This window comes from Gluconacetobacter johannae (genome assembly GCF_014174305.1).
In the GTDB taxonomy this organism is placed as follows: Bacteria; Pseudomonadota; Alphaproteobacteria; order Acetobacterales; family Acetobacteraceae; genus Gluconacetobacter; species Gluconacetobacter johannae.
The window spans coordinates 112802-170472 of the sequence record NZ_JABEQH010000002.1 but is presented as its reverse complement, the minus strand read 5'-3'; the positions used below and the strand labels follow the sequence as shown (position 1 = coordinate 170472).

Genomic DNA, 57671 nt, shown 5'->3' with positions numbered 1-57671 from the left:
TGCGGACCTTGTCCATCGCACCCTTGTTGCGGCGAACCAGCAGGTTGTAGCCCAGCACGGCCGGAACGGCGGTGCCCAGACCGATGGCGGTCATAATCAGCGATTCACCGACCGGGCCGGCAACCTTGTCGATCGACGCCTGGCCGGCGATGCCGATGGCGGTCAGGGCGTGATAGATGCCCCAGACGGTGCCGAACAGACCGACGAACGGCGAGGTGGAGCCGACGGTGCCCAGGAACGCCAGGCCGCCCTGCATGCGGTTCTGGATGGTGTCGACCGCGCGCTGGATCGACATGGACGTCCAGCTGTGCAGGTCGATCGATTCCTGCATCGTGCCTTCATGATGCTCGGCCGCGACAATGCCGGTATCGGCGATGTAGCGGAACGGCGAAGACGGCTTCAGGGCGGCGGCGCCTTCCTGGATGGACGACTTCGTCCAGAACGTCTTGGCCGCTTCCTTGGCGGCGGAGAACATGCGCGCCTGCTCGAAGAACTTGGTAATCATGATGTACCAGGTGCCCAGCGACATCACGACCATGATGAGCAGAACGCCACGCGCGATGATGTCGCCGTTCCGCCACAGGGCGTCGAGGCCATACGGGTTGCCGGCCGGCTTGGCGGGGGCGGCATCTTCGACCGGCGGGGCGGCCGGGGCCGGAGCGGCGGCGTCAGGAGCCGGAGCGGACGCATCCGGAGCGGGCGCGGCCGGGGCGGCTGCATCGGGGGCAGCAGGGGCCGCGGCGGCCGGAGCGGCGGCGTCGGGCGCGGGTGCGGCCGGGGCGGCGGCAGGCGCCGACGCATCGGGAGCGGGAGCGGCGGCCGGAGCGGCGGACTGTGCGTCCTGGGCGACCGCAATCACGGGCGACGAGAGGCTCAGAACAGCCGCCAGGGCCGAAGCGGCGACAACAGGAACACGGTGCAGTCTGGTCATGTACTCCAAATCCTCTGTGTAGATGGCCCGTTTACCGGAACCCCGGAACCGTCGGAGATATCCGAACGGTTCCGATAACCTCGATGAACTTCAGTCGTCGTTGCTGAGCCTGAAGGTGATCGTATACGGATGGTGGAATTCCTTGATGGGAACGCCATTCTTGACCGCAGGCTGATACCTGGCGCGGCGGACGTAATCCAAAGCCGCCTGGGCAAACGCCTGGCCACCCTGCACGCTGGTCACCGCGCAGTTGTTGGTCTCACCCGTCGCCTCGACGTCACACACCACGGTCACACGACCCTCGCGGTTTTCCTCGAGCATGTCCTCGGGGTATTCCAGCTTGATGTTGTTGACCGGACGCGCGCCCGCCAGATGATCCGGAACCGGGGGACCCACAGGCGCGTTGGGCGCGGGCGGGGTCGGCACGGCCGGCGGCATCGCCTTGGGCGGCGGCGTGTGCGTCACCTGCCGGATCACCTGCTGCGGCGGCGGCTGGATCTGGATCTTCGGCGGCGGGATGTACGGCGGCGGCGGCTGCGTCATCACCGGCGGCGGGGGCGGCGGCGGCGGCGGCGGCGGCGGCTTGGGCTCCGTGATAATCTTGGTCTGGATGGGCGGACGCAGTTCCTGGACAATCTTTGCCCCGAGACCGTTCATCAACGCCCAGATCAGAACCACGTGCAGGAGCACAACGACAGTGATCCCGATGATATGTTTCATCGGACTGCGTTGTTGTTCCGCGTAGTTCATGTCGAAACCTCCTTAAACCTCATCGTCCGCGCCGGTTTCGGCACTTAAAACCACCGCAAATCAGGACCACTGAAACAGCTTCCGGCCCCGGTCCGGATCACCCGGAACCCGTACCACGGCGCGGACCGTCGGCACGATAAAGGCACGTGAAAACCGCATCGGGAGATCGTCGATCCCCTGCGTTCCGACCTGGCCCGGCGGGCATCGAAATGCTGCCAAGCCGTTGAATTGGGCTATTGCCCCCCCCCTATGTCAAGAAAGATATTTATCGAATTTGAAACGAGCATTTTGTCATCAGAGGCTCAAAAAATACTCATATTAACAACATGTCATAAATGGCTAAAAACCGGCAATTTTTGGAGGGGGCGCCCAGTTTTTGCCGTTTTTCGCGCCGTGCCGCTTTTCGTTGCGTACACGGTATCCGATCCTGATCGGCATGTCGGGCAGCCAGGGATCACGCCACCTCGGGTAACGCGCGAAGCATCGCCTGGTTCGATTCCGCCTTCGCGCCGACCGTTCGCGCCACGAAAAAGGGCGGGAACGGTCCTGCCGTTCCCGCCCTTTTCCAGGCCGGTGATGCCGGGGCGCGTTACTGCGCCGAGGCGCTGGCCTCGGACCGGGTGGCGCCGACGCGGGCAGCCAGGGCGGCGGCCATGAAGTCGTCCAGGTCGCCATCCAGCACGGCGGACGGATTGCCGCGCTCGACGTTGGTCCGCAGGTCCTTGACCAACTGGTAGGGCGCCAGGACGTACGAGCGGATCTGGTGGCCCCAGCCGATGTCGGTCTTGGCGGCTTCGGTCTGCGCGGCGGCGGCCTCGCGCCGTTGCAGCTCCTGCTCGTACAGCCGCGCCTTCAGCATCGTCATCGCCGTCGCGCGGTTGCGATGCTGCGAACGGTCGGTCTGGCAGGCGACGATGATGCCCGAGGGCACGTGGGTGATGCGGATGGCCGATTCGGTCTTGTTGACGTGCTGGCCGCCCGCGCCGGAGGCACGGAACGTATCGACCTTCAGGTCGGCCTCGTTCACCTCGATCTCGATCGAATCATCGACCACGGGATACACCCAGACCGATGCGAACGAGGTCTGCCGCCGCGCCGCCGCGTCGAAGGGCGAGATGCGGACCAGGCGATGCACCCCGGCCTCGGTCTTCAGCCAGCCATAGGCGTTGGGGCCGGACACCTGGATGGTCGCGGACTTCAGGCCCGCCTGCTCGCCTTCCGAGCTTTCCATCAGCGCGACCTTGTAGCCATGCTGTTCCGCCCAGCGGGTGTACATACGCAGCAGCATCTCGGCCCAGTCCTGGGCCTCCGTCCCGCCGGCGCCGGCATTGACTTCCAGATAGCAGTCGTTGCTGTCGGCCTCGCCGGACAGCAGGCTCTCGGTCTCGCGCCGCTTGGCCTCGTCGGCCAGGGCGCGCAGCATCAGCAGCGCGTCCTTCTGGACGCCCTCGTCGCCTTCCATCTCGGCCAGTTCGCTGAGGTCGAGCGCATCGCGCACGTCAGCCTCCAACCGCTGCACGCCCTCGACCTGGCCGGCCAGCAGCGTGCGCTCGCGCATCAGCTTCTGCGCGACGTCGGAATCGTTCCACAGATCCGGGTCTTCGGCCCGGTTGTTCAGTTCCGCGAGGCGGCCAAGAGCGACATCCCAGTCAAAGATGCCTCCTCAGCAGCGCCACCGACTGCTTGATCTGTTCGTTGAGGGCCTCGGTCTCGGCGGACATGAAAATCGGTCTCCCGGTCAGGAAGGAAAAAGCTGAACGCGCGTCAATACAGGCCGCCCATGCCGATGTCACCCCCGGCAGGGGGGCTGGCCTCGGCAGGGGCCGCGGGCTGGCCCGGCGGCCCGGCGGGGGCGACGCCCGGCGCTCCTTCCGGCATCGACGCGGGCGAGGCCGCCATGTCGCTTTCGGAATCGGGCATGTTCTCGGCCCCGGTATCGGCGGCGGTCAGCGCGCCGGTCACGTTGGCGTACAGGTCGGAACTGATGCCCGGCACCTGGTCGGGCTTGAACGCATCGACCGTCACCCCCATCCCGGTGTCGTACCGCGCCAGCGTGACGCCCTCGGGCGCCGGGAAATCCAGCCGGGGGCGGTCGGCCAGCACCGCCTTCATCACCCGGTTCCAGATGGGTCCGGCGATCGCCGCGCCGGTTTCGTTCTTGCCCAGGGTCTGCGGCGTGTCGAAGCCCACCCAGACGATCGTCACGATGTCGGGCGAGAAGCCGGCGAACCACGCATCGTTGAAATCCTGGCTGGTGCCGGTCTTGCCGGCGATCGGGCGGTCGATCCCCGCACCGGCCTGCACGCCGGTGCCGCGCTGGATCACGTCGCGCATCATCGTCGTGATCTGGAACGCGCTGGCCGGCGAGGCCACCTGCGGGCGGGTGTCCGTCATCACCGGGCCGTCGGCCGGGGCGGGAGGCAGCCCCGGAAGCAGGACCGCGGGAATCGCCGGAGCGGCAGCAGGAACAGGAGGCGAGGCCGGGGCCGGGGCGGCAGGCTGCAGCCCGATCCCCTCCGGCCGCCACAGGATGTGCCCGTCGCGGTCCTGCACGTCGTCGATCAGGGTCGGCGTCACCAGCCGGCCCCCGGCGGCGATGGTGGCGTAGGCCCCGGCTTCGCGCAGGACGGTGGTTTCCACCGCCCCCAGCGCCGCCGGCAGGACATGGGGCATGGTGTCGACCAGATGCAGGTTGGCGGCCATCGCGGCCACCGACTTCATGCCGATATGGGCGGCCAGCCGGATGGTCACCAGGTTGCGCGACTCCCGCAGCGCGTCATGCAGGGTGGTCGGGCCCCAGAAATCCTTTTCGAAATTGTTGGGGTGCCATGTCCCGTACGAGACCGGGGAATCGTCGAATTTCTGCGACGGCGAGATCCCCTGCTCCATCGCCGTCAGATAGACGAACGGCTTGAAGGACGAACCGGGCTGGCGCAGCGCCTGCGTCGCGCGATTGAACTGCGACGCGTTGAACGACCAGCCGCCGACCATCGCCAGCACGCGGCCCGTCCGCACGTCCAACGTGACCAGCGCACCCTCGACCTTGGGGATCTGGCGCAGGGCGACGGTGCCGCCCTCGGCCTGCGGTTCGATCAGCACCAGGTCGCCGGCATGCGGCAGGCGCCAGCGCCGCATCCACGCCATGTCGCGCGCCAGCAGCCGGCCGGTACGCGGACTGGTGGCGCCGGGCCGCCCCTCGACCCAGCCGACCTCGCCGGTGGCGGGCGACAGGATCACCCCCAGGCGCCAGCTATCCAGCATGCCGGCGGGATGGGGCGCCGCCGCCAGGCCGGGCATCCATTGGCTCGACTCGGGCGCCGTCCGGCCGGCGCCGATGCCGGCCAGCTGGCCCACCGGCCCGCGCCAGCCGCCATGGTCGCGGTCATAGGCCGCCAGCCCGTCGCGCACCGCCGCGGTGGCGATCTGCTGCAGGTGGGGGTCGAAACTGGTGTGGACGGACAGGCCGCCCTGCATGGTGGTGTCGACGCCGTAGCGGTCGATCAACTGGCGCCGGACCTCCTCGGCGAACCATTCCGATCCGGGGACCGGGCCGGGCCGGGTGAAGGCCTGCGGCATCAGGGGTTCCTGCTGGGCGATACGCGCGGCCTCGGGCGTGATGTCGTGCACCTCGGCCATGCGCTGCAGCACCCAGTTGCGGCGCGCCCGCGCCGCGTCGGGATAGCGATAGGGGTTGTAGTTGGTCGGCGACCGGGGCAACCCGCCCAGGAACGCGGCCTCGGCGTCGTCCAGCTGGTCCAGCGGCTTGTTGAAATAGGTCTGCGCCGCCGCCCCGATGCCGTACGCGCCGGCCCCCAGATAGATCTCGTTCAGATAGATCTCGAGGATCTTTTCCTTGGACAGCGTCTGTTCGATGCGGATGGCCAGCAGGGCTTCCTTGGCCTTGCGCTGCAACGACACGGCGTTGGTGCCCAGCAGCATGACGCGAGCCACCTGCTGCGTGATGGTCGAGGCCCCAAGCGGCCGGTGCCCCTTGTGCATTGTCAGGTCGGTCAGGCCGGCGCGGATGATCGCGAACGGGTCGACGCCGCCATGGGTATAGAATTTCTGGTCCTCGGTCGCGATGAAGGCGTTCTTCACCCGGTCGGGAATGGCGCTGTAGGGCACGAAGATGCGCCGTTCCGCCGCCAGTTCGGCCATCACCCGGTCGTCGCCGGAATACAGCCGGCTCATGACCGGAGGCTGGTACGTCCGCAGGCCGTCGACCGTCGGCAGGTCGGCCACCAGCTGTTCGTATTTCGTCCAGACGACCATCCCGCCCGTCGCGGCGCCCAGCAGCAGCAGCGCCATCCCGCCGCCTGCGATGCGGCGGACCAGGCGATAGCGCGGCCGGCGCGGCCCGCCCGGCCCACCGAACCCCGACGCGCCCCCCGCGCCACCGGACGGACGCCGGCCATCCACGCCGTTGCCGCCGATGCGGGAGGTTACGAGCATCCGGCCATCCTGGCCTGATCCATTACGAAGCGTCATCCGGGGTCCAACGGGGCAAGGTCCAAGGGGCGGGGTGGTCGGTGGGATCTCCTAGCACTGTCCGAGGTGCGAGTCGCCCCTTGCTGGTACCGGGGCGGCGGACGGCGGCCCTCATGACGCCGCGAGACGCCGCCATTCCGCGCGTCCGTGCCGGTCCAGCAGGTCGAAGACCGAGGCATCAAGCACCAGTCCGGCGGCCGCCACATTGTCGTCCACATGCGCCGGGCTGCCGGTGCCGGGGATGGGCAGCATGACCGGCGACCGGCGCAGCAGCCAGGCCAGCGCCACCTGGCCGGGCGTGGCATTCATCTCCCGCGCCACCCGGGCCAGCACGTTGTCCCCCGTCGCCAGCCCGCCGGCGGCCAGCGGCGCCCAGGGGATGAAGCCGATGCCCTGGGCGGCGCAATAGTCCAGCACGTCCTCGGAGGCGCGGTTCACCAGGTTGAAGCGGTTCTGCACCGTGGCGACGGGGAAGAAGCGCGCGGCGCGTTCGATCATCCCGACCGAGACCTCGGACAGGCCCACATGGCGGATCAGCCCCTCGTCGCGCATCGCGGCGATCACCTCGAACTGCGCCTCGGGCGGGCAGTCGGGGCCGACACGGTGCAGTTGCCACAGGTCGATGCGCGCCAGCCCCAGGCGGCGCAGGCTCATGAGCACGCACTGCCGCAGATAGTTCGGGTTGCCGACCGGCCGCCAGATGTCCGGGCCGTGGCGCGTGTGCCCGCCCTTGGTGGCGATGACCAATCCGGCCGGATAGGGATGCAGCGCCGCGCGGATCAGATCCTCGCTGACATAAGGGCCGTAGCTGTCGGCGGTGTCGATCAGGGTCACCCCGCATGCGACCGCGCGGCGCAGGGTCGCCAGCGCCCGGTCGCGGTCGGGCGGGTCGCCCCAGATGCCCGGTCCGGTGATCCGCATCGCGCCGAACCCCAGGCGGGCCACCGGCAGGTCGCCGCCGATGCGGAACAGTCCGGCCTGGTGCGCGTCGGGAGGGGACATGGGCAGCCTCGTGGTTTCGGGTTTCCGGTGTCGGGACCGGGCTAGGAACAGAAGATGGCAGGAGCAAGGCGGCAGCCGGCAGGGGCGGCCAACCCGGCATGGAACAGTCAGCCCAGCATCCGGCCGATGACCCGCGCCGTGTAGTCCACCACCGGGATGATCCGGCCGTAATTGATCCGCGTCGGGCCGATGACGCCGATCGCGCCGACGATGCGGTTGCTGTCGGTCCGCGCCGGGGCGACCACCACCGACATGCCCGACAGGCCGAACAGCCCGCTTTCCGCCCCGATGAAGATCCGCACCCCTTCGGATTCCTGCGCCAGGTCCAGCAGACGCAGCATCGTTTCCTGGGTTTCCAGCCGTTCGAACAGCATCTGGATGGTCGACAGGCGTTCGATCTCGGTCACGTCGGCCAGCAGGCGGGCCTGGCCGCGCACGAACAGCGTGCCGCCGCGATCGACGTCGCTCCACGTCGCCAGGCCGCTGGCCACCACTTCGGCGGTCAGATGGTCCAGTTCGCTGCGGTTGGCCGTCATCTCGGCATTGACGTGTTCGCGCAGGTTTTCCAGCGTCCGGCCGGTCAGGTGGGCGTTCAGGTAGTTTCCGGCCTCGACCAGCGCCGAGGGCGGCAGGCCGGCGGGGGTTTCGATCACCCGGTTTTCCACCTGCCCGTCCGCGCCCACCAGGATGACCAGCGCGCGGCGCGGCCCCAGGGCCACGAATTCGATATGCTTCACCGCCCCGTCGCCCTTGGGCGCCAGCACCAGCCCGGCCGCCGAGGACAGGCCGGACAGCATCGACGAGGCCTCGGACAGCGTATCCTGCAGCGACCGGCCCCGCACCTCCAGCGCGCGGGTGATCGTCTCGCGCTCGTCCTCGGTCAGGCTGCCGAACTGCAGCAGGCCGTCGACGAACAGCCGCACGCCGCGTTCCGTCGGCAGCCGCCCCGCCGAGGCATGGGGCGAGAACAGCAGCCCGGCCTCGGTCAGGTCCGCCATCACGTTGCGGATCGTCGCCGGCGACAACGGCAGCGGCAGGCGCCGCGACAGGGTGCGCGAGCCCACCGGCTCGCCGGTCTCGACATATTGTTCCACGATTTCGCGCAGAATCGCGGCCGATCGCGCATCCAGCCCCGGTGGCAGGGCGGAACGCGACGCCAGCGCGCTGAGATCCATGACCATCTACCCCCCTTCCGGTTCGACCGCTGTCCGGCGAAAACACGCCGCCATGTTAAATCTGGAACCTCGCCGCCACCATGACAAGCAGGGCATCACAAGCAGGGGGTGGCAATCGCCCCCCGGCGCGGGCTATGCCCCGGCTGGTCCCGCCCACCGATCTGGAGTTCCCGCCGCCATGGCCACCCGTCCCTCGGGCCGCGCGCCCGACGCCCTGCGCCCCGTTTCCATCGAACCCGGATTCGCCCGCCATGCCGAAGGGTCGGCGCTGATCCGCATGGGCGGCACCGAGGTGCTGTGCGCCGCCAGTGTCGAGAGCCGGGTACCGCCGTTCCTGCGCGGACAGGGCAAGGGCTGGGTGACCGCCGAATACGGCATGCTGCCCCGCGCCACCCACACCCGTGGCGGGCGCGAGGCCGCAAAGGGCAAGCAGTCGGGCCGCACCCAGGAAATCCAGCGCCTGATCGGCCGGTCGCTGCGCGCGGTCGTGGATCTGAAGGCGCTGGGCGAGATGTCGATCACGGTCGATTGCGACGTGCTGAACGCCGATGGCGGCACGCGCTGCGCGTCGATCACCGGGGCGTGGGTGGCGCTGCGCCTGGCGCTGGAGACCCTGGTCCGCAACCGCGTGCTGGCCAGCGTGCCGCTGACGGCGCAACTGGCCGCCGTGTCCTGCGGCCTGACCGAGGCCGGGGCCGTGCTGGACCTGGATTACGACGAGGACAGCGCCGCCGCCGCCGACGCCAATTTCGTGCTGACCGAAGCCGGCGGCATCGTCGAGGTCCAGGGCACCGCCGAGCAGGCGCCCTTCAGCGAGGAACAGTTCCACGACCTGATGCGGCTGGCGCGGATCGGCACCGGCCGGTTGTTCGTCGCCCAGCGGGAAGCCGTGGACGCGGCCCTGCGCGCGACCGGGGGCGCACGATGAGCCCGGCCCGGACAACGGACCACCGCCTGGTGCGCGGCGCGCGGCTGGTGCTGGCCAGCCACAACGCGGGCAAGCTGGCGGAGTTTTCCGCCCTGCTGGCCGGATACGGCATCACGGTGCTGTCGGCCGGGGACCTGGCGCTGCCGGAACCCGAGGAAACCGCCGACAGCTTCACCGGCAACGCGGTGCTGAAGGCGGTCGCGGCGGCGACGGCGGCCGGCCTGCCGGCGCTGGCCGACGATTCGGGATTCTGCGTCGCGGCGCTCGGCGGGGCGCCGGGCATCTATTCCGCGCGCTGGGCCGGGCCGTCCAAGGATTTCCCCGCCGCCATGGCCCGCATCCATGCCGAGGTGGGCAACACTGCGGACCGGTCGGCCTGGTTCATCTCGGTCCTGTGCCTGGCCTGGCCGGACGGGACCGTCCAGACGTTCGAGGGACGGATCGACGGGCAGTTCACCTGGCCGCCGCACGGCGCCAACGGCCATGGCTACGACCCGGTCTTCGCCCCCGAGGGCGGCAGCCGGACCTTCGCCGACATGACCGACGCCGAGAAGAACGCCATCAGCCACCGCGCCCGCGCCTTCGACCTGTTCCGCACCGCCTGCCTGCCCCAGGAGTGATGCCGACCCACGAACGCGCCGCGTGACATATTGTTGCCGGGCGATATAGTCCCGCCGGCGCGCACAACGGACACCCTGCCGTCCGCAGCGCCCCGGAGAAGACGCCTGACATGTCCCGCACCGACGCCCCCGCATGATGGTCGATCGCCTGATCCGAGCGGGGGCAGGGCTGCTGATCCTGGTTCTGCTGCTGCCGGTGCTGATGATTCCGTACCGGATTTCCCTGAACTACAACGAGGGGTGGAACGCCTACCTGGCGCTGCGCGCGGTGGGCGCCGCGCTGCCGCTTTATCCCCCGGCCGGCGGCATGGTCTTCAACAACTATCCGCCGCTGGGCTTTTCCATCGTCGGGCTGATCGGCGCCCACCTCACCGGCGACATGATCGTGGCGGGGCGGATCGTGGCGCTGCTGGCGCTGCTGGCCAGCGGCGCGCTGGTCGCGTGCTGCGTCCGGCGGCTGGGGGGTGCGGGCCGGCCGGCCGTCGCCGCCGGGCTGCTGCTGCTGCTGAACGCCGCCACGATCTTTCCCGCCTATGTCGCAATGGACGACCCGCAATGGCTGGCCCATGCCCTCATGCTGGGCGGGCTGGCGATGCTGCTGGGCGACGCGCGCCACCCGCGCCATGGCGTCGCGCGCGTCGCCCTGGCGGCACTGCTGGTGGTCGCCGGCGGGTTCGTGAAACATAATCTGGTGGCGCTGCCGCTGGCGGTGACGGTCTGGCTGGCCTGCTGCGACCGACGGGCCCTGCTGGTGTGGTGCGGCGCCGGCCTGCTGGCCGGGCTGGCGGGGCTGGGGGTGACGGACTGGGCCTATGGTCCGGCGGTCTTCGCCGACATCCTGGGCCATCGCCGCGTCATGGACCCCGCGCACCTGCTGGTCGGGATCCGCAAATTATCGGAAATCCTGGGCCTGCTGGTGGTGGGGCTGCTGGCGGCCACACCCTGGGGCGGACGCCCCCCCGCCGATGCGCGCGACCGGCGGCCCGGCCTGTTCGCCCTGCTGTTCCTGGGGCTGGCGCTGGTGACCGGCCTGACGCAGCGGATGGGCGACGGCGTGAATTACAACGCGCATTTCGAAACCCTGATCGCCGCCTGCATCGCCGTGGGGCTGGCCCTGTCGCGCCCGCCCCGGACGGTGGGCCCCCTGCGCCTGACGCCCACGCGCCTGCTGTGCATCGCGGCGCTGCCGCTGGTCGTGGCGGTGCCGGTGCGGCTGATCCATGCATGGTCCGACCTGCGCCGCCTGCCCGACGCAACCGCGCGCTGGCAGGCCGCCATCGCCCATGTCGGCCACATTCCAGGCCCCGCGGCGTGCGAGACGCTGGCCCTGTGCTACTGGGCGGGCAAGACCGAAACGATTGATTTCTTCAACCTGACGCAGGCCATGCGGGCAGGCCGGCAGGCGTTTCCCCTGGACGACATGGCCCGGCGACGGGTCCTCGGCGTCATCGAGTACGATCCGCGCGCGCCGCGCCACCGCGACGCCATGGCCGCCGACGGTCATGACCCGATCGTCGATCCCTTCCGCGCGGCAGGCTACGACCCGGCCTTCACCGGGCCGGACCGCATCGTCTTCCTGACCCCGAAGGCCTGACCCGGCGCGAGGCGAATCCCGGCGGCTGACGGCCGGTGGGACGCACGGATCAGGGCGTCGGGGTCGTCCGGGCGTCGAAGGCCCGGCCGGCGGCGCCCAGCGCGGTCACGAAGGCGCGGGTCTTGGGCGGGACCACCTTCTTGCGGGGATAGACCACGGACAGGTCGCACGATTCGTCGGGGTCGGGCGTTACCCGCCATCCGGGCAGGATGCGCGCCAGCCCGAACGCGGCGGGCGGGCGGTCCATGAACATCCAGTCCGGCAGCAGGGCCAGGCCCGCGCCCGCGCCGGCCAGCGTCCGCAGCATGTCCAGCGAATCCGCCGCGACACGGGTGGGAAACGACAGGAATTGCGCCTGTCCCGCACGGTCGCAGCGCCACGCCGGCGCGGCGCCGGGCCGCGACAGGCACGCCACGCCGGACAGCGGCCCGCCCGCCGGCTCCTGGTCGTCCGTCAGGCCCATGTGCGCCACCAGGCCGGGGGCCGCGACCGCCCACCACGTCCCGGTCAGCACCGGGCGGAACAGCAGGCCGGAATCCGGCGGCCGGCCCGACAGCACCGCGACGTCCGCGCCGCTTTCGATCAGGATGTGCGACAGGTCGCCGAAGGCCGGGCCGCTGCGGATTTCCACGTCGATGTCGGGATAGGCCCGCAGGAAGGCCGGCAGCATCGGCGCGATCACCGCGCGCCCCACCGACGGCGAGGCCAGCACGCGCAGGCAGCCCCGGGGGGCCGCGTTCAGCGACGCGGCCTCGGCCCGGGCGTCGTCCAGATCGGCCAGGATCCGCCGCGCGCGGCCCAGGAACCGTTCGCCGATTTCCGTCAGATGCAGCCCGCGCGTCGACCGGTTGAACAGGGCGGCGCCCAGATCGTGCTCCAGCTCGGCAATCGCGCGCGAGGCCGAGGACACGTTCAGGTCCAGCACCGCCGCCGCGCGCGACAGGCTGCCCGCGTCGGCGGTGGCCAGCAGCACCCGCAGGCAGGTCACGTAATCCACGCCCATCCCCCACGCCGCATGCGCGCGCCGCGCCGCGCCGCGCAAAACTCTTTTCCATATTCCGGCGTTCCGCCGGGACCGCGACCCACCCTACTCTGCTGCGGCAGTCCGGCAAGACACAGAACCGGACGGGAAACCCAGGAGGACCAGACCATGCTCGATCGTACCAGCATCCCCGTCACCCGCGATGCCGAATGGTTCGAATACAGCCGCGCCGCGAACCCGATCCGGCCCGGACTGACGCCCCGCCTGCCCTTCATGTCCTGGGGGCCGGAAACCTGGGCCGAAGGGCCAAGCCGGGTCATCCCGCTGGATGTCTCCGACCAATTGCGCTGCCCCGGTCCCGCCACGTCGCCGGGCCTGTGCGCCGCCTTCGTGCGGATCGACGCCGGCGACACGCTGCGCCCCGACATCGCGGCGACGTCGCAGGTCTTCTACGTGATCCGGGGGGGGGGCCGCACCGAGCCCACGGCCGCCCACCTGCCGTCGGTGGAGTGGCAGCGCGGCGACATCGTCGCCCTGCCCGGCGGCACCGGCTACGCCCACACCGCCAGCGACGACGCGACGCTGTACCTGGTGCATGACGCCCCGTTGCTGGCCTATCTGGGGGTGCGGGTCGAACAACCCCGTTTCGAGCCCACGCTGTACCCCGCCGAGCGGACGATGGACGAATTGCGCGCCGTCGCCGCCAGCCCCGAGGCCCGGTCGCGCAGCCGCGTGTCCGTGCTGCTGGGCAACACGAATTTTCCCGGCACCCGCACCATCACCCATGTCATCTGGACGATGTTCGGCCTGCTGCCGGCGCAGTCGGTGCAGAAGCCGCACCGGCACCAGTCGGTGGCGCTGGACTACATCGTATCCTGCCCCGACGGGTGCTACACGCTGATCGGCGAGACGCTCGACGCCCAGGGCCAGATCGCCAATCCGATCCGCCAGGACTGGCAGTCGGGCATGGCCTTCATCACGCCGCCCGGCCTGTGGCACGCCCATTACAACGAAAGCGACGAGGAAGCCTTCCTGATGCCCATCCAGGATGCGGGATTGCAGACCTATCTGCGGTCGCTGGACATTCGGTTCGGCTGACGGGGGAAGGCAAGGGCCTTGGCCCTTGCCGCCCTTCCCTTCAGCGCCCCGTCAGAATCCGATCGACCAGTTGCCCCACCGTCGGCACGAAGCCGTCGGCATAGAACGGGTCGGTGGCGAAGCGCCAGGCGTTGGTGCCGCCGAACATCAGGTTGTTGTCCATCACCGCGTCGCCCCCGTCGTCATGGGCGTGGGCGATGGCCTGCAACGTCTTCTGGATGCAGAACGAGCGCGGGTCGGCCTTGTGCCCGTTGGTATAGCCCGGCCCGCGCTGGCTCCAGTTCGAGAAGCGGCATTCCGACAGGCAGCCCATGCAGGCGACCTGATCGGCCAGGATCTCCTGCGCCTTGTCCTTCGTCACGAAGATCAGCGTCGAGTCCGGGGTACGCATCGCCTCGGTATAGCCTTCGGCCTCCCACAGGCGCACATGCTCGCGGTCGGCCTCGGTCATGAAGACCTGGCGGGCGCGGGCGCCGACGCCGTAGGGGGCCGTGTGCTCGCCCACCGGTTCGCTGGAATAGGCGACCTGGCGTTCCGAACGGCCCTGCAGCTCCAGCAGGAACGGGTTGTTGACGGCCGAGGAATAGAAGCCGGTCGGCGAGAAGCGGTTGAGGAACACGTCCCCCTTGTGCAAGGTCCGCAGGCGGCGCTTCCACGCATCGGGGATCGGGCTTTCCCGCGTCAGCAGCGGGCGGGTGCCGAACTGGAAGGCGATGGGGCCGAGGTCGGGATTGTCGATCCAGTCTTCCCATTCCTCCAGCCACCAGACGCCGCCGGCCATGATGATGGGCGTGTCGTGCAGCCCGAACGTCCGCATCGTGCGGCGCAGCGCCAGCACGCGCGGCAGCGGGTCCTCGGGGGTCTGCGGGTCCTCGGTGTTGGACAGGCCGTTATGGCCGCCAGCCCGCCACGGATCTTCGTACACCACGCCGCCCAGCAGGTCGGCGGTCTTGTTGAACGACCGCTTCCACAGGGCGCTGAACGCGCGGGCCGAGGAGACGATCGGGTAGTAATGGATGCCGAAGCGCGCCGCGATGTCCGACAGGCGATAGGGCATGCCCGCACCGCAGGTCACGCCGTGGATCAGGCCCGGCGCGCCTTCCAGCACGCCGGTGATGACCTGTTCGGCCCCGCCCATTTCCCACAGGATGTTGGCATGGACCCGGCCCCGGCCGCCCGACAGGTCGTGGGCGATGCGGGCCTGGGCGATGCCGCCGCGAATGGCGTACTCCACCAGCTCGTCCTGCCGTTCGCGCCGGGTGCGGCCGTGATAGACCTGCGGCACCGGCCGGCCGTCCGCGTCGTACGAATCGGCATTGACGACCGAGACCGTGCCGGCGCCGCCGGCTGCCGCCCAATGCCCGGACGTGACCCCGGTCGAGACCGACACGCCCTTTCCGCCTTCGACCAGCGGCAGGACATCCACCCCACCCATGCGGATCGCATTGATCGCCTTCATCTCTACCCTATCGTCCACGACACCCGCATGGGGGCCGGCGTTTAACGGTTCTGTCCCCGCCCGGCCGGACGGGGGCGCCGCCACGGCCGGGCTGGGCGCAACGCGCCCCGCCCGGCCCCGGTCGGCCCTCAGCGCGCGGGCGGGCGGCCCGGCTTGGCGCCGACGGTATCGGTGATGTCGGCGCCGGTTTCCTGATCCACGACGCGCATCGACAGCTTGACCTTGCCGCGATCGTCGAAGCCCAGGACCTTGACCTTCACGGTATCGCCCTGGTTGACCACATCGGTGGTCTTGGCGACGCGGCCCGTCGACAGTTCCGAGATGTGGACCAGACCGTCCCGCGCGCCCATGAAGTTCACGAACGCACCGAAATCGGCGGTCTTGACCACCTTGCCGTTGTAGATCTTGCCGATCTCGGGCTCGGCCACGATGCCGCGGATCCGCTCGATGGCCTTTTCGGCCTGATCTTCGGACGTGGCGGCGATCATGATCGTGCCGTCGTCGTTGATGTCGATCTTGGCGCCCGAATATTCGACGATCTCGCGGATGACCTTGCCGCCCTGGCCGATCACGTCGCGGATCTTCTCCTTGGGCACCGAGATCGTGGTGATCTTCGGTGCGGACGAGGACACGTCGGCGCGGCCTTCGGTCAGCGCCTTGGCCATCTCGCCCAGGATGTGCAGGCGGCCGTCGCGCGCCTGGGCCAGGGCGATCTTCATGATCTCGGGCGTGATGGACGTGATCTTGATGTCCATCTGCAGCGAGGTCACGCCCTGCTCGGTGCCCGCGACCTTGAAGTCCATGTCGCCCAGATGGTCTTCGTCACCCAGGATGTCGGACAGCACGGCGAAGCCGCGATCTTCCTTGATAAGGCCCATGGCGATGCCCGCCACCGGACGCTTCAGCGGCACGCCGGCATCCATCAGCGCCAGCGAGGTGCCGCAGACCGTGGCCATCGAGGACGACCCGTTGCTCTCGGTGATCTCGGACACCACGCGCATCGTGTACGGGAAGGTGTCCTTGCCGGGCAGCAGCGGATGGATGGCGCGCCAGGCCAGCTTGCCATGCCCGATCTCGCGCCGGCCGGGCGAGCCCATGCGGCCGCACTCGCCCACCGAATAGGGAGGGAAGTTGTAGTGCAGCATGAAGTTGGTGCGGTACTCGCCTTCCAGCGCGTCGATCACCTGCTCGTCCTGCGCGGTGCCCAGCGTCGCCACGACCAGGGCCTGCGTCTCGCCACGGGTGAACAGGGCCGAGCCATGGGCGCGCGGCAGGATGCCGACTTCCGAGACGATCGGGCGGACCGTCTTCAGGTCGCGGCCGTCGATGCGGTAGCCGGTGTCGAGCACGGCGCTACGCACCACGTCGGCTTCCAGTTCCTTCAGCATCGGCTTGGCGGCGGCGGCGTCCAGGCCCTCGGCGGTCAGGGCGGCCAGGACGGCCTCCTTCGCGGCGCCGACCTTCTTGTAGCGCTCCTGCTTCACGCGCTCCTGATACGCCTCGGCGATGGGCGCGCGGCCCAGGGCGTCGATGCGCTTCTGCAGGGCGATGGCCTCGGCCGACGGCTCGACCAGGTCCCACGGCGCCTTGGCCGCGTGCTCGGCCAGCGCGATGATGGCGTCGATCACGACCTGGAAGGCCTCATGACCGAACGTCACGGCGCCCAGCATCACGTCCTCGGACAGTTCGCCGGCCTCGGACTCGACCATCAGCACGCCTTCCGACGTCCCGGCGAGGACGAGGTCGAGCGCGCTTTCCTTCATTTCCGCGATGGTCGGGTTCAGGATGTAGGCGCCATCCTTGTAGCCCACGCGGCAGGCCGCCACCGGGCCGAAGAAGGGAATGCCCGACAGGGTCAGCGCCGCCGAGCAGCCGATCAGGGCGGCGATCGCCGGATCGTTCTCCAGGTCGTGGCTCAGGACCGTCGCGACGACCTGGACCTCGTTGCGGAAATTGTCCGGGAACAGCGGGCGGATCGGGCGGTCGATCAGGCGGGAATTCAGGACCTCGATCTCGGACGGACGGCCTTCACGCTTGAAGAAGCCGCCGGGGATCTTGCCGGCCGCAAAGGCCTTTTCCTGGTAGTTGACCGTCAGCGGGAAGAAATCCTGGCCCGGCTTGACGCTGCGGGCGCCGACGGCGGTGCACAGCACGACCGTGTCGCCATAGGTCACGACGACGGCGCCGTCGGCCTGGCGGGCGATCTTGCCGGTCTCCAGCACCAGGGGGCGGCCGCCCCACTCGATTTCCTTGCGGTAGTAATTGAACATTCAGACATGTCCTGTCGGGCGGCCGGCCCGGACGGAGCGAAGCATCCCGGACAAAGGGATGAGAGACAGCGCCTCGGACGGCATGGAGCGATGACGGTCACCCGTCAAAACACCATGTGGCCTGAAACGCTGCGACCCGGTCCGGATGTCTCCACCGTCGTGGCGGCAGCATGTTGCCCGGCCCACGATTGGGCGACGGGGGTGGCCTGCCTGGCCAGGCAGGGTGGCCGGTGCCCCCCGCCCGCCGGGCGGACCGGCGCGATCAGGCACGGGCCATGACCATGAGAAACATGGTCACGCGCGCCCGATCGCGCAACGGGTCAGCGACGCAGGCCCAGACGGCCGATCAGGGTCTGGTACCGGGCGCTGTCCTTGCGCTTCAGATAGTCCAGCAGGCCACGGCGCTTGCCGACCATCACCAGCAGGCCGCGACGCGAATGGAAATCCTTCGCGTGGGTCTTCAGATGCTCGGTCAGGTTGGTGATCCGCTCGGTCAGCAGGGCGACCTGGACCTCGGGCGAGCCGGTATCGGTGGCGGCGGTCTTGTATTCGCCGATCAGCGTCGTGCGACGCTCTGCGGTAATCGACATCGTGTTCTCCATAAATACGAAGGTTAGAGCATGCGGTCCGGGCGCAGCCAGCCATCTTCCAGCCGGCACAACCCGATCACGCGCCCCCCGTCCATTCCCCGCACGACCCCTTGCGCGGGGTCGACGGCGTCCGGAATACGCCCCATCAGGTCGAGCAGGCTGATCGCCTGCCCGTGTGACAGGGCCCCCGCTTCTTCCTCGGTCAGGGCCAGCGCCGGGATGTCGGCCAGCGCGGTCGCAACCGGAAGCAGCAGATCCGGTGAGGCAGGCGCGTTGTCGTCGTTCAGGACAATTTTGTCCAGAAGAATTGCATTATCCTCGGAAAACGGGCCCACGCGCAGCCGGCGCAGGGCGGCGACATGCCCGACCGTGCCGCAGGCCCGGGCGATGTCGCGCGCCAGCGAGCGCATGTAGACGCCCTTGCCGGATTCCACCTCGAAGATCGCGGTGTCGGCATCGGGGCGGGCCACCAGTTCGAACCGGTCGATCCGCGCCGGACGCGGCGGCAGGTCGGGGGGGCGGCCATCGCGCGCCATGTCGTACGCGCGCTCGCCCGCCACCTTGATCGCGGAATAGACCGGCGGGACCTGCATGATGTCGCCGCGAAAGGCCGGCAGCGCCGCACGGAAGGCGTCGTCCGTCGGGCGCACGTCCGACGTTTCCGTCACCGCGCCGTCGGCGTCATCGGTGTCGCGGGCCTCGCCCAGGCGCAGGGTGAACTGGTACCGCTTGGTGCCGTCCATGATATAAGGCACCGTCTTGGTGGCCGCGCCGAAGGCGATGGGCAGCAGTCCGGTCGCCAGAGGGTCCAGCGTGCCGCCATGCCCTGCCTTGCGCGCGTCGAACAGACGCTTCACCCGGTTGACGACATCGGTCGATGTCATGCCGGACGGCTTGTCGATGACCAGCCAGCCATCAATCGGACGTCCGCGCTTGCGTCGCATGGGCAGAACCTTTTTTCAGAATCTCTGGGGAGGCGTGCGTTTAGACGAGCCCCGAGCGAGGAGCAATGCCGGATTGTGCGATGCCCCGTTCCCTCCGGCCCGTCCAGCGACGAAAACGAACCTCATCCTCTCACCCTCCGGCCGGAAACCACGCCCATGACGACATCCCCGCACGCGCCGGGCCCGCCCGACCGGGCGGGACGGGTAACGACCGCTTTGTTCGTCGCGGGCGGGCTGGCGATCGGGCTGGGTATCCTGGGTTCGATCGGGCAGTTCGGCATCGCCGCCCGGACCGAACGCGCCGTCATCGTCTTCGATACGCCGGTCGCCGGCCTGGGCCCCGGCGCGCCCGTCACCTTCCGGGGGGTGGCGCTGGGGCGCGTCGAACAGGTCGCGGCCCTGGTTGACCCGGCGCGAAGCAGCGTCGTGGTGCCGGTGACCATCCGCATCCAGCCCGACCGTATCCGCCTGGCGCCGCACACCCCACGGCGCGTCACCGTGGCCTATCTGGTGGAGCAGGGGCTGGAGGCCGAATTGCATAGCCAGAGCGTGGTGACCGGACGCATCGGGATCGACCTGGATTTCACCGCGCCCGACCCGTCGCGGCGCCCCCCGCCCCATCATCCCGGCCTGTCGTCCCTGGTGGAAATCCCGGCCCATCTGTCCGCCTGGCAGGTGCTGCGCCACACGCTGACCACCCTGCCGGTCCACGCCATGGCGGCCGAAGCCCGGCAGGCCGTCGCCCACGGCCGGCATCTCGCGGCGGACCTGTCCACCACCCTGCCGCCCCTGCGCGACAGGCTGGACGCCCTGCGCGCCGACGCAACCACACTGGGAAACACCCTGCATCGCACGGAACGCAGGCTGGGCCGCAAACTGGCGACAACCCGGACGAACCTGGCCCACATGTCCGCCACAGCCCGCCGGCAGGCCGACGCGCGCGGCGCGGACATCCACGCCCTGGCCGCCTCATCCCGCGCCGCCCTGGCCGAGGCGCGACAGACACGCGACGACCTGTGCACGCTGACGGACGCACACTCACCTGCACGCGCGGACCTGGCGGCCGCCCAACGCGACATCGCCGCCGCCGGCCCCGCCCTGCACCGCGCCGTCCGCGCGGTGGAACGGAATCCGGCCATGCTGGTCAGTGCGCCAAGGGGCTTTGCCCCTTGAACCCCCATCAAAGGCTTGCCTTTGAAATCCAGTCCTTAAGCGTAAGGCTCATCCTGTCAGCCGGGTGACGCGACGGACCCAGCCAGCAGACCCCCGTCAATATTCACTTCCGTTCCCGTCACGTAGGTTGCTTCGTCAGAGGCGAGAGTGACCGCAATCGCAGCCACTTCATCGGGCAGGCCGAACCGCTTGAGTGGCGTGTCGGCAACCAGCGCCCGCATCCTCGCTTCCCGGTCCGGTCCCGTGCCGAGCATCGGTTCCCAGATCGGCGTCAGTATCGCGGCAGGATGGATCGAATTGCATCGAATCTTCCACCCCTGCTGCGCGCAGTAGAGCGCAACCGTCTTGCTGTGATTGCGAATGGCCGCCTTGGACGACGCATAGGCCGCGGCGAGCGGAATGCCGACAAGGCCGGAGCGCGACGAAATGTTGATGATCGAGCCGCTGCCTTGCCCCTTCATCGCACCGATCGCGTAGCGGCAGCCGAGGAACGTCCCGTCGAGATTGACCCGATGAACGTCTCGCCAGTCCGCAAGGCTGGCGTGTTCGGGGTCGTGGGCGACCATCCCCTGCTCGAATCCCGTCACGCCGGCGTTGTTGACCACCACGTCGGCCATCGGAACACGTTGGGCCAGCCGAAGCCAGTCGGCCTCTTCCCGCACGTCGAGCTTTTCGAACCGGCACCCGATTTCCGCTGCTGTCGCGGCGCCGGCGGTTTCATCCAGATCGGTGACGAAGACGATGCCGCCTTCATGGTGGAAGCGGGCGGCAATCGCACGGCCGATGCCGCGCGCAGCGCCGGTAACGACGCATGTCTTTCCATTCAGTCTTTGCATGATATTCTCGAAATAGAGACCAGCCGGCGAGTTGCCCCGCATGCGAATGTCTTGCCGCCTTAGCGGTGACGCTGGATCATTTCGAAAACTCCCTGGTCACTTCAACGATAGCCGGTGGGGCCGGAGCGAGCAACGGTCTCAACCGTCAGCTTTGGTATGACACATCAGGGCTCTGCCCTGAAACCCGCCAAAGGCAGTCGCCTTTGGAAACCAATCTGTTGATCCACGATCGGGGTCCAGGGCCTCAGGCCCTGGTGGGTTCGGGCAACGCCCGACCTTCCCTGACACAGGACACCATCCCATCGCAGGAGGGGTCCGTCAGTCGAGGTCGCGGGCGACGTCCGGCTGCTTCAGCAGCGCGTCGACTTCCATGGCGTAATCCAGCGCGGTGTCCGGCTGGAAATGGATTTCCGGCACCTGGCGCAGGCGCACGCCCGAGGACAGGCGCGACCGCAGGAACGGCGCCGCGCGTTTCAGCGCCGGCAACAGCGATTCGACGTCGCTGCGGCCCAGCCGGGCGACGAACGCGGTGGCATGCTTGAGGTCGGGGGAAATCCGGACCTCGGTCACCGTGATGCGGGCGTCCGACAGGTCGGGGTCGCGAAATTCGGTGCGGGCGAACAGGTCCGCCAGCACGCGCCGCACTTCCTCCGCCACGCGAAGCTGACGCTGCGAGGGCCCGGAAGCAGCGTGGCCGGCGAGTTTCCCCGCCGGCCCCGCCGTAGTCACCTTCCCGCGTGTGGGATTGCGGCTCATGCAGGGACGAGCTCCATTTCGTAGCACTCGACCATGTCGCCTTCGCGCAGGTCGTTGTAGCCGGCGAAGGAGAGGCCGCATTCGTAGCCGCGCGCCACTTCCTTCACATCGTCCTTGAAGCGCTTGAGCTGGCTGAGTTCGCCCTGGTGGACCACGACGTTGTCGCGCAGCAGGCGCACGCCGCAACCGCGCTTGACCACGCCTTCGGTGACGTAGCAACCGGCGACCTTGCCCACCTTGGTGATGTCGAACACCTTGCGGATCTCGGCATAGCCGAGGAACTTCTCGCGGTGCTTCGGCGCCACCTTGCCCTTGACCAGTTGTTCGACGTCGTCCGCCACCTGATAGATGATCGAGTAGTAGCGGATGTCCACGCCCTCGCGCTGGGCGAGTTCGCGGGCCTGGGTCGTGGCGCGGACGTTGAAGGCGATGATGATCGCATCCGACGCCTTGGCCAGCTGCACGTCGCTTTCGGTGATCTGGCCGACGCCGGCCGTCAGCACGCGGACCTTGACCTCCTCATGCTCCAGCTTCAGCACCGTGGTCTGCAGCGCCTCGGCCGACCCCTGGACGTCGGCCTTAATCAGGACGGCGACTTCCTTCTGCGCGCCGGCCTGGATGCGGGCGAGCATCTGGTCCAGCGTGCCGCGCGCCGCGGTCTGGCCGGCGGCCATGCGGTCCTTGATGACGCGCTGGCGGAATTCCGAGATTTCGCGGGCGCGATTCTCGTTTTCCACCACCACGAAGGGTTCGCCGGCGCCGGGGACCCCGGTGATGCCCAGCACCTCGACCGGGGTCGAGGGACCAGCTTCCTGGATCTGGCGGTTGCGGTCGTCCAGCATCGCGCGGACGCGGCCCCACTCGGCCCCCGCCACCACGATGTCGCCGCGCCGCAGCGTGCCCTTCTGGACCAGGATCGTCGCCACCGGGCCGCGTCCACGGTCCAGGCGGCTTTCGATCACCGAGCCTTCGGCCACGCGGTCGGGATTGACCCGCAGGTCCAGGATTTCCGACTGCAGCAGGATGGCTTCTTCCAGCTTGTCCAGCCCGGTGCGCTTCAGCGCCGAGACTTCGACATCCTGGGTCTCGCCGCCCATCTCCTCGACCACGATCTCGTGCGACAGCAGTTCCTGGCGCACGCGGTCGGGGTTGGCGCCCGGCTTGTCGCACTTGTTGATCGCCACGATGATCGGGGCGTTGGCGGCCTTGGCGTGCTTGATGGCCTCGATCGTCTGCGGCATCACGCCGTCATCCGCCGCGACGACCAGCACGACCACGTCCGTCACCGACGCGCCGCGGGCACGCATGGCGGTGAACGCCTCGTGGCCCGGGGTGTCGATGAAGGTGATCTTCGCCCCGGATTCCAGCGTGACCTGGTAGGCGCCGATATGCTGCGTGATGCCGCCGGCCTCGGCCGCGGCGATGTCGGTGGTACGCAGCGCATCCAGCAGCGAGGTCTTGCCGTGGTCGACATGGCCCATGACGGTGACGACCGGCGGACGCGGCCGCAGGTCCTCGGGCAGGTCCTCGATGCCCTCGATGCCGATCTCGACATCGCTGTCGGCGACGCGGCGGACACGGTGACCGAATTCCTGCACCACCAGTTCGGCGGTGTCGGCATCCAGCGACTGGGTCACGGTCGCCATCACGCCCATCTTCATCAGGGCCTTGATGACCTCACCCTGGCGGGCCGCCATACGGTTGGCCAGTTCCTGGACCGTGATGGTTTCCGGCAGCACGACGTCGCGCACCACGCGCACCTGGTCGGCGCGCAGGCGCTCCAGTTCCGCCTGGCGGCGCTCACGCTCGCGCTGGCGGCGAACCGACGCCAGCGAACGGGTCTTGTCGTCGTCGCCCTCGATCGCCGCCTGGACGTCGATTCGGCCCGAACGGCGGCTGTCGCCACCCTTCTTGGGCGAGGCCGACGGCTTGCGGGGCGGGACCACGCTACCGCCGGGACGGCGCGCGGGGCGACGGTCGTCGTCGCCTTCCGCGGCGCGACCGGTACGCAGGCGCAGGGTCTCGCCGGGGGCCGCCGCCGGCGCCGGGGCCGCGGCCGGACGGCTGGGCGTGACCGGACGGGCCGGCATGATGGCGCGTTCGGCCAGCGGGCGCAGGCGCTCCATCGGCGGGGCCAGGGTGACCGCGCCGGGAATCGGCACCGCCGACACGACCGGACCGCCCACGGCGGGTTCGGGCTCGGGCTCGGGCCGGCCGGCAGCCTGCGCCGCACGGCGCTCGGCTTCCTGCGCGCGGGCCTCGGCCTGGGCTTCCTCCTGCGCGCGCGCCTCGTCCTCGGCGGCGCGGCGGGCGTCTTCCTCCCGCCGGCGCGCCTCTTCGGCGGCGGACAGGATCATGATCTTTTCCTGTTCGCGCCGTTCCTGTTCGCGGCGGACGGCCTCGGCCCGCTGCTCATCGAGGACGCGCTGGCGGGTTGCGAGTTCGGCCGCGGTCAGCGCGCGACCACCGCCGCTGCCACCCCGACCGCCGGCCCTGCCGCCGCCGGACGGACCGGAGCCGCTGCCCGCGGGGGCCGGACCGGGGCCGCGCTTCTTGCGCACCTCGACCTGAACCACCTTCGAACGACCATGGCTGAAACTCTGTCGCACGGAGCCACCATCGACCGTCCGTCCGACCTCCCTCCGGCCCGCCGGCCGCAGGGACAAGCGTCCCTTACCCTGATCCTGATCGTTGCCTTCGCTCATGTACCCGCCTGTTCACACCCGTCCGGCGGATCGGTCCGCCGAACCGGGGACCGTCCTGCCGGACAGCCCCGTAAAACGTTCATTATCGACGCGGAAACGCCGCGCCAGCTCGCCATGCGACATCGCCGCATGCACGACATGGTCGCGGCCGAATGCCGCCCCCAGACCCGCCGCCGTAGGAATTTCCACAACCGGAAGGTCCCGTGCGCCGGACAACAGCCTCGCCCTTTCGTCCGGGCTGCCGTCCTCGGCCTGGATGACCAGACCGGCGCGACCGCCCGCAATCCATTCCCGCACCTTGGCGAAGCCGCAGACAACCTGCCCGGCACGCCGCGCAAGCCCCACTGTGTCCATCATCCGGCGCAGAAGTCCGCTTTCCAGGATATCGGCCAAATCGGGTGGAACGACAACCTGTCCACGGGCGGCACGTGCAAACGCCCCCCGAGTCCGGGCCGTTTCTAGCACATCCCGCCGCGCGCTCAACCAGATTCCCCGTCCGGGCAGACGCGCGGAAAGATCAAGCGTCAAAACCCGGTCCGGGGAGACCACGAAACGCACCATGGTCTCGGGCGACGCGCGGTCACGGGTGACGATGCAGCGCCGCAGCGGCCCGCGCTCGTCCTCCTCCTCCCGCTCGATCTCCTGGTTCACGTCCAGGTCCCCGCCCATGCCTGTGTCCCGATCCATGCCGTCCCGTGCGATCGCGCGCCGATCAGGCGTCGGACGCCTCCTCCTTCGTGGCGGCGGCCGGCGCGGCCTCCTCGCCCTCGAACCAGTGGGCGCGGGCGGCCATGATGATCTCGTTCGCCGCTTCCTCGTCGATCACGTCGCCGCCCAGCATCTCGACCAGTTCGTCGCCCGCCAGGTCGGCCAGGTCGTCCAGCGTCTTCACGCCCTTCTCGCCCAGGGTGACCAGCATCTGGTTCGAGAACACACCCAGCACGGCGATGTCGTCCGACACGCCCAGGCCCCGGCGCTTTTCGTCCAGCTCGTCCTCGCGCCGGGCCAGGAAGCCCTCGGCGCGGCGGACCAGCTCGCCGGCCACGTCCTCGTCGAATCCTTCGATCTCGGCCAGTTCGTCGGCGTCGGCGTAGGCCAGTTCCTCGATCGAATGGAATCCTTCGGTCACCAGCAGGCCGGCGATGACGTCATCCACGTCCAGCGCCTCGACGAACAAATTGCTGCGACGGCGGAATTCTTCCTGCCGGCGCTCGGATTCCTCGGCCTCGGTCAGGATGTCGATGTCCCAGCGGGTCAGCTGGCTGGCCAGGCGGACGTTCTGCCCGCGCCGACCGATCGCAAGGCTGAGCTGCTCGTCGGGAACCACGACCTCGACCCGCCCGGCTTCCTCGTCCATCACCACCTTGGTGACTTCGGCCGGCGCCAGCGCGTTGACCACGAAGGTCGCGGCCTGCGGGCTCCAGGGAATGATGTCGATCTTCTCGCCCTGCAGTTCCTGCACCACCGCCTGCACGCGCGATCCGCGCATGCCGACGCAGGCGCCGACCGGGTCGATCGAGGCGTCGCGCGAAATCACCGCCATCTTGGCGCGCGATCCGGGATCGCGGGCCACGGCCTTGATCTCGATGATGCCGTCATAGATCTCGGGCACTTCCTGCGCGAACAGCTTGGCCAGGAACGCCGGATGGGTGCGCGACAGGAAGATCTGCGGGCCGCGCGGCTCGTCGCGCACGTCATAGATATAGGCCCGCACGCGGTCGGAATTGCGGAAGCTTTCGCGCGCGATCAGCTCGTCACGGCGCAGCAGCGCCTCGGAACTGCCGATCTCGACCATCAGGTTGCCGTACTCGGTCCGCTTGACGGTGCCGTTCACGATCTCGCCCACGCGGTCCTTGAATTCGTCGTACTGGCGCTTGCGCTCGTATTCGCGCACGCGCTGGACGATCACCTGCTTGGCGGTCTGGGCGGCGATGCGGCCGAAATCGATCGGCGGCAGCGGGTCGATCAGATGCTCGCCAAGCTGGATCTCGGGCTTGAACTTGCGCGCGATATGGAGCGGGATCTGCGTTTCCTCGTTCTCCACGACCTCGACGGCCTCGGTCCAGCGGGACAGGCGCACGTCGCCGGTCCGGCGGTCGATGGTCGCGCGAATATCCTTTTCGTGCCCGTACTTGGCGCGGCCGGCCTTCTGGATGGCCTGCTCCATCGCCTCCAGCACCTCCTCCCGGTCGATCGCCTTCTCGCGCGCGACGGCATCGGCCACCAGCAGCAGTTCAGGACGGGAAACGGACGTATCCATCAGAGCCTCCAAGGCGTCTCAGTGGGTCTTGTGCACCGGCGCGGGGCCGGGCTTCGGGGTCGATTCCGGGGCTTCGGCTCCGGGGGAGGGCTCGGCCTCCGCGGCGTCGGACGCACGCATCATATGGGCGCTGGCCGCGATCAGCTCATCCGTCAGGACCAGCCGCGCCTTTCGCAGGTCCGACAGCGGCAGCGCCGCCTCGGTCCCGTCATCCAGGCGCAGCCGCCCGACGCCGTCCTCGGCGCCCAGCAGGATGCCGGCAAAGCGCTTGCGGCCGTTGATGGGGATATTCACCTCGGCCTTCGCCAGATGACCGGCAAAGCGGTTCCAGTCCTTCGCCCGCGTCAGGGGGCGGTCGATTCCCGCCGAGGACACTTCCAGCGTCCACATGCCGGGCAGCGGGTCCTCGACATCCAGGACCGCGCCCACCGCGTGGCTGATCTGCTCGCAATCCTCGATGCGGATCAGCGTGCCGTCGGCGCGGTCGGCCATGATCTGGACCGTCGGGCTTTCGCGACCCAGGATCGCGACCCGCACCAGTTCGAATCCCATGTCCGCCAGGACGGGCGCCACGATGGCGGCCAGCTTGGCGTCCAGGCCGGTCAGGAAGGGCAGATCTTCGTCCAAGACAAAAAAGGCGGCCGGTCAGGCCACCCCCCAAAAAAGCGGAAGATGAAGGAATGGTGCGGATATAGGCCACAACGCGCCGCACCGCAAGGTCCCGGTGCGGGGCCGTCGCACAAGGCCGTGTGCGGCACATTACATTACAATAAGATCCCCCTTTCGATACTTGCACGCCGGCCACCGCCGCCCGCATGATGCGGGCCATGACGCAGGCGCCAGACCCCGCGACACGACCCGCACCGGACGAGTCCGGCCCCGGCAGCCGCCGGGCGCTGTGGTATGGGCTTGCGGCGGGCGTGATCGTCGCCGCGGGCTTCAGCGCCCGGATGGCGAACGAGGCCCCCCGGCCCGCGCCGGCGCCCGCCGTCAGCGACGCCACCGCCGGGGCCATGCCGGCCGCCGCCCACAGCCTGACCGCCGTCGAGCAGTTCGCCATGGTGTCGCCCGACAATGCCCCCCAGGCGTTGCTGCAATCGGGCCTGACGCCGGACCAGCAGGCGACGGTCCTGGCGGGCATCAGGCGCCGCGAATACCGGCTGGTACGCATGCCCATCTATGACGAGGCCGGGACCGGCGGGGTCGTCACCGTACGCTCGGGCGGCATCGCCCAGACCGTGCCGCTGGGCGCGCAGCCCCGTGTCGTGCTGCTGCCGATCCGCATGTCCGGCGAGGTCGATATCATGCCGGTCGCCGATCCGGGGCCGGCAGGGGTGGCGCCAGGGGCGATCACCGTGCTGGGCCCGACGCCGCTGCCCGTCATCCATCGCGATGAGATGCTTGTGCTGAATGTGATCGTCCAATGAAGGCGCTTCTGCCCGCCCTGAACCGGCTGATGCCGGTGATGATGGTGATCTTCCTGATCCTGGCGAGCCTGCAGGCCGCGGCGTCGCTGCATCTTTCACTCGCCAGCCTTTCCCATTTCATGGAATGGTGTGGGCCGGCCTTTCCCGTGCTGACGGCCGGGAGCAGCCTTCTGGCCCTGGCGGGACTGATGTTCGAGACCCGCGCCGAACGGCTGGCACGCAAGGGGCTCCGACGCCGACGGGGGTGGATGATGGATGTATTAGCCAGACTGACCAACCGCACCGCGCTGGAAGAGATGATGGCGCAGGAACGCAGGGAAACGGTCATCGACGCCGAGGAACTGGCGGCCGGGATGCGCGCGCGCGTCATCGGCCAGGACCAGGTGTGCGAGGACATCGCCGCCCAGTTGCGCCGCCGGATGGCGTTGCAGGTACGCGGCAAGCCGGTGGGGATCTTCCTGCTGGCCGGCCCGCCGGGCACCGGCAAGACCTACCTGGCCAAGCAGATGGCCCGGCTGCTGGACCGGCCGCTGCTGCATTTCGACATGACGCAGATGAGTTCGCCGCACGCCGCGACACAGCTGTTCGGCTCGCCCAAGGGCTATGTCGGGTCCGACACGTTCGGCAAGCTGACCGGCGGCCTGAAGGAAAAGCCCGATGCCGTCGTGCTGCTGGACGAGATCGAGAAGGCGCATCCCGACGTCTTCAAGAAATTCCTGACCGCGTGGAACGACGGCCATGTGACCGAGGCCTCGACCGGGCAGCAGGTCTCGACCGTGCGGTCCATCTTCGTGCTGACGTCCAACATCGCGACCGAGGCCCTGTCGGAAATCGCCGACCGGCTGGCGGATGAGCCCGACCGCATGCGCGCCGAGTCGGTCGAGGCCCTGCGCCAGGCCGGCTTCGCCCCCGAGGTCCTGAACCGCCTGGACCGGATCTTCGTCTTCCGGTCGCTGACCGGCCTGGATGTCGCCCGCGTCGCGGCGCTGGAGATCGAGGCGATGATCGACAGCTACGGCCTGAAGGTCGAGACCGGCGGCATCGACCCGACGCTGCTGTTCGAGGTCATGCGCCGGCAGAACCGGATGGGCGCGGCCGCCAGCGCCCGCGACCTGGTCCGCTCGATCGAGGACATGATGAGCGATTCGCTGATTTCCGCCCGGCAGCAGGGCGCCAAGCTGGTGCGCGTCGTGTCCGGCGAAAACGGCGTCACCGCCGAAATCGCGAATGATGCCGAGGCACAGCGGGCACGGATCGCCCGCTGATCCGTCCCCCCCATTCCCTTGTCCCGGTTCGTCTGAATGTCCGCTGCCTCCCGCCTGTGGCACCGTGCGCCGTTGTGGCGCACGTGCCTGTTTTCCATCCTGATCTTCACGGCGCTGACGCTGCTGTATCCGCCGGCGTACCTGACGCGGGCGATTCCGGCGCTGCAACCCGTCATCGACCGGATCAACCGGACGCTGGGCCGCAGCACGCCCCCACCCGCGCCGGCGCCCGACGCCGCCCCCGCGCCCGCGCCCGATGCGCCGCCGGACGCACCGCCGGGCCAGTCGGCCGACGGGGCCGGGGCGCCGGCGGCGGGCGGGCCGGGGGGCACGCAGGTCGCGGCCCCGCCGATCACGTCGGACCTGTCGGGGGCGATTCCCTTTGCGGGGCGCATCCTGCCGCTGCCGGCAGGGATCTGGCATCCGGTGCTGACGACGCAAAGCGGCCCGCACGGCGAATTGCTGAGCAACGTCCTGGTACGGGCCGAAGGCGGCGTCGTCACCGGCGTCATCATCGCGCGCGGCAGCACGCAGTCCCTGCCGCTTTCGACCGTCGACGCCATGAACAATGGCTGCCACGACGACCGGAACTACCTGTCGCGCGTCATTACGACCGACCCCAAGGTGATGGAATGCTGGTTTACCGGCCATGTCCAGATCGAGGGACAGCCGCTGAGCGACAGCATCGATATCCAGACCGCCTTCAACCGCCTGCACGTGCTGGGCTTCCCGATTCCCTACGTCATGCTGGTCGCAACCTGGGATTATGCCGAAATCGCCGCCGACCACGGCGCGAATATCGAGAACGTGACCATCCTGCTGAGCCCCGCGCGCAAGGGCACCATGACCCTGCCGGCCCCGCCCGACCAGTGGATGAAGCAGCTTCTGCCACAGAATCCCGGCGCCGAACGTTTCGTGCGCCAGGCCAATGACTGGATGGACGGCTGGACGACGATGCTGCGCCGGGGCTTCCACGGCACCCTGTCGGCCGGAGCGCCGGAGCTGGCACGCGCCGCACGCGACCCGGCGTCGGTCATGGCCGCGGACTGACGGCTGCCCGGGGCAGAAGGTCGGGTTCGGGGAGAGCCCGTCCTTCCTTACGCCTGGCGCAGGACGTCCGAAATATCGATCAGGAAATCCAGCACGGTGCGGGTACGCAACGGCAGGGTGCGGGGACCGGTATGCACGGCGTAGAAAGGCAGGTCGGGGACCGACCATTCGGGGAACAGATGCACCAGATGGCCGGCCGCGATTTCCTCGTGCACCTGGAAGGACGGAAGCAGGCCGATTCCCAGGCCGGCGACCACGGCCTGTAGCACCGCCTCGCTGCTGTTGGCGCGGAAGGGGCCGCTGGCGGCGACCACGCTTTCCTCGTTATTGCCTTCGAAATGCCAGTCGTGCCGGGTGCCGCCATAGGTATAGGCGATGCAGGGATGGGCCAGCAGGTCGCGCGGATGGTCCGGCGTGCCGCGCCGCGCCAGGTAGTCGCCCGACGCCACCGCGATGCGCTTGACCGTGCCCAGACGGCGGGCGATCAGCGACCCTTCGGCAATTTCGCCGACGCGTACCGCCAGGTCCAGCCCTTCCTCGACCAGATCGCCGAAGCCGTCGCGCATGATGAGTTCGACCGACAGGTCCGGATGCTTGTCCAGCAGTTCGCCCAGCCGGCCCGTCATGTACAGGCCGAACGCCGTGGTCACGCCCAACCGCACCAGGCCCGAGACCGACGCCCGCCGGCGGCCCAGCGCGGTTTCGGCGGTTTCCAGGATTTCCAGGACTTCGTAGGCGTGGGGCAGCAGGCTGCGCCCGTCCTCGGTCATCATCAGGCTGCGGGTGGTCCGGGCGAACAGGGTCGCGCCGTAATGGGTCTCGAGCAACGCGATGTGCCGGGAAATCGTCGGCTGGCTGGCCCCGGTTTCACGGGAGACCGCCGAAAATGAGCCCGTCGCCGCAACGCGGACGAAACTGTGGAGGGCAGAAAGCAGGTCCATGGCACCGATTTTCAGTATTTCACTGAACGCCGTTCTAAACTTTGGGTCATTTATGCACAATGTAGCATAAAACAGCGCCGACATGTGCCAGACGCATTCGCCACGCGCCGCCGGCCCGGATGATTACGGGTGCCCCCCATGGCCCGGGCGGCGCTGTCCCGTCACGAACCGGGCCTCGGCCATGCGCGCCAGGCGCACGAAGGGCAGGCCCAGCAGCAGGTAGGCCGCGCCGATCAGCAGGCCGGTGCCGAAATAATCGTAATAGGTCGAGGACAGCCGGACATAGGTCTGGCTGAGTTCGGTCAGGGTGATGACGCTGACCAGCGACGAATCCTTGAGCAGCGAAATGAAATCGTTGGTCATGATCGGGATGACCATCCGCACCGCCTGCGGCACGACGACGAAGCGCAGGGCCTGCATGTGCGTCATGTTCAGGGCCAGCGCGGCCTCGATCTGCCCGCGCGCGACGGATTGCAGGCCGGCGCGGTAATTCTCGGCCTCGTACGCCGCATAGTTCATGCCCAGCGCCAGCACGCCGGCGACGAAGGGCGACAGGCGCAGCCCCACGCCCGGCAGGGCGTAGAAGATGAACAGGATCTGGATCAGCAGCGGCGTGCCGCGCACGATTTCGACATACAGCGTCGCAAGCATGGCCAGCCAGCGCGGCCCGTAGCGCCGCGCCAATGCCAGCGCCAGCCCCAATGCCACCGCCACCACCATCGCGCAGGCCGACACCACCAGGGTCAGGACCGCCCCGTGCAGCAGCAGCGGCAGGAAGCCGACATAGCGCGCCAGCCGCGCCCGCCATCCCGCACGCGGCGCCGTGGCCTCCATGTAATGCCGCCAGGCGTCGGGGGCGATGTCGGAGGCGCCCCGATCGCCCGTCAGCTCCGCCATTTCGGGCGTCCATAACTTCCACCGCGCCAGGATCCGGTGCAGTTCGCCGTCGCGCATCATCGCGTCCAGCGCGCCGTTCACCTGGTCGCGCAGGGCGGTGTTGCCGGTGGCGACGGCGATACCGTAGGAAATGCGCCCGATCGGCCCGCCCACCAGCTTCAGCTCCGGGTCCGGCGCGCCGTAATAGAGCGAGATGGTGCCGTCCAGCAGCACGGCATCCAGCCGCCCGTTCTTCAGGTCGGTATAGGCGTTGGTCTCCTCCTCGTACGACCGGATGCGGATGCTGGGATCGGCCTGGAGCATCCTCTCGGCCGTCGTGTCCTTCAGCGTGCCGACGACATGGCCATGCAGCGCCGCCAGTGTGTCCAGACCCTGCTGGTCGCGCCGGACGGTGATGCGTTCCGACGTCACGTAATAGGGATGGCTGAACGCGACGCCCTGCTCATGCTCCGGCGTGATCTCGATCCCGTCGATCACCATGTCGTACAGCCCGCGCTGCAGGCCGGGGATCAGCCCGTCCCAATCGTTCTGCACGAACTGGGTCGGCCGGCCCAGGCGGCGGGCGATGGCCTGGGCGATGTCATATTCATATCCGATCAGGCGCGATTGATCGGCCGGATCGTGGAAGACGAACGGCACGTTCGCCTCGGCATCCGACGCCCAGCGCAGGGGGGCCGCGCGGGCGGCGCCCGCAAGCCCTGTCACCAGCAGGATGGCCATCAGGCACGCGAAAACCATAAATTTCGGCCCGAAGACGCGCTTTGCCGGGCACCGGGGCGGAGCGGCCTTGTCGGCCGTGAGGCCCGGAGCGCAGGAAACACGCGTCGGATCGCCGGCAAACCACATCTTCAGGCCGACATTCACAGGACGGACCTCAGGAAGCGACGGGTTCGCACATCCTGCGGCGATACGTACAGGATGTCGGGGTCGTCGATCTCCACGATCTCGCCGCCTTCCATGAACACGACGCGGTCCGACGCCGCGCGGGCGAAGCGCATGTCGTGCGTCACCACGATCTGGGTCATGCCGTCCTCGTCCAGCGCCCGCATGACGGACAGGACTTCCTCGGCCAGTTCGGGATCGAGGGCCGAGGTCGGTTCGTCGTACAGCATCACGTCCGGGCGCATCGCCAACGCCCGGGCGATGGCGGCGCGCTGCTGCTGGCCACCCGACAGGGTGTCGGGATAGCGCGCGGCAATGGCCGACAGGCCCACCTTGTCCAGCAGGGCCAGCGCCTCGGCCCGGGCCGTCTCGGCGGGCAGGCGCTTCACCCGCATGGGCGCCAGCATCACGTTGTCCAGAACGGTGCGGTGGGGAAACAGGTTGAAGGACTGGAACACCATGCCGACATGCGCGCGCAGGCGATGGGCCGCGTCCTCGTCCGCGCGGGTCCAGCGGCCGCCGGCGCGGGTGATGGCGACGTCGGCGATCGCGACCGCGCCGCCGTCGGGGATTTCAAGGAAATTGAGGCAGCGCAGGAAGGTCGATTTCCCGCAGCCCGAAGGCCCGATGATCGACACCAGTTCCCCGCGCGTCACCGACAGCGAAATGCCGCGCAGCACCTCGTGCCCGTCGAAGGTCTTGCGTACCTGCTCGGCGCGCACGACGGGGTCGGCAAAAAACGCCGGCCCGGAATGATCCGGGCCGGCGCGGTAATCGTCAGACAGAGAAAAAAGCGGCTCAGGCAGCTTTGGTCATCCCACGCAAGACGTACTGGAGGATGCCACCATGCCGGTAATACTCGACCTCGTCCAGCGTATCGACGCGGCAGAGCAGCGGCACCTCTTCCGTCGTGCCGTCGGCGCGGGTGATCGACATCGTCAGCGTCATGCGGGGCGTGATGGCGTCCAGGCCCTTGATGTCGATGACTTCGTCACCCTTCAGGTTCAGCGTCTTGCGCGTCATGCCGTCCTTGAACAGCAGGGGCAGGACGCCCATGCCGACCAGATTGGAGCGATGGATGCGCTCGAAGCTTTCGGCGACCACGGCGCGAACGCCCAGCAGCAGGGTGCCCTTCGCCGCCCAGTCGCGCGACGACCCCATGCCGTATTCCTTGCCGCCGAAGACGATCAGCGGCACGCCTTCCTGCTTGTACGCCATCGCCACATCGTAGATCGAGCCTTCCTTCCCGTCGGGGAAGTGCTTGGACAGGCCCCCTTCGGTGCCCGGCAGCATCTCGTTCTTGATGCGGATGTTGGCGAACGTGCCGCGCACCATGATGCGGTCGTTGCCGCGACGCGACCCGTAGGAGTTGAAGTCCGCCTTGGAAACCTGATGTTCCTTCAGGTAGACGCCCGCGGGCGCGCTTTCCTTGATCGCGCCGGCCGGCGAGATGTGGTCGGTGGTGATGTTGTCACCCAGCAGCGCCAGGACGCGCGCGCCGACGATGTCGCCCTTCGGCTTTGGCTCCGGCGTGATGTCCTGGAAGTACGGCGGGTCCTGCACGTAGGTCGAGGTCGGATCCCACTTGTAGGTCTCGGACCCGGTCGCGACCTTCAGGGCCTGCCATTCCTTGGTGCCCTTGCTGATCTGGCTGTAGCGGTTGATGAATTCCTCACGCGTGATGGAGGAACCGATCAGGTCCGCGATCTCCTTGTTCGTGGGCCAGATGTCCTTCAGGTACACCGGCTTGCCGTCCTTGGAGGTGCCCAGCGACACGGTGGTGATGTCCTCGCGCATCGTGCCCAGCAGCGAGTACGCGACCACCAGCGGCGGGCTGGCCAGGTAGTTGGCGCGCACGTTGGGCGAGATGCGGCCCTCGAAGTTGCGGTTGCCGGACAGGACCGACACCGCCACCAGCTTGTTGCCCTCGATCGCATCGACGATATGGTCTTCCAGCGGGCCGGAATTGCCGATGCAGGTCGTGCAGCCATAGCCGACGGTGTTGAAGCCCATCGCGTCGAGTTCTTCCGTCAGGCCGGCGCGGTTCAGGTAGTCGGTCACGACCTGCGAACCCGGCGCCAGCGACGTCTTCACCCACGGCTTCGGCTTCAGGCCCAGCGCACGGGCCTTCTTCGCGACCAGGCCGGCCGCGATCAGCACCGCCGGGTTGGACGTGTTGGTGCACGAGGTGATGGCCGCGATCACCACGTCGCCGTGGCCGATCTCGTAATTGGTGCCGGCCACCTTGGCCTTCTTGTGCGCGTCGGCGGCGGGGACGCCCAGGCTGCCCGTCAGCTCGGTCTCGAAGGCGCTGGTGGCGTTGTTCAACGGCACGCGGTCCTGCGGACGCTTCGGGCCGGCCAGCGACGGCACGACGGTCGACAGGTCCAGTTCCAGCGTGTCGGTGAACACCGGCTCGGCCGTCTCGGCGGTGCGGAACATGCCCTGGGCCTTCAGATACTCGGCCGTCAGCTTGATGCGATGTTCGTCACGGCCGGTCTGGCGCAGATACTCCAGCGTCAGGTCGTCGACGGGGAAGAAGCCGCAAGTCGCGCCGTATTCGGGGGCCATGTTGGCGATCGTCGCGCGGTCGGCGACCGGCAGGTGATCGAGCGCCGGGCCGAAGAATTCGACGAACTTGCCGACCACGCCCTTCTTCCGCAGCATCTGCGTGACGGTCAGCACCAGGTCGGTCGCCGTGGCGCCCTCGGGCAGCTTGCCGATCAGCTTGAAGCCGATGACGTCGGGGATCAGCATCGCGATGGGCTGGCCCAGCATCGCAGCCTCGGCCTCGATGCCGCCCACGCCCCAGCCCAGCACGCCCATGCCGTTCACCATCGTGGTGTGGCTGTCGGTGCCGTACAGGGTGTCGGGGTAGGCGTAGTCCTTGCCGCCGACCTGCGCGGTCCACACCGCCTGGGCGATGTATTCCAGGTTCACCTGGTGACAGATGCCGGTTCCGGGCGGCACGACCGAGAAATTCTCGAACGCTTCCTGGCCCCAGCGCAGGAAGGCGTACCGCTCGCCATTGCGCTCGAACTCGATGGTGACGTTCTTCTGCAGCGCCTCGGGCGTGCCGGCGACGTCCACCATCACCGAATGGTCGATGACGAGGTTGACGGGAACCAGCGGGTTCACCTTCTGCGGGTCGCCCTTCAGCTTCAGGATGCCGTCGCGCATCGCCGCCAGATCGACGACGGCGGGAACGCCGGTGAAATCCTGCATCAGGATGCGCGCGGGCTTGAACGGCACCTCCTGCGTGCTGCAACCCTTCGGCAGCCAGGCGGCGATCGCCTTGGCGTCATCGACGCTGTACGAGCGCCCGTCCTCGAAGCGCAGCACGTTTTCCAGCAGCACCTTCAGGCTGACCGGAAGACGACTGACATCGCCGATCGTCTTCTCCGCTTCGGGAATCGAGAAATAATGGTACGTCTTGCCGTCTACTTCGAGCGCGCGGCCCGTCTTAAGTGAATCGTGCCCAACCGACTTCATTGGTTTTTCCTCCGAGGCGTCAGCAACGGATTATCCAAATTGAAGCACGACATCCACATTCGGATGGCGGTGTGATCCACCTGGACAACCGGCTTGATCTCCCAACGGGGGTAGAACATACCCGGACCCGGTTTCGACACAAGCTGGCCCCGGTAACAAGAACGCGGGAACACCCCGTTCCGTCGCCGGACCGGTTCCGCCGCGAACGATCCGAGGAGCATCGTCATCTCTGCCTTTCCCCCCCTGGCCCGCCCGCTGCTGGACGTTGAAAATATCTCCGTTTTCCGCGGGGAGCGGCTGGTGCTCGACGGAGTCGGGCTGGCGCTGGACGCCGGTGACGCGCTGCTGCTGACCGGGCCGAACGGCGCCGGAAAATCGACCTTGCTGCGCGTCCTGGCAGGACTGCGTAAACCGGAAGGCGGCCATGTGCTGTGGGCAGGGATCGACGCCCTGGCCGACCGCACGGCCCACGCCGGCCGCGTCGCCTACCTGGGCCACCAGGACGCGCTGAAGGCGGGGCTGACCCTGCGGGAAAACCTGTTGCTGGCGGCCCGCGCGGCCGGGTCCGATCCGGATGAGGCCATGGCGGCTCTGGACCTTTCGGGACTGGCCGACCTGCCGGCCCGGATGCTGTCGGCGGGGCAGAAACGCCGCGCGGCGCTGGCGCGGGTGATGCTGGCGCGGGCGCCGCTATGGCTGCTGGACGAACCCAGCCTGGGGCTGGACAGCCGCGCGATCGGGCTGCTGGAGGGGCTGTTTCGCACCCATCGTGACACTGGCGGAATCGTGATCGCAACCACCCACGTTCCTCTGCCGCTGGCGCACCCGAAATCGCTGGTCCTGCCCGATCCGAACGACGCGGCCCGCGACGATGCGCGCACAAGCCTGGACGATGCGACATGAGCCCGCAGATCCCCGCCCTGATCCTGGCGGTCGTGGGCCGCGACCTGCGGCTGGCCGTCCGGCACGGGGCGGACACGCTGGGCGCCGTGCTGTTCTTCGTCCTGGCGGGCGCGCTGTTTCCGCTGGCGCTCGGCCCGTCGCCCGACCTGCTGCGCCGGATGGCGCCGGGCATCGTCTGGGTCTGCGCCCTGCTGGCCGCCCTGCTGCCGCTGGACCGCCTGTTCGGATCGGAACTGGAGGACGGATCGCTGGACCAGTTGATGCTGACCGGCCTGCCGCCCGCGCTGGTGGCGCTGGCCAAGATGGCGGCGCACTGGCTGACCACGGGCCTGCCGCTGCTGTTCGCGGCGGGGCCGCTGGCGATCATGCTGGGACTGCCCGTGCCCGTGCTGCCGGTGCTGCTGGCCGGGCTGCTGCTGGGCACGCTGGTGCTGTCGCTGATCGGCGGCATGGCGGCGTCGGTCGTGCTGGGGGCGCGGCGCGGCGGGGTGCTGCTGCCGCTGCTGGTCCTGCCGCTGGCCACCCCGGCCCTGATCTTCGGCGCCGCGGCGCTGGACGCGGCGCAGACCGGCCTGCCCTGGCAGCCGGACCTGGAACTGCTGGGCGCGTTCCTCGCCGCCGCACTGCCGCTGTGCCCGCTGGCGGCGGGGGCGGGGTTGCGCGCGGCGGTGGAGTAGCTTCTGCCGGGTTCGAACAGAGCCCGACTTTAATCAGGGCGCCACGGAGAACGGCAGGTCGCCCTCCGTCATCCGCCCGTCCCGCTCCCAGACCTGCCAGTGCAGCTTGTACGATCCGGGGGTGACCGGGGCGGTGGTCGAAATCGCATGGTCGTCGGTGGGCGGGGGCACCATCATCAGCATGGGCGCGCCGGACGGCCCGGTCAGCATCATGCGCGACCGCACGGGATCGAGCGCCGCGTCGAAATGCAATGACACGGCAAGGGTCCCGGCGGCGACGACGGAGCCCGCCGCGGGCGTCGCGGACAGCAGATGCGCCCGCGCCGAGGCCGAGATGGGCGCCAGCAGGACGGGCAGCACCACCAGCAGGGCCGGAAGCCGCCCGGACCGTACCCTGCCGGACCGCGCGACCCCCGCCATGTCAGATATAATGCTCGCTCAACGGCGCGAAGCCGTTGAAGCGGGTCGAGCAGTAGGTCGAGACATACGCCCCGGTGGACAGCAGTTCGATCCGGTCGCCGCTGGCGAGGTCCAGCGGCAGGGCGTAGGGCGCCTTTTCATACATGATGTCGGCGCCGTCGCAGGTCGGGCCGGCGATCGCCACCCGTCCGGTCGGCGACCCGTCATGGGGCGTGCGGATACCGTAGCGGATCGACTCGCCCTCGGTCTCGGCCAGGCCGCCGAACCGGCCGATGTCCAGATAGACCCAGCGCGTGTCGCCCGGCAGGCCGCGCCGGGTGACCAGCACGACCTCGGTCGACACCACGCCGGCGTCGCCGACGATGAAGCGCCCCGGCTCGACGATCATTTCCGGCAGGTCATTGCCGAAATGTTCGGTCATCGCGTGGCTGATGGCCAGCGCGAAGCGGTCGATCTCGGGCACGTCCTCGCGGTAGCGGATCGGGAAGCCGCCCCCCAGGTTGACCATGCGGAGGTCCAGCCCGGCCGTGGCCAGGTCGGTGAACAGCATGCCGACGCGCGCGATCGCGGCTTCGTAGGCGTCGGTCGTGGTCTGCTGGCTGCCGACATGGAACGACAGGCCATAGGGGTCCAGCCCCATGTCCCGCGCGCGCAGCATCAGGTCGCGCGCGCTGTCCAGCGTCGTGCCGAACTTGCGCGACAGCGGCCATTCCGCGCCCTCGTTCTCGACGATCAGGCGGCAGTAGACCCGCGCGCCAGGGGCATGGCGGGCCAGCTTTTCCAGTTCCTCGATGCTGTCGAAGGCGAACATGGTGATGCCGGCCTGATGGGCTTCGGCAATGGCCGAGGCCTTCTTGACGGTGTTGCCGAAGGAAATGGCCCCGGCGTCCGCCCCGGCCGCCAGGCACAGGCGAATTTCCTCGGCCGACGCGGCGTCGAACGACGAGCCGAGCGATACCAGCCGGCGCAGGATCTCCATCGCCGGGTTGGCCTTCACGGCGTAATAGACGCGCGCCAGCGGCAGGGCCGCGTGCAGTGCGCGGTACCGGGCCTCGACACGGTCGACATCGACGACCAGGCATGGCGTCGCGGGGGCCTGTTCGGCCAGAAAACGGGCGATTTTGGGGGTCATCGCACCCAAATCCCTTCTGTAGCGTCCATCCGGATCAAAGCCGGGCGGGAGTTGCGAAACGGTCTAACGGACCAGCGACCAAGACTGGGCCCCACGCGGGGATCCCGATTGCCAGAACGCTTGACGTCGTTGCGTAACCTCAGAGGGCCAGTGGCACGTGCGTTGTTGCGTGGGGAGCGCATATGAGGGCAATACGCCCCCGACGCAACAGAAAAATCGACCTGACCGCAGGTTTTTCGGTAGGAATGTCATCATGCTGGCGCGAAGGGCACACCCGACGCGATTTGCCGTGGCTCCGCCCGCCGCCAACCCGACACCCGACCCATGGAGCGCGCTTGATTACTTCCCGGCCGGATGATCCCCGCCTTGCCCCGAATCCGGCCGCCGGGACCGACGCCGAGGCGTGCCTGCCCTCGGTCCATACGTTGCGCCGCATCTGGAAGCCGGTCCTGCAGCGGATCCTGCGTAACCTGTCGTCCGATCAGATCACGCTGGCGGCGGCGGGATGCGCGTTCTACGCCACGCTGTCGCTGTTCCCCGCCATCAGCACCCTGATCTCGATCTACGGGCTGGTGTTCGACCCGCAGACCGTGGAACCGCAACTGGAGATGCTGCGGCTGATGCTGCCGCCCTCGGCCTTCGCGCTGATCGGCGAGCGGATCCACACGCTGGTCGCGCAGTCCCATTCGTCGCTGACGCTGAACCTGATCGTATCGACCGCCGTGGCGCTGTGGTCGGCATCGGCGGCCACGCGGTCGATCATCTCGGCCGTCAATATCGCCTATGACACGCAGGAAACCCGCAGCTTCCTGCGCTTCCAGCTGATGGCGATCGGCATGACGCTGTGCGCCATCTGCGGCGCGGTCATGGCGCTGGCGGTGCTGGTGGCCCTGCCGGTGCTGATCGATTTCGTCCCGGCCCGGCTGGGCATGGCGCCGCCGCCCTGGTCGGTCGAACTGCTGGTCCAGATGGGCGGCCCGCTGCTGCTGCTGCTGTTCGTGCTGGCGGCCTGCGCGCTGCTGTATCGGTTCAGCCCGGACCGCGCCATCACGCACTGGGTGTGCATCCTGCCCGGATCGGTCGCCGCCACGCTGATCTGGATCGTGTCGTCGGTGGGGTTTTCGTACTATGTCAGCGCGATCGCCAGCTACAACGCCACCTACGGTCCGCTGGGCGCGGTGGTGGCGACGATGATGTGGTTCTTCGTCACCGCCTACGTGATCCTGCTGGGCGCGGAGCTGAATGCCGGGCTGGAGGCCGAAATGCACCTGCGCCCCGGCAACGGCGGCCACGATGCGGGCCATCGGCGGGGCTATCCGGCCGGCTGAGCGGGCGCATCAGGGGCGGCGTGGCGCGCCCGGTTCGGCGGCGGCGATCGCCTCGGCGCTGGTGTCGTCGGGTTCGGCCTGCGCGACCTCGGTCAGGGGTTCGATGACGACATGGGCGGTGCCCGCATCCAGCATCCCGATCCGCGCGGCGGCGGCCGGGGACAGGTCGATGATGCGGTGATGCAGGAACGGCCCCCGGTCATTGACCGTCACCACCACCGAACGGCCGGTATCCTGCGAGCGCACCAGCACCCGCGTGCCCATCGGCAGGGTCGGGTGCGCCGCGGTCAGCGCATGCGGGTCGAACGGACGGCCCGAGGAGGTCGAACGCACTTGCCGCAGGTGGCCATACCAGCTTGCCACCCCATGTTCGGACCAGGACAGGGCCGAACGGCTGGCGGTCATCAGCCGGTGGGACCGCCGGGCCAGGGCCGCGCGGACCGATGCCGCCCAGGCGGTCACCGGATGGCCGGCCGTCGCATCGGCATCGGCCCCGTCCGCACCGGCGGCGAGGGGCGCCTTATTTTCCGCCGGGGCTGTCGCTTCCCGGCCACAGGCGGTGGACGCGAAGGCGAACAGGCACGCTACCATCGCCAGCAGCCGGCCGCCCGATCGTATCCGCCCCGTCTTCCGATCCTGTTCCAGCACGTTCCCCAATCCTGTTCGGCCAATCCGCCAATAACGACAGCCATACAATAAACCCGGGACCGGAAATTCAAGGATTTTCTGCCTCACACCGCGCGGCACCACCGGACGGCGTCCTGGCATTTCCTTGAATAAGTGTCGCCGATTCAGAGTTTTCGGGGTGGAATGTGGCAATTTTCAGTCATCATTATTGTGCGCCGCACCCTGCGATCGGCCCCCTTTGCCCGGCGTCCGCCGCGACGGCCCACCCAAGGTCGCCGGGGGGCGGGCGGCGGGGGCGGCGATCATTCTCTTGGAACGGGATGACGGTCGTGCTACGGCGCCTGTCACAATGGTGCGCCCTCTTATCGCGGTCCTCAACGGACCCAACCTCAACATGCTCGGACTGCGGCAGCCCGACGTCTACGGTCGGGCGACCCTGGACGACGTGGAGCAGATCTGCATCCAGGCCGCCGAACGGCTGGATGTGGCCATCGACTTCCGCCAGACCAACGGCGAAGGCGAGCTGGTGTCGTGGGTCCAGGAATGCCGGAACCGCGCGCGGGGCATCGTCATCAACCCGGCCGCCTACGGCCATACCTCGATCGCCCTGCTCGACGCGCTGCTGGCCGTCGACCTGCCGGTGATCGAGGTGCATATCTCCAACATTCATCGGCGTGAGGAATTCCGCCACCATACCTACTGCTCCCGCGCAGCCGCAGGCGTCATCTGCGGGCTGGGGGTGCGCGGGTATGCGCTGGCGCTTCAGGCGATGACAGACATGATTCTGGACGAGGACGATCGATGAGCCGACTGCTCGTGGACGCGGATGCCATTCGGGCATTGGCTGAAATCCTGACCGAAACCGGCCTGACCGAGATCGAGATCGCGGAGAAGGACAACCGCATCCGCGTCGTCCGCGCCGCCGCCGGCCAGGTCCATGCCCTGCCCGCCGCCGCCCCGGTCGCGGTCCCGGTCGCCGCCGCCCCGGCCGCCCCCGTCGACCCGGCCAAGCATCCGGGCGCGGTCACCAGCCCGATGGTCGGCATCGCCTACCTGACGCCGGACCCCGGCGCCCCGGCCTTCGTCACCGAAGGCCAGACGGTCGCCGCCGGCCAGACCCTGATGCTGATCGAGGCGATGAAGACCTTCAACCAGATCAAGGCCCCGCGCGCCGGCACGCTGAAGGCGCTGCTGGTGGCATCGGGCGATCCGGTCGAATTCGGCGAAGCCCTGGCCATCATCGAGTAATGTTCGCCAAGATCCTCATCGCCAATCGCGGCGAAATCGCCCTGCGGGTCCTGCGCGCGTGTCGCGAGCTGGGCATTCGCACGGTCGCGGTCCATTCCACCGCCGACGCGGACGCCATGCATGTCCGCCTGGCCGACGAGGCCGTGTGCATCGGGCCGCCGGCCACGCGGGATTCGTACCTGAACGTCGCCGCCATCCTGTCGGCCGCGACCATCACCGGCGCCGACGCGATCCATCCGGGCTACGGCTTCCTGTCGGAAAACGCCGATTTCGCCGAGACGGTCGAGGCCCACGGCCTGGCCTTCATCGGGCCGACCGGCGCCCATATCCGGATGATGGGCGACAAGATCACCGCCAAAACCACCATGAAGGCGCTGGGCGTGCCGCTGGTCCCCGGATCGGACGGCGCGCTGGCCAGCCTGGACGATGCCCGCGCGGTGGCCGAGCAGGTCGGCTATCCGGTGCTTATCAAGGCGACGGCAGGCGGCGGCGGGCGCGGCATGAAGGTCGCGCACACCGCCGACGAGCTGGAGGAGGCCTGGAGCGTCGCGCGGACCGAGGCCCGCACGGCCTTCGGTAACGACGAGGTCTATCTCGAAAAATACATGGACCGCCCCCGGCATATCGAGCTGCAGATCCTGGCCGATTCCCACGGCAACGTGGTGCATTTCGGCGAGCGCGACTGCTCGTTGCAGCGGCGGCACCAGAAGCTGCTGGAAGAAGCCGGGTCGCCGGCCCTGACGGCCGAGCAGCGCGACGCCATCGGCGCCACCGCCACGGCGGCACTACGCAAGCTGGGCTACCGCAACGCCGGCACGCTGGAATTCCTGTACCAGGACGGGCAGTTCTGCTTCATCGAGATGAACACCCGCCTGCAGGTGGAACATCCGGTGACCGAAATGGTCTGCGACGTCGACCTGGTGCGCGAGCAGATCCGTATCGCGGCCGGGCAGGCCCTGGGCTACGACCAGTCGGACATCCGTTTTTCCGGCCATGCGATCGAATGCCGGATCAATGCCGAGGACCCGGCGACCTTCCTGCCGACCCCGGGCACCGTCACCATGTTCCACCCGCCGGGCGGCCTGGGCGTGCGGATCGACAGCGCGCTGTACACCGGCTACCGCGTGCCGCCCTATTACGACAGCATGATCGGCAAGCTGATCGTGCACGCCCCGACCCGCGCCGAAGCCATCGCGCGCATGCGCCGCGCGCTGGACGAATTCGTGATCGAAGGCGTCAAGACGGTGATCCCGCTACATCGCCAGATCCTGGACGACCCCGCATTCCAGAAAGGCGAGTACACCATCCACTGGCTGGAACGCTTCGTCGCCTCCCGCACGTAACGGTCCGGGCACGGAAGGTCGGGCGCCGCCCGAACCCGGCAAAGGCCTCGGCCCTTGCATCCCGTCCGTTTCATGAAGTCCGGGGTTTGCAAAAGGACGAGGCTGCATACGATCAGAACGCCCCCGCAGCGCCCTTATTCCGCAGCCAGGGATGGAGATGGTCGAAATCGAATGTTCCGGCGGCATAGAGGCCGAGCATGAAGTCTTCCGTTTCCCCGGCACTGGCGGTCCATCGCGCGCCGTTGATGGCGAGGAAGGTCCAGGTCACGGCAAAGGCGGTGCGCTTGTTGCCGTCAATGAAGGGATGGTTCTGCGACAGGCTTTCCCACAGCGCCGCCGCTTCCTCGATCAGGTCGGCATAGTAGCCGGTCTGCGGCCGGAAGAGCGCCGCTTCCAGCAGGCCCAGGTCCCGTACCCCGCCCGCGCCACCATAGCGGGCAATCTGATCGTCATGAATGGCCAGCACTTCCGTGACGGCCAGATGGTCCGTCACTCCGCCAGCTTCCGGTAGAGCGGCGCGAACGCGTCATGGCTGGCCTGGTAGGCGGCCATGACATGCGCGCGCGGACGCTGCCGTTTCCGCTTCTCGATCAGATCGGCCAACGCCTCATCGACCAGGGCCTGAAGCTGCCGTCCCTCGCTACGGGCCAGATCGCGCACCGCCTGCAGGATCTGCGGATCGACCTGGGTGGCAAATTTCTCACGCTGCGGATTACCCATGACACCTCTCCTGTCAGGTGCATCAGGATATCATGACAGATCATGATTCATCAAGAAATGTCACCCTTCCGGAATGGGCCGCTCTTGCGGCCCATGCCCCCGGCGGGGCGGGGGATCAGTACCCCACGGTCAGCGAGATATTGCCGAATGCCCCCTTGCTGCCGAACCCATCGGCGACACGCTGGGCCTCAAGCCCGTGCAGCCGCCAGCCGACATTCAGCAGCAGGCTGGCATAGCGCCCGACCATGCTGTGCAAATCCAGCCCGATGCTGGACAGGTCGGTCTCGTTCACCGCCTGCGGGATCGCGTGCACCTGCGAGACATGGCCGTAATCGTAGAACACACCCACCTGTTCGCGGTCGGACACGGCAGGGTGCAGACCCATCGCCTCCACGATGCTGAAGGCCGGCGTACGCACCTCGTTGGTCACGCTTACCCCCTCGCTGCCCAGCGCGGTGTCGGTGTAATAGCCCCGCGCGTTATACAGCCCGCCCAGCGCAAGCTGGTTGCTGTACATCAGGTTGCTGCTGGAAACCTGGCCCGTCGCCTGCAAAATCCACGACACCCCCGCCGGCAGCCATGTGGTCCGCGTCAGGGTCATCGTGTCATACACGTACCGGTCGCTGGACCCGGGCACCAGAAGCTGGAAATCCCGCTTGCGGTTCGCCCCGCTCAGCCCGCCGGGGCTCAGCACCAGGTTGTTCTGGAAACTGGTCTGGCCATACGGGTCGTCCAGCACCGCGTTGTACAGGATCGGAAACTGGTCCACTTCCGCCTGGCCGGCATAGGCCTGCGTCCCGCCGAATTCCAGCGCGTTGTTGGTGGTCTTGAAATCGAAACCAACCTGGATGCTCTGGGTCATGCGCGTCCGCGCGCCGAACCGGAAGGACGGCAGGTCGTGGATATAACGCACGCTGGCCTGCCCGCTGTGCCCGCTTTCGTCCATTCCGGCGGTAGCCGACCGCAACAGCGGCCTTTCCCATGAATACGACCCGAAAACCTGCACCCGGTCATGCCACGGCAGCGGCGCCGTCCAGTTGACGGCATGGCCGCTGTAGCGGTCGCTGGCCGCATGAGTGAACTGGTAGGACAGGATCTGGTCCAGCCCCGCCACATTGCCCCATGTGCCGCCCAGCGCCCATTCCGACTGCCCCAGCATCGGCACGCCGGCATTGTCGTACGACCCGTACACATGAACCGGCAGCCGGTCCTGCGTCCGCAGGACCACATCGGTCGTCCCCTGCGTGCCCCCCGGCGAAAACAGCGCGTCCACGGTGCGGAACGGGTTGCCGTTCAAGCGGTCCATACCGGCCTGCACGTCGTCCAGCCGCAGGATCGTCCCCGGCACCAGCCCGCTTTCGTCGCGCAGCAGGTCGCTGGAAAACCACTTGTTCCCCTCGGGCCGCACCGCGCCCAGCCGGTATTCCGTCACCACCATCTGCACCACCCCGCCGCCGACATTCTGCGGCGGAATGGTCACATAGACGAACGGACGGCCATTGGCCTTGTACAGGGTGCTGACCGCCTGCGCGATGGCGTCCAGGTCCGCGAAGCGCACCGGCTTGCCCAGCCGGCCCGCCATCGCCTGCGCGAAGCCCGCCTGCCCCAGCAGCGGCAGCCCCTCATGGATGATTCCACCCACCCCGGCGGGCATGCCGCCGGGCCGCATGGCATGGGCGTCGGACACGAACACCAGCCCCTTCAGCACCGGCACCACCACTGCGCGCGACGGCGGCAGCCCGATCAGCCCGATGATCGCCAGCAAGCTGCTGGCGCGCTTTCGCCCGCATCTGCCCTCACCCGCCGAACGCCAGCCGTCGACCCTGTCGGAACGCGAAAGAAACGTGCTGCATCGCGTGGCCCAGGGCTTCACGGTCATCGAGGTCGCGCAGCAGCTCGATCTGTCGGCCCATACCGTGCAGACCCATATCCGGCGGATCTATACCAAGCTCGCCGTATCCTCGCGGATCGAGGCCATCACCATCGCCCGGCGCCAGGGATGGCTCGATGCCTGACGGGCCGGCCGGCGATATGTACCCCGCCGGGACCAGCTTCTATCTTCCACGCTGGAAGACCGAGGGACGGCTCGCCCTGTACCAGAACGGCCTGCTGGTCTGGCGCACGCATGGCGACGTCGTCTGGGACGGCGCCAACCGCCCGCTCATGGTGGACCTGCCGTTGTCCGGACCGTCGGTCGTGCTGCTACGCATGGACACCCTGCCCGGCCTGGGCGGCGGCATCACCCGGGCCTGGGCCGGTGCCCACGACGCGCTGTACTGGCGCTACCGTATCCGGCTGGTGCTGCAATGCGTCGTGCCGGGCGTGCTGGCGGTCGTGCTGCTGTCCATGGCCACGATCCTGTTCTTCGTCGCCCTGGCCAGGCCCGATCGGGACCCGTATCTGCTGTTCGTCGCCGGGGCCGTGCTCTATGCCGTGCGTATCACCCATCTGCTGGTACCGCTCGACCCTGCGGTGCTGTCCCCCGCCTGGTTCGGCTGGGCCACCGTCAATTCCATGGACTGGCTGATCGTCGTCAGCTGGCTGCTCTGCTGCCGCATGGCCGAGGTCACGTTCCCCCGGCTCCAACGGCTGCTCGTCGGGGGCATGACGGCCTGTACAGTCGTGGCGTCGCCGCTGTTCTTTTCATCGGCTTCCATCTCGGCCCTGGCGCTCGCCGCTTATGGCTTCTGCTTCATGCTGTCGCTGCCTACCATCCCGTTACTGCTGGCCGCCATGCGGCGGCGACGTTCGCGTTCCGGCATGATGCTGCTGTTCTGGCATTCGATCATGTTCCCCGTCGCCATTCATGATGCGCTGATGGTCGATTTTCGAATCAGCATCGAACATGTCTATCTGGTTCCCTATGTCGTGCCCGATCTGTTCCTGAGCTGCCTTTACGTGCTGTGCCGGCGCTATATCGACGCCCTGACCCAGGTGGAACGCAGCAACCTGGTTCTGGAATCGCGCCTGCGCGCACAGGAACGCGACCTGCGCGACAGCCACGAACATCTGCGCCAGATCGAACAGCGCGAACTGCTGGTGGCCGAACGCCAGCGCCTGATGCGCGACATGCACGACGGGCTGGGCTCCACCCTGACCGGCGCGATCAACATGGCGCACATGGCGGCCCCCCACGCCACGATCCGCCAGACCTTGCAGGACTGCCTGCATGACCTCAAGCTGACGGTCGATTCGCTGGAACCGGTGGATGCCGACCTGCTGATATTGCTGGCCAAGCTGCGCTTCCGCCTGGCGCCCAGCCTGCAGGCCCAGGGTGTCGCGCTGGAATGGGCGGTCGTCCCCCTGCCGCCGCTGGGATGGCTGACGCCATCGTCCGCCCTGCATATCCTGCGAATCCTGCAGGAAGTCGTCACCAACATCCTCAAGCACGCGCAAGCCGGGCGGATCGCGGTCTCGACGCTGGTCGACGGGTCGCGCGTCGCCGTGCTGGTCGAGGATGACGGCATCGGCTTCACCCCCGAAGAGTACCACGCCGAGGGGCGCGGGCTACGCAATATCCGCTGGCGTGCCGAAACCCTGACCGGCCGCGTGGCCTGGCAACCGGCCGCGGTCGGCACGTGCTTCACGCTATGGCTTCCGGTCGAACGCCCCAACGATACCGGACAGATTCGCGAAAAAGAGGAAAAAGCCGAACTCTTGACACTGGGCCGATGATACTCATGGCCTGATGTCGCAAGCCGTGTCAGGCAAGCAGAATCTCCGGAGAGCCATTTTCGACAACAAACCTGTCCGCCGTCCGCACCTGTCCGCCCGGTCTGTCGGTATGCGAAATCAGCCGCGTTTCCACCAGCATGCGCGTGGGCGTGAAGGTGCATCTCAGATAGCCCCGATGCAGAGAATCATAATGCTGGACATGCGGATTGTCCGGCAGCGCATTTCTGATGGGCGCCGCGAGTGGCTCCGGCCACAGGGAACTGATTGAGGTGCCCAGAAACTCCGGCATCACCCCCGACCGCGGATCATCGCCGGCGCGACGCACAACCCGCGATACCAGGGTGGAATGAAGATCGCCGGACAGCACGGCGGGGTTCGGTGTCCGGTATCGCTGGATCGTATCCAGGATCCGTTGGCGATTGGCGTCATAGCCGTCCCAACTGCCAAGGTAGCGGTAAACGTCATTGTCGTGGCGCATGTTGATCGGCGACATCATGACTGTCGAGCCGATAACGTTCCAGCGTGCCGGCGCATGGCGAAGCCTGCCCGTCAGCCAGGCCTCCTGAGGCAAGCCGAGCATCGTGCGGCGCGCATCGACGGCGGCCGGGCAGGCTTGTTCATAAACCCCGAAGCCGAAACGCGGGTCCGAATGACTCTTGCAGATCGTCTCGTCGCCCCGAAACTGCCGCGTGTCGAGCAGATTGAGCCGGACAAGACGGCCGAGATCCATCCCGCGATAAATCCGCATCGAAGGGTGACCGGGCCGCGCCGGATGGCGGACGGGCAGGAATTCGTACCACGCCTGATAAGCCGCCGCACGACGCGCGAGCAGGGCAGGGTCCCGCGAATCCTGTTCCAACGCGTCATGATTGTCGGGCAGCAAAACGAACGGCAGGGATTCATGCGCGGCGATCAGAGCCGGATCGGTCCGATAAAGCGCATGTCGCGCCCTGTACTCCGCCAACGTCATCGGGAGGCGGGACATCTCGTGCTGGCGAACGCCGCCGCCCCGCGTCACATCATAGATGTAATCCCCCAGATGCAAGACGAAGTCAGGGTCGTCCTCCACGATACCCCGGTAGGCATCGAAATAGCCATTTTCCCAATTCTGGCAGCTCACCAGGGAAAATTGCGCCGAGGCAAGATTTTGATCCGGGGACGCAAGAGTCTTGGTGCGTCCCACCGGGCTGCGTTCTCCCCCGAGATAAAATCCATAATAATAGGTCTGCGCCGCCTGCAATCCCTGGACATGGACATGAACGCTGAAACCCAGGGCCGGTCGCGCCAGAGCCACTCCCGACTGGACGACGTGCACCAGGTCCCGGTCTCTGGCGATCACCCATTCCACCTGGATGGGAGTGCGGGAGATGGGTTCGGGGTCGAACGCCGACCTTGCCAGGCGCGTCCAGAGCACGACGCTCGATGCAGAGGGGTCTCCGGACGCCACCGAAAACGGAAAGCTGGTGTAGTCAGACGCAAAAGCACGGCGCAAGGGCCTGCACAAGGCAGGGGCGGCCAGGATGCCGAGCCCGACGGAGCGTCTTGTCGGAAGATGTCGGGCGGCTCCGGAAACCGATTTCATCTCGTCATGTTCCGCCGCCGGAAGTTGCGCCGGCGTCTCGCCAGGAAGGGGCATGTCGTGATTGCTCACCGCGGGTCGGCGCGCATGACGGCACCGCAACGACCCCCTTGTCAACCCAGTGCGGAATCCAGATAGGGGCTGGCGGCGTCGAAGAACATCTGGTTGGTGTCGAGTTCGTACGAGATCACGTTCAGGCTCGACAGCGCGCGGTCCATTTCCAGCCGGGTGGCCAGGTTCGCCTCCCGCCCGGCTTCCGAGGTGATCCGCTGGATCGCCAGTTTCGCCGCCCGCGCCGTGCGCCCGTAGTGGCCGCCATAGCGGCCGCTGAACTGCGCCATGCGGCCCATCATTTCCTCGATCACCTGCCGGGCCTGCGGCGGCAGGACGTTGCGCGCCAGCACCGCGCGCAGGCGGATCACGTTCAGCCCGATGGTCATCGCCGACAGGATGCCTTGCAGGTAGGCGTCGATCACCGGTTCGGGCGTCTGTTCGGCATTGGTCAGAAGACGCACGAAGCGGTCCACGTTGCGTTCGACGACATACAGCGGCGACGGCAGCGTGTGCGAGCGCGCCAGCAGCCGCAAGCCCTTCAGGATGCCGGTACGCATCTGCCAGCGCATGCCGTTGGTGTCGAACGGCAGCACCAGCCGGAACGTCCACATCGCGTACCACAGCGCCAGGATCAGCGGCATGGCGGTGTTGAAGAACGTGATTTCATCCAGGCGGGCCTGGTTGCCCGGGCCGATCAGGATGGGCAGGAACAGATTGTACGACACCGCCGCCAGGATGATGGTGGGGTAGGCGAAGGCCAGCCCCCCCGCCAGCATCGGCAGGCTGAGGCACAGGGCCAGCATCTCGTAGGTCGAGGGGGTGGCCAGCACCCACAGCACCAGCACCCCCGACACGCCCACCGCCCACAGGGCCCCGGTCAGGAACGCCTGGGTCGCCAGCGCCGGCTTCTCCAGCGTCGCGAACAGGCTGCAGACGATCGAGACGAACATCAGGAACGTCAGCCCGTCGCGCCAGCCGGTGGCGATCCAGATCACCCCGGCGCCAAAGATCGTGACCGAGGCCCGCAGGCTGTTGGCCAGCGCCTGCTGCCAGTCGCGGAAGGTGCGGATGCGGTAATGGAAATGGTCGTGCGGCAGCGGATGGAGGCTGGCCTCGAACTGGATGATCGCCTGTTCCAGGTCGTCCAGCATCGCGTCCAGCGCGTGCTGCAGCATCCTCTGCCGTTGCAGGATCGCCGCCGCGTCGGCGGGCGCCGGCGGCCGGGTGTCGCTGCCCATCTCCTCGCCCAGCGAATCGGCGATGCTCTGCCGGCAGTCGGCCCGCAACGCCCCCAGCCGGTCCAGGACCGGACGGACGTCGCCGCCCTCCAGCCGGGCGGGCAGGTCCAGCAGGAACGTCCGTACCCCCTCGGCATTGGCGTGGAACCCGTCGGCAGGCGCGCCGCCCGGCATCTGCATCAGCGCCGCCAGGTCCAGCCCGCGCGACAGCAGCACCGCGATCCGCGCCAGGGCCGCCCGGGCATGATCGCCTTCGTGCCCGTGATGGCGGCCCAGTTCGACCTCGGCGAATTCGATCTGGTCGCTGAGGGTGGTGATGGTGGCGAATACGCCCCGCGCCCGCGTCAGCACCTGCCCGTCGCCGGCCAGCAGCGCCGCCAGCGACCGGGCCGCGCCGTCGATGGCGGTCAGGAAGTTGTGCGCCAGCCGGTCCCGCGCCCGTTCGCCCAGGCGGAACTGGAACAGCGCGGACACCGAGGTTTCCAGCACGATGCCCAGCACGATATAGGTCGCGCGGGCCATGGCGATCTGGAAGATATGCTCGGGGTCGGCGATGCCGTCCAGCGCGATGATGGCGTAGGTGAAGCCGCTGGCCCGCATGCCGTGGATGCGGTAGTTGGTCATGGTCGCCGGCCCGGGCAGCAGCGTGCCGACAAAGCAGAACAGGCCGATGCCCACCGCCAGCGCCACGATGAACAGCAGCGGCGACTGCGGCAGGGCGGCGACCAGCGCCACCGCGCAGATGGTGCCGACGACCATCCCGAACAGGTGCCAGCGCGCCTTGGCGACGCTCTTGCCCCGCGTGCCCTGGGCGACCATCCAGACGGTCAGGGCCGCCCATTGCGGACTGCCCAGTTCCCACCACAGGGCGATGCCCAACGCGACCAGCGACGTGATCGTGGTCCGCAGCGCGTAGCCGAAGGTGACAAGGTCGGGGGCGAACAGCCAGCGCAGATGGTCCTGCCGCCGGGGGCCGCCCGACCACAGGCGGGACCACAGGTCGCCGACGCGGCTCCGGGCCAGGGTCAGCGCAAGACTCCTCATCCCGGCATCCCTGCTCCCGCGTGCAACGCCACCCCCTGCGACGGTTCCCCTGCCTGTCTAGATCACGCGCCCGTCGCCCGGCAGGCAACGTTCCGCATAACAGACTTCTCCAAACCGAATTTTTCCGGCCGGAGGAAGTCTGTCCCGATCAGTCGTCGTAGGACACCAGGGATTCGACCGGGATGTCCAGGCGGTCGCGCCCGCCCAGCGCGCGGATCTCGATCAGGGTGGCGGCGCCGACGACGTTTGCCCCCACCTTGCGTAACAGCGCGACCGACGCCGCCAGCGTGCCGCCGGTCGCCAGCAGGTCGTCCATCACCACCACCCGCTGCCCCGGGCGGATCGCATCGGCCTGGATGTGCAGGGTGTCGCTGCCGTATTCCAGATCGTATTCGTGCGACACCGTCGCCCCCGGCAGCTTGCCCGGCTTGCGTAGCATCACCAGCCCGCAGCCCAGGCGGCTGGCCAGCGGAGCGGCCGTCAGGAAGCCGCGCGATTCGATGGCGGCCAGCATGTCCGGCGCCCAGGGCGCGACCGCGCGCGTCATCCGGCCCATGGCCACCTGCCAGGCGTCCGCATCCCGCATCAGGGTCGAGATGTCGTAGAACAGGATGCCGGGCTTCGGAAAATCCGGAATGCCGCGAATGTGCTGCTTCAGGTCCATCGTGGCGGTCGTCATGTCCGTGTCCAAATCCATCCCATGCGAAAAGCCGGCCCGGACCTGATGTCCGGACCGGAAAAATTCCGTCCTGCTGTAGCCCGCCGCCGCCGCCGCCCGCAAGCCCGCAGGGGCCGCCAGGGCCGGGACGCATCAATGAAGGACGGGCATGTCCGGCAGCGTCGCCGCGTCGTTGGGCGCGCGCGCGGGCCGCATCAGCACCATCATCAGCATGATGACCGCCCCCAGCAGCATGACGCCCGCCATCGGCACCGGGTTGCTGGCCGGCAACATGCCGACCACGGCCCCGGCAACGGCGCCCAGCACATATTGCAAGGTGCCGATGAAGGCCGCGGCGCTGCCCGCCAGGCGCGGATGGTCGGCCATGGCGCCCACCGTCGCATTGGGGCCGATGATGCCGGTGGTGCCCAGCGCCACCATCATCGTCAGGATCAGCGGGATCAGCGCCAGGCCGTGCAGGAGGGCGCCGCCCCGCATGGCGAAGGCCATGACGATCGACACCACCACCATCGCCACCGTGCCCAGCACGGCCGTCCCCACCGACAGGCCCAGGATACGGGTCGCGTCGATACGCCCCACCAGCATGCCGTTCAACTGGGACGCGCCGATCATGCAGACGGCGAACACGCCGAACAGCATGCCGAACTGCGCCGGCGAGAAGCCGAACAGGTGGATGAACACCGACGGCGCCTCGGACAGGTAGGTGAACGACATGAAGGCCGCGAAGCCCGCCACCAGGGCGTTGGTGATGAACCCCCGGTCGCGCGCCAGCGTCAGGTAGCGGCTGGCCAGCGCCACCGGCGGTATTACGCTGCGGTCGTCCGGCGCCAGGGTTTCGGGCAGCACGCGCGCGACCAGGAAGATGCAGATCAGCCCGTAGACCGCCGATGCCCAGAAAATGGACCGCCATGTGGTGAACGACAGCACGAAGCCGCCGAGGGTGGGGGCCAGGATCGGCACCACGCCCATGACCAGCACCAGCCGCGACATCAGGCGCGCGGCCTCGTTCCCATGGGACATGTCGCGCACGCAGGCGCTGGGGATGACCAGGCTGGCCGACGCGCCCAGCGACGCCAGCAGCCGGAAGCTGGAGAACGTCCAGATATCCGGCGCCAGGGCGCAGCCGGCCGAGGCCAGGGTATAGACCAGCGTGCCCACCAGCATGGGCATGCGCCGGCCGAACCGGTCGGACAGCGGGCCCATCGTGATCTGCCCCACCGCCAGGCCGACGAACCAGACGGCGAGCGTCATCTGCGCCGACCCCGCCGGGGCGTGCAGGGACGCCTCCAGCGCCGGGAAGGCGGGAAGATAGATATCCGTCGATACCGGACCGACAGCGGTCAGAAAGCCGAGCAGGATGGCGATCCAGCTCATGGGCGTGGCAGTCTGGACGGCGGCAGGGGCATCGTCGGATCTCGCGGCTATCGCGGAAGACGCCATGGCGGCACTCCGTAAGAGATCGTCGGGCCCTACTATCCCAGCGACCCTTCGCATTTCATCATCTAAATACAGTAAGGCTGCAATTCGCTGTACGCGGTGCATCTCCGCAACAGCCCGCCCACCCTGCCGTCCGTCCACAGGACCGGCCAAACCCGGCGGGAACGTGGCGATTTCAGGACATGTCGCGGGCGGCGCCCCCCACCATGCCGCCCCGCCGCATCAGCCACAGGCCCAGCGCCCCGGACGCCGCGAACAGCATCGCCGCCAGCGCCACCTGCCACCCGTGGCCGATCCGCGCGCCGCTGCCCAGCAGCACGAAGACAATGGTCTGCGGCAGGCTTCCGGCAAGGGTCGCCAGGACAAAGGACCGCGCCGGGGCGGCCGACACCCCGGCCAGCAGGTTCAGCATCAGGGCCGACCCCACCGGCAGCAGCCGCAGGGTCAGGATCGTGGCGAACGGATTGGCCGAAACCAGGCCATCCAGGCGCGCCAGCCGCCGGCCCAGACGCCCGCCCAGCCACCGCCGCACCGCCGCCCGCCCCACGCACCGCGCCCATGAAAACCCGGCTACCGCCCCCGCCACCGTCGCCGCCGTGGCGAATCCGACCCCGGCGAACGGGCCGTACGCCACCCCGGCCGCGAAGCAGACCACCTGGCGCGGCAGGCCCAGCGCGCAGAACAGGGTGCCCACCAGAAGGAAGATCGTCCGCCCCCATGCCCCGTCGCGCAGCAGGACGGTATCGGTCATCAGCCCGTGCAGGCCGGGGGCGAAGCGCAGCAGGGTGCCCGCCGCCATGAATGCGGCCACCATCAGGGCCGGCCGCGCCAGCGCGCGCATCCCGCCGGGGGCGTCCGGCGGGTCCTGGGGATCGGAATACGGCATGGCCTGCGCCCTAGCACCGCCTTGCGGCCGGCCGCAAGGGCGGTCTAAATCGACCGCATGTCCGCAAGCATTTCCTACCGTCGGGCCGGCGGCCGCGACGACGCAACGCCCGTGATCCTGCGAAACCGCCGCCGGGTGTCGGCCTGGCTGTTCGCCGTGTGCTTCATGCTGATCGGCATGATCGCGCTGGGCGGCTACACCCGCCTGACCGGTTCGGGCCTGTCGATCATGGACTGGCGGCCGGTCACCGGCATCGTGCCGCCGCTGACCCATGCCGAATGGGAACGGCAGTTCGCGCTGTACCAGACCATTCCGCAGTACAAGATCCTGCATGACGGCTTCGGCCTGTCCGGGTTCCAGAAGATTTTCTGGGCCGAATGGACGCACCGCTTCTGGGGCCGGATGATCGGGCTGGTGCTGCTGGTGCCGCTGGTGTGGTTCGCGGTGACCGGCGCGCTGACGCGCGGGCTGGTCGCGCGGCTGGTCCTGTTCTTCGTGCTGGGCGGGCTGCAGGGGGCCATCGGCTGGTTCATGGTGGCCTCGGGCTTCAACCCCGACAGCACGGCGGTGGCGCCGGTGCGGCTGGTGCTGCATCTGTGCTGCGCCTTCGCACTGTATATCGCGATCCTGTGGACCGCCCTGTCCGTCCGCACACCCGTCGCCCCCTTCATCCCGGCCACGCCGCCGGTGGTGCGGACCCGGCGGCTGGTGTTGACCGCCACCGTGCTGATCGGGATCACCATCATCGCCGGCGGCTTCACGGCGGGGACGCACGCGGGCTTCACCTACAATACGTTCCCGCTGATGGACGGCCGCCTGATCCCGGCCGGCTATGCGCGGCTGACGCCGTTCTGGCTGAACTGGTTCCAGAACATTCCCGCCATCCAGTTCGACCACCGGCTGCTGGCGACCGCCACCGCGCTGGCGATCGGGGCCTGCGTGTTCACGGGCCTGCGCGCGCCGCAGGTCGGCAAGCCGGTGCACGACGCGCTGATGCTACTGGGCTGGGCCGTGCTGATCCAGTACGCGCTGGGGGTCACCACCCTGCTGCTGGTCGTGCCCGCCTGGGCCGGAACCGTGCACCAGACCTGGGCCGCCGTCCTTCTGACCGTCGCCATCGTGACCCTGCACCGGCTGCGCGGCGTCGGCCGGGCCTGACGGACGGCCCGGCGCGGCAGGCGGGACCGGGGCCGGCGGCACCTGGGCCATGGGCACCGGGGCAGGATCGACGACCGGGCCTTTCACGTCATAGGCATTGACCGGCGGCAGTGGCCGGGCGGTCGGCTGGTCGGCGCGCGGATTGCGGTCCAGCACCACACGGGTGTCCTGCGGATAGCGGTTCATCAGGCCCAGCAAGGTGCCGTTGGTCCAGCCGAAGCCGACCTGCATCGGGTATTCGCCACCGCCCTTGCCGCCGGTCGGGCTGATCGCCGGGTTCACCACGTCATATTTTTCCAGCAGCACGCCGGATTTTTCGTAGGTGCCGATCACCCGTTCCATCCAGCGCGTGGCGATCTCCTGCGCCAGGTCGTCGATCCCGTACTGGTTCAGGCCCTTGATCGCCATCCATTGCGTCGGCGCCCAGCCGTTGGGCGAATCCCATTGCTGGCCGCTGACCCGGTCGGTGGTCGCCAGCCCGCCGATTTTCAGCAGCCGGGCGCGCAGGGTCGCGGCGACGGCCTTCGCCTGGTCCGGCGTCGCCATCTGCAGGAACAGCGGCATGACCGTCGCCCCCGACAGGACCGGCGACAGCGCGCCCTTCTTCCAGTCGTAATCGAAGAAAGCCCCCTGCCTGTCGTCCCACAGAAGGCGGCGGATGGCCTCGACCCGCGTCGCGGCCTCCTGCGTATAGCGGGCGGACAGGGCCGTGTTCCCGTTCAGGGCATAGGCATGCGACAGGGTCTGTTCCAGATGCGCGATCAGGCAGTTCAGTTCGATCGGCAGCAGGTCGGTGGTGTGGATGCTCGACAGCGTGTGTCCGTCGGCCAGCCAGCGGGACGAAAAATCCCACCCCGTCTCGCCCCCGGCGCGCAGGTCGCGATAGACCTCGGCCGCCGGGCGGTTGGTCGCGGCGGCGGTGGCGATGTCCTGGGGGTAGCTTTCGTCGCGCGGGGTCGACAGATCGTCCCAATGGCGGTTCATCAGCGTGCCGTCGGGCAGGCGCAC

General features: G+C 68.5%; 49 protein-coding genes and 1 pseudogene (2 of these 50 running past the window's edge). 17 read left to right on the top strand and 33 right to left on the bottom strand.

All coding sequences use genetic code 11. From position 1 onward, the window contains the following. The 6 genes from HLH21_RS02305 to hrcA form a co-directional block, all read right to left on the bottom strand. Positions 1–931, bottom strand: partial view of a MotA/TolQ/ExbB proton channel family protein gene (locus HLH21_RS02305; protein WP_182940645.1) — the 5' portion only. The gene continues 122 nt to the left of window position 1, outside the view; the window shows 931 of its 1053 coding nt (coding positions 1–931); the start codon lies at positions 929–931; its stop codon lies off the left edge, out of view. A gap of 90 nt (positions 932–1021) precedes the next feature. Continuing rightward, positions 1022–1681: an energy transducer TonB gene (locus tag HLH21_RS02300; RefSeq protein ID WP_182940643.1), complete on the bottom strand. Its 660-nt coding sequence runs from the start codon at positions 1679–1681 to the stop codon at positions 1022–1024. A gap of 589 nt (positions 1682–2270) precedes the next feature. Further along, positions 2271–3402, bottom strand: a protein-coding gene (gene prfB / locus HLH21_RS02295; protein ID WP_182940641.1) for a peptide chain release factor 2 whose coding sequence is annotated in 2 segments (ribosomal slippage) — positions 2271–3332 and positions 3334–3402 — 1131 coding nt in all. Because the reading frame shifts where the segments join, the coding sequence is not laid out codon by codon here. 43 nt (positions 3403–3445) lie between these two features. Beyond that, entirely contained in the window at positions 3446–6133 is a 2688-nt protein-coding gene (locus HLH21_RS02290) for a penicillin-binding protein 1A (protein ID WP_373319640.1), read from the bottom strand. A gap of 147 nt (positions 6134–6280) precedes the next feature. Then, on the bottom strand, positions 6281–7171 hold the full coding sequence (locus HLH21_RS02285; protein WP_182940637.1) for an aldo/keto reductase: 891 nt from the start codon (positions 7169–7171) through the stop codon (positions 6281–6283). Positions 7172–7278: 107 nt separating this feature from the next. Next, complete coding sequence (gene hrcA / locus HLH21_RS02280; protein WP_182940859.1) at positions 7279–8346, bottom strand: heat-inducible transcriptional repressor HrcA; 1068 nt, start codon at positions 8344–8346, stop codon at positions 7279–7281. A 178-nt stretch (positions 8347–8524) separates the two neighbouring features. On the opposite strand from hrcA, the gene rph reads away from it, so the two are divergent. The 3 genes from rph to HLH21_RS02265 all read left to right on the top strand — a co-directional run bounded on the left by rph (position 8525) and on the right by HLH21_RS02265 (position 11488). Further along, positions 8525–9274, top strand: a complete 750-nt coding sequence (gene rph, locus HLH21_RS02275; RefSeq protein WP_182940635.1) for a ribonuclease PH — start codon at positions 8525–8527, stop codon at positions 9272–9274. Continuing rightward, on the top strand, positions 9271–9894 hold the full coding sequence (rdgB, locus tag HLH21_RS02270) for an RdgB/HAM1 family non-canonical purine NTP pyrophosphatase (RefSeq protein ID WP_182940633.1): 624 nt from the start codon (positions 9271–9273) through the stop codon (positions 9892–9894). The genes rph and rdgB overlap by 4 nt, the downstream gene beginning before the upstream one ends. Positions 9895–10027: 133 nt before the next feature. Next, positions 10028–11488 carry a hypothetical protein gene (locus tag HLH21_RS02265; protein ID WP_182940631.1) on the top strand — a complete coding sequence of 487 codons (1461 nt, stop codon included), beginning with the start codon at positions 10028–10030 and terminating at the stop codon, positions 11486–11488. A 49-nt stretch (positions 11489–11537) separates the two neighbouring features. On the opposite strand, the gene HLH21_RS02260 is transcribed toward HLH21_RS02265, so the two are convergent. Further along, complete coding sequence (locus tag HLH21_RS02260; RefSeq protein WP_246379057.1) at positions 11538–12530, bottom strand: LysR family transcriptional regulator; 993 nt, start codon at positions 12528–12530, stop codon at positions 11538–11540. Positions 12531–12638: 108 nt separating this feature from the next. On the opposite strand from HLH21_RS02260, the gene HLH21_RS02255 reads away from it, so the two are divergent. Then, positions 12639–13568 (top strand): cupin domain-containing protein, encoded by a 930-nt coding sequence (locus tag HLH21_RS02255; protein ID WP_182940629.1) that lies wholly within the window; start codon positions 12639–12641, stop codon positions 13566–13568. A 40-nt stretch (positions 13569–13608) separates the two neighbouring features. Here HLH21_RS02255 and HLH21_RS02250 read toward each other — a convergent pair whose 3' ends face one another. The 4 genes from HLH21_RS02250 to truB all read right to left on the bottom strand — a co-directional run bounded on the left by HLH21_RS02250 (position 13609) and on the right by truB (position 18831). Beyond that, entirely contained in the window at positions 13609–15027 is a 1419-nt protein-coding gene (locus HLH21_RS02250; RefSeq protein ID WP_182940853.1) for an NAD(P)H-dependent flavin oxidoreductase, read from the bottom strand. A 128-nt stretch (positions 15028–15155) separates the two neighbouring features. Beyond that, on the bottom strand, positions 15156–17297 hold the full coding sequence (gene pnp / locus HLH21_RS02245) for a polyribonucleotide nucleotidyltransferase (RefSeq protein ID WP_182940627.1): 2142 nt from the start codon (positions 17295–17297) through the stop codon (positions 15156–15158). A gap of 320 nt (positions 17298–17617) precedes the next feature. Beyond that, on the bottom strand, positions 17618–17887 hold the full coding sequence (gene rpsO / locus HLH21_RS02240) for a 30S ribosomal protein S15 (protein ID WP_182940625.1): 270 nt from the start codon (positions 17885–17887) through the stop codon (positions 17618–17620). A 23-nt stretch (positions 17888–17910) separates the two neighbouring features. Beyond that, positions 17911–18831, bottom strand: coding sequence for a tRNA pseudouridine(55) synthase TruB (gene truB, locus HLH21_RS02235; protein WP_182940623.1), 921 nt, complete (start codon positions 18829–18831; stop codon positions 17911–17913). Between the two features lie 156 nt (positions 18832–18987). Here truB and HLH21_RS02230 point away from each other — a divergent pair, with 156 nt between their 5' ends. After that, positions 18988–20004, top strand: coding sequence for an MlaD family protein (locus HLH21_RS02230; RefSeq protein WP_182940621.1), 1017 nt, complete (start codon positions 18988–18990; stop codon positions 20002–20004). A 56-nt stretch (positions 20005–20060) separates the two neighbouring features. On the opposite strand, the gene HLH21_RS02225 is transcribed toward HLH21_RS02230, so the two are convergent. The 6 genes from HLH21_RS02225 to rimP all read right to left on the bottom strand — a co-directional run bounded on the left by HLH21_RS02225 (position 20061) and on the right by rimP (position 27188). Continuing rightward, positions 20061–20882 carry an SDR family oxidoreductase gene (locus HLH21_RS02225; RefSeq protein WP_246379056.1) on the bottom strand — a complete coding sequence of 274 codons (822 nt, stop codon included), beginning with the start codon at positions 20880–20882 and terminating at the stop codon, positions 20061–20063. A 276-nt stretch (positions 20883–21158) separates the two neighbouring features. Then, positions 21159–21596: a 30S ribosome-binding factor RbfA gene (gene rbfA / locus HLH21_RS02220; RefSeq protein ID WP_182940619.1), complete on the bottom strand. Its 438-nt coding sequence runs from the start codon at positions 21594–21596 to the stop codon at positions 21159–21161. Beyond that, complete coding sequence (infB, locus tag HLH21_RS02215; protein ID WP_182940617.1) at positions 21593–24301, bottom strand: translation initiation factor IF-2; 2709 nt, start codon at positions 24299–24301, stop codon at positions 21593–21595. The genes rbfA and infB overlap by 4 nt, the downstream gene beginning before the upstream one ends. 12 nt (positions 24302–24313) lie before the next feature. Further along, a complete protein-coding gene (locus HLH21_RS02210) occupies positions 24314–24988 on the bottom strand; it encodes an RNA-binding protein (RefSeq protein WP_246379055.1) in 675 nt (224 codons plus the stop codon). A 25-nt stretch (positions 24989–25013) separates the two neighbouring features. Continuing rightward, a complete protein-coding gene (nusA, locus tag HLH21_RS02205) occupies positions 25014–26561 on the bottom strand; it encodes a transcription termination factor NusA (protein WP_182940615.1) in 1548 nt (515 codons plus the stop codon). Positions 26562–26579: 18 nt separating this feature from the next. Further along, the gene (rimP, locus tag HLH21_RS02200) at positions 26580–27188 is read right to left on the bottom strand and encodes a ribosome maturation factor RimP (RefSeq protein WP_182940613.1); all 609 of its coding nucleotides are present in this window, start codon (positions 27186–27188) and stop codon (positions 26580–26582) included. Positions 27189–27388: 200 nt separating this feature from the next. On the opposite strand from rimP, the gene HLH21_RS02195 reads away from it, so the two are divergent. The 3 genes from HLH21_RS02195 to HLH21_RS02185 are packed head-to-tail and all read left to right on the top strand — an operon-like array spanning position 27389 to position 30303. Continuing rightward, positions 27389–27988 (top strand): hypothetical protein, encoded by a 600-nt coding sequence (locus HLH21_RS02195; protein ID WP_182940611.1) that lies wholly within the window; start codon positions 27389–27391, stop codon positions 27986–27988. After that, positions 27985–29253: an AAA family ATPase gene (locus tag HLH21_RS02190; RefSeq protein WP_182940609.1), complete on the top strand. Its 1269-nt coding sequence runs from the start codon at positions 27985–27987 to the stop codon at positions 29251–29253. Before HLH21_RS02195 ends, HLH21_RS02190 begins: the two co-directional genes overlap by 4 nt. Before the next feature lie 36 nt (positions 29254–29289). Next, entirely contained in the window at positions 29290–30303 is a 1014-nt protein-coding gene (locus HLH21_RS02185) for a hypothetical protein (protein WP_182940607.1), read from the top strand. Positions 30304–30350: 47 nt separating this feature from the next. Here HLH21_RS02185 and HLH21_RS02180 read toward each other — a convergent pair whose 3' ends face one another. The 4 genes from HLH21_RS02180 to acnA form a co-directional block, all read right to left on the bottom strand. Next, positions 30351–31244, bottom strand: a complete 894-nt coding sequence (locus HLH21_RS02180; RefSeq protein WP_182940605.1) for a LysR family transcriptional regulator — start codon at positions 31242–31244, stop codon at positions 30351–30353. A 123-nt stretch (positions 31245–31367) separates the two neighbouring features. After that, positions 31368–32879, bottom strand: a complete 1512-nt coding sequence (locus HLH21_RS02175; protein ID WP_373319643.1) for an ABC transporter substrate-binding protein/permease — start codon at positions 32877–32879, stop codon at positions 31368–31370. 122 nt (positions 32880–33001) lie between these two features. Beyond that, positions 33002–33745: an amino acid ABC transporter ATP-binding protein gene (locus HLH21_RS02170; RefSeq protein WP_182940603.1), complete on the bottom strand. Its 744-nt coding sequence runs from the start codon at positions 33743–33745 to the stop codon at positions 33002–33004. A 76-nt stretch (positions 33746–33821) separates the two neighbouring features. Continuing rightward, on the bottom strand, positions 33822–36515 hold the full coding sequence (gene acnA, locus HLH21_RS02165) for an aconitate hydratase AcnA (protein ID WP_182940601.1): 2694 nt from the start codon (positions 36513–36515) through the stop codon (positions 33822–33824). 255 nt (positions 36516–36770) lie between these two features. Here acnA and ccmA point away from each other — a divergent pair, with 255 nt between their 5' ends. Both ccmA and ccmB read left to right on the top strand, forming a co-directional pair. Further along, positions 36771–37418 (top strand): heme ABC exporter ATP-binding protein CcmA, encoded by a 648-nt coding sequence (gene ccmA / locus HLH21_RS02160; RefSeq protein WP_182940813.1) that lies wholly within the window; start codon positions 36771–36773, stop codon positions 37416–37418. Further along, positions 37415–38095, top strand: coding sequence for a heme exporter protein CcmB (ccmB, locus tag HLH21_RS02155; protein ID WP_182940599.1), 681 nt, complete (start codon positions 37415–37417; stop codon positions 38093–38095). The genes ccmA and ccmB overlap by 4 nt, the downstream gene beginning before the upstream one ends. 33 nt (positions 38096–38128) lie before the next feature. Here ccmB and HLH21_RS02150 read toward each other — a convergent pair whose 3' ends face one another. After that, positions 38129–38515, bottom strand: coding sequence for a copper resistance CopC family protein (locus HLH21_RS02150; protein ID WP_182940597.1), 387 nt, complete (start codon positions 38513–38515; stop codon positions 38129–38131). A gap of 1 nt (position 38516) precedes the next feature. Beyond that, a complete protein-coding gene (locus HLH21_RS02145) occupies positions 38517–39647 on the bottom strand; it encodes a type III PLP-dependent enzyme (protein WP_182940595.1) in 1131 nt (376 codons plus the stop codon). 335 nt (positions 39648–39982) lie between these two features. Here HLH21_RS02145 and HLH21_RS02140 point away from each other — a divergent pair, with 335 nt between their 5' ends. Then, a complete protein-coding gene (locus tag HLH21_RS02140; protein WP_373319644.1) occupies positions 39983–40975 on the top strand; it encodes a YihY/virulence factor BrkB family protein in 993 nt (330 codons plus the stop codon). 9 nt (positions 40976–40984) lie between these two features. On the opposite strand, the gene HLH21_RS02135 is transcribed toward HLH21_RS02140, so the two are convergent. Continuing rightward, positions 40985–41623 carry a septal ring lytic transglycosylase RlpA family protein gene (locus HLH21_RS02135; RefSeq protein ID WP_264811856.1) on the bottom strand — a complete coding sequence of 213 codons (639 nt, stop codon included), beginning with the start codon at positions 41621–41623 and terminating at the stop codon, positions 40985–40987. 328 nt (positions 41624–41951) lie between these two features. Here HLH21_RS02135 and aroQ point away from each other — a divergent pair, with 328 nt between their 5' ends. The 3 genes from aroQ to accC are packed head-to-tail and all read left to right on the top strand — an operon-like array spanning position 41952 to position 44193. After that, positions 41952–42407: a type II 3-dehydroquinate dehydratase gene (gene aroQ, locus HLH21_RS02130; protein ID WP_182940591.1), complete on the top strand. Its 456-nt coding sequence runs from the start codon at positions 41952–41954 to the stop codon at positions 42405–42407. Further along, positions 42404–42850 (top strand): acetyl-CoA carboxylase biotin carboxyl carrier protein, encoded by a 447-nt coding sequence (locus tag HLH21_RS02125; protein WP_182940589.1) that lies wholly within the window; start codon positions 42404–42406, stop codon positions 42848–42850. Before aroQ ends, HLH21_RS02125 begins: the two co-directional genes overlap by 4 nt. Next, positions 42850–44193, top strand: coding sequence for an acetyl-CoA carboxylase biotin carboxylase subunit (gene accC / locus HLH21_RS02120; RefSeq protein ID WP_182940587.1), 1344 nt, complete (start codon positions 42850–42852; stop codon positions 44191–44193). Before HLH21_RS02125 ends, accC begins: the two co-directional genes overlap by 1 nt. A gap of 112 nt (positions 44194–44305) precedes the next feature. On the opposite strand, the gene HLH21_RS02115 is transcribed toward accC, so the two are convergent. The 3 genes from HLH21_RS02115 to HLH21_RS02105 all read right to left on the bottom strand — a co-directional run bounded on the left by HLH21_RS02115 (position 44306) and on the right by HLH21_RS02105 (position 46678). Then, positions 44306–44686 carry a type II toxin-antitoxin system death-on-curing family toxin gene (locus HLH21_RS02115; RefSeq protein WP_182940585.1) on the bottom strand — a complete coding sequence of 127 codons (381 nt, stop codon included), beginning with the start codon at positions 44684–44686 and terminating at the stop codon, positions 44306–44308. Beyond that, entirely contained in the window at positions 44683–44913 is a 231-nt protein-coding gene (locus HLH21_RS02110) for a hypothetical protein (RefSeq protein WP_182940583.1), read from the bottom strand. Before HLH21_RS02110 ends, HLH21_RS02115 begins: the two co-directional genes overlap by 4 nt. 115 nt (positions 44914–45028) lie before the next feature. Next, positions 45029–46678 (bottom strand): ShlB/FhaC/HecB family hemolysin secretion/activation protein, encoded by a 1650-nt coding sequence (locus HLH21_RS02105; RefSeq protein ID WP_182940581.1) that lies wholly within the window; start codon positions 46676–46678, stop codon positions 45029–45031. Between HLH21_RS02105 and HLH21_RS02100 the strand changes: the two genes are divergently transcribed. Both HLH21_RS02100 and HLH21_RS02095 read left to right on the top strand, forming a co-directional pair. Continuing rightward, complete coding sequence (locus HLH21_RS02100; protein WP_182940579.1) at positions 46665–46928, top strand: response regulator transcription factor; 264 nt, start codon at positions 46665–46667, stop codon at positions 46926–46928. The genes HLH21_RS02105 and HLH21_RS02100 overlap by 14 nt on opposite strands. Further along, a complete protein-coding gene (locus tag HLH21_RS02095) occupies positions 46921–48588 on the top strand; it encodes a sensor histidine kinase (protein ID WP_182940577.1) in 1668 nt (555 codons plus the stop codon). Before HLH21_RS02100 ends, HLH21_RS02095 begins: the two co-directional genes overlap by 8 nt. A 28-nt stretch (positions 48589–48616) precedes the next feature. Here the strand turns inward: HLH21_RS02095 and HLH21_RS02090 are convergent, their stop codons facing one another. From HLH21_RS02090 to HLH21_RS02070, 5 genes are all read right to left on the bottom strand, one after another. Further along, on the bottom strand, positions 48617–50224 hold the full coding sequence (locus HLH21_RS02090) for an alkaline phosphatase D family protein (RefSeq protein ID WP_182940575.1): 1608 nt from the start codon (positions 50222–50224) through the stop codon (positions 48617–48619). Between the two features lie 56 nt (positions 50225–50280). Beyond that, positions 50281–52503 (bottom strand): FUSC family protein, encoded by a 2223-nt coding sequence (locus tag HLH21_RS02085; RefSeq protein WP_182940573.1) that lies wholly within the window; start codon positions 52501–52503, stop codon positions 50281–50283. Positions 52504–52651: 148 nt separating this feature from the next. Beyond that, positions 52652–53182 carry an adenine phosphoribosyltransferase gene (locus HLH21_RS02080; protein WP_182940571.1) on the bottom strand — a complete coding sequence of 177 codons (531 nt, stop codon included), beginning with the start codon at positions 53180–53182 and terminating at the stop codon, positions 52652–52654. A gap of 132 nt (positions 53183–53314) precedes the next feature. Further along, a complete protein-coding gene (locus tag HLH21_RS02075) occupies positions 53315–54622 on the bottom strand; it encodes a multidrug effflux MFS transporter (protein WP_182940569.1) in 1308 nt (435 codons plus the stop codon). A gap of 172 nt (positions 54623–54794) precedes the next feature. Further along, a complete protein-coding gene (locus HLH21_RS02070; protein WP_246379054.1) occupies positions 54795–55505 on the bottom strand; it encodes a TVP38/TMEM64 family protein in 711 nt (236 codons plus the stop codon). Positions 55506–55562: 57 nt separating this feature from the next. Here HLH21_RS02070 and HLH21_RS16955 point away from each other — a divergent pair, with 57 nt between their 5' ends. Beyond that, a complete protein-coding gene (locus HLH21_RS16955) occupies positions 55563–56663 on the top strand; it encodes a COX15/CtaA family protein (RefSeq protein ID WP_246379053.1) in 1101 nt (366 codons plus the stop codon). Here the strand turns inward: HLH21_RS16955 and treF are convergent. Beyond that, positions 56595–57671, bottom strand: a pseudogene (gene treF, locus HLH21_RS02065) (alpha,alpha-trehalase TreF); its annotated part runs 963 nt beyond the window's last position; the annotation flags it as partial. The gene HLH21_RS16955 and the pseudogene treF overlap by 69 nt on opposite strands.

Excerpts from the sequence above, each read along its gene's own strand:
- ccmB (WP_182940599.1), top strand. The coding sequence starts at position 37,415 with ATGAGCCCGCAGATCCCCGCCCTGATCCTGGCGGTCGTGGGCCGCGAC.
- HLH21_RS16955 (WP_246379053.1), top strand. The coding sequence starts at position 55,563 with ATGTCCGCAAGCATTTCCTACCGTCGGGCCGGCGGCCGCGACGACGCA.
- HLH21_RS02195 (WP_182940611.1), top strand. The coding sequence starts at position 27,389 with ATGACGCAGGCGCCAGACCCCGCGACACGACCCGCACCGGACGAGTCC.
- HLH21_RS02090 (WP_182940575.1), bottom strand. The coding sequence starts at position 50,224 with ATGCCCCTTCCTGGCGAGACGCCGGCGCAACTTCCGGCGGCGGAACAT.
- rbfA (WP_182940619.1), bottom strand. The coding sequence starts at position 21,596 with ATGAGCCGCAATCCCACACGCGGGAAGGTGACTACGGCGGGGCCGGCG.
- HLH21_RS02190 (WP_182940609.1), top strand. The coding sequence starts at position 27,985 with ATGAAGGCGCTTCTGCCCGCCCTGAACCGGCTGATGCCGGTGATGATG.
- truB (WP_182940623.1), bottom strand. The coding sequence starts at position 18,831 with ATGCGACGCAAGCGCGGACGTCCGATTGATGGCTGGCTGGTCATCGAC.
- nusA (WP_182940615.1), bottom strand. The coding sequence starts at position 26,561 with ATGGATACGTCCGTTTCCCGTCCTGAACTGCTGCTGGTGGCCGATGCC.
- HLH21_RS02230 (WP_182940621.1), top strand. The coding sequence starts at position 18,988 with ATGACGACATCCCCGCACGCGCCGGGCCCGCCCGACCGGGCGGGACGG.
- rph (WP_182940635.1), top strand. The coding sequence starts at position 8,525 with ATGGCCACCCGTCCCTCGGGCCGCGCGCCCGACGCCCTGCGCCCCGTT.
- HLH21_RS02080 (WP_182940571.1), bottom strand. The coding sequence starts at position 53,182 with ATGACGACCGCCACGATGGACCTGAAGCAGCACATTCGCGGCATTCCG.
- HLH21_RS02075 (WP_182940569.1), bottom strand. The coding sequence starts at position 54,622 with ATGGCGTCTTCCGCGATAGCCGCGAGATCCGACGATGCCCCTGCCGCC.
- HLH21_RS02125 (WP_182940589.1), top strand. The coding sequence starts at position 42,404 with ATGAGCCGACTGCTCGTGGACGCGGATGCCATTCGGGCATTGGCTGAA.
- HLH21_RS02210 (WP_246379055.1), bottom strand. The coding sequence starts at position 24,988 with ATGGATCGGGACACAGGCATGGGCGGGGACCTGGACGTGAACCAGGAG.
- hrcA (WP_182940859.1), bottom strand. The coding sequence starts at position 8,346 with ATGGATCTCAGCGCGCTGGCGTCGCGTTCCGCCCTGCCACCGGGGCTG.
- HLH21_RS02095 (WP_182940577.1), top strand. The coding sequence starts at position 46,921 with ATGCCTGACGGGCCGGCCGGCGATATGTACCCCGCCGGGACCAGCTTC.
- HLH21_RS02175 (WP_373319643.1), bottom strand. The coding sequence starts at position 32,879 with ATGGTTTTCGCGTGCCTGATGGCCATCCTGCTGGTGACAGGGCTTGCG.
- HLH21_RS02250 (WP_182940853.1), bottom strand. The coding sequence starts at position 15,027 with ATGAAGGCGATCAATGCGATCCGCATGGGTGGGGTGGATGTCCTGCCG.
- HLH21_RS02145 (WP_182940595.1), bottom strand. The coding sequence starts at position 39,647 with ATGACCCCCAAAATCGCCCGTTTTCTGGCCGAACAGGCCCCCGCGACG.
- HLH21_RS02070 (WP_246379054.1), bottom strand. The coding sequence starts at position 55,505 with ATGCCGTATTCCGATCCCCAGGACCCGCCGGACGCCCCCGGCGGGATG.
- infB (WP_182940617.1), bottom strand. The coding sequence starts at position 24,301 with ATGAGCGAAGGCAACGATCAGGATCAGGGTAAGGGACGCTTGTCCCTG.
- rpsO (WP_182940625.1), bottom strand. The coding sequence starts at position 17,887 with ATGTCGATTACCGCAGAGCGTCGCACGACGCTGATCGGCGAATACAAG.
- HLH21_RS02255 (WP_182940629.1), top strand. The coding sequence starts at position 12,639 with ATGCTCGATCGTACCAGCATCCCCGTCACCCGCGATGCCGAATGGTTC.
- HLH21_RS02265 (WP_182940631.1), top strand. The coding sequence starts at position 10,028 with ATGATGGTCGATCGCCTGATCCGAGCGGGGGCAGGGCTGCTGATCCTG.
- HLH21_RS02285 (WP_182940637.1), bottom strand. The coding sequence starts at position 7,171 with ATGTCCCCTCCCGACGCGCACCAGGCCGGACTGTTCCGCATCGGCGGC.
- rdgB (WP_182940633.1), top strand. The coding sequence starts at position 9,271 with ATGAGCCCGGCCCGGACAACGGACCACCGCCTGGTGCGCGGCGCGCGG.
- HLH21_RS02110 (WP_182940583.1), bottom strand. The coding sequence starts at position 44,913 with ATGGGTAATCCGCAGCGTGAGAAATTTGCCACCCAGGTCGATCCGCAG.
- aroQ (WP_182940591.1), top strand. The coding sequence starts at position 41,952 with ATGGTGCGCCCTCTTATCGCGGTCCTCAACGGACCCAACCTCAACATG.
- acnA (WP_182940601.1), bottom strand. The coding sequence starts at position 36,515 with ATGAAGTCGGTTGGGCACGATTCACTTAAGACGGGCCGCGCGCTCGAA.
- accC (WP_182940587.1), top strand. The coding sequence starts at position 42,850 with ATGTTCGCCAAGATCCTCATCGCCAATCGCGGCGAAATCGCCCTGCGG.
- pnp (WP_182940627.1), bottom strand. The coding sequence starts at position 17,297 with ATGTTCAATTACTACCGCAAGGAAATCGAGTGGGGCGGCCGCCCCCTG.
- HLH21_RS02085 (WP_182940573.1), bottom strand. The coding sequence starts at position 52,503 with ATGAGGAGTCTTGCGCTGACCCTGGCCCGGAGCCGCGTCGGCGACCTG.
- HLH21_RS02150 (WP_182940597.1), bottom strand. The coding sequence starts at position 38,515 with ATGGCGGGGGTCGCGCGGTCCGGCAGGGTACGGTCCGGGCGGCTTCCG.
- HLH21_RS02100 (WP_182940579.1), top strand. The coding sequence starts at position 46,665 with ATGATCGCCAGCAAGCTGCTGGCGCGCTTTCGCCCGCATCTGCCCTCA.
- HLH21_RS02185 (WP_182940607.1), top strand. The coding sequence starts at position 29,290 with ATGTCCGCTGCCTCCCGCCTGTGGCACCGTGCGCCGTTGTGGCGCACG.
- HLH21_RS02225 (WP_246379056.1), bottom strand. The coding sequence starts at position 20,882 with ATGCGGGGCAACTCGCCGGCTGGTCTCTATTTCGAGAATATCATGCAA.
- HLH21_RS02300 (WP_182940643.1), bottom strand. The coding sequence starts at position 1,681 with ATGAACTACGCGGAACAACAACGCAGTCCGATGAAACATATCATCGGG.
- HLH21_RS02180 (WP_182940605.1), bottom strand. The coding sequence starts at position 31,244 with ATGGACCTGCTTTCTGCCCTCCACAGTTTCGTCCGCGTTGCGGCGACG.
- HLH21_RS02290 (WP_373319640.1), bottom strand. The coding sequence starts at position 6,133 with ATGCTCGTAACCTCCCGCATCGGCGGCAACGGCGTGGATGGCCGGCGT.